Genomic DNA, 57,671 nt, shown 5'->3' on the forward strand with positions numbered 1-57,671 from the left:
TACCTCACTCGAATTCCGGACAACGGACAACGGTCAACGGTCAACGGACAACGATCAACAATCCTTCTACCGCGCTACAAAATTAATCGTATCCTTCGGCGCACCGCAATGCAGCATACCATCTTTGAATTTCGGATGGCTGGTCCCGAGATAGGGATTGCGGACGGAATCCGTTTTGCTGAGCCAGAAGCCGGATTGGTCTTCGCCAAAGGCCATTGGACATTCCTGCCAGTAGATCTTTTCCTGGTCATAGCGGGAGATAATGAACAGGAGACGGAGATTTTCGGACAGGGAGTTAAAAGCGGCGCGTTTTGCGTCAAGAGAAGGGTTTGAAAGAATATTGCCGGTTTCATTGCGGGCATTGTTCAGCGGATCGAGCGCTGACTCATAGATGCCCGTGGTATCTTTTTTTAGTTCATCGATTTTGAGGCTGTCCAGCGCAACTTTCAATTCATGGCTGGATCTCGTCACAGCAGCAGTATCCCACTGCACCAATGCTTCGGACAGGGAATAATAGGCAATGAGGGACGAATGAACCGAAGAGTTGAAGGCTTCGCTGTGTTTGCTGACAGTCAACGGCACCGGGTCAGGACCGTCAGGCCCCCTTTTTCCGGTACGGAATTTAAAAACCCAGAGCAGGTATCCGGCGGCTATCAGTATGAGTACAAGCAAAATGAGGAAAACTTTTTTCATCGAACAGCATTTGAACAAAGATAATCGCCGGATCGGGAATCGGGAATGCTTTATTTTTGCGAAATTATTGAGGTTCGTTGACCGTTGACCGTTGACCGTTGACCGTTGACCGATCAGCGATCATCGTTATTTCAGACGGGGAATCCGGACAACGGACTATAGTCAACGGACATCGATCCAAACGGAGATTAACAAAATAAAGCAATGCTAGCAGGTTTACAGAACGTTACATTCGAATTTGGCGCCCGGGTGATCCTTGAGGATTCAACCTGGCATATACAGCCCGGAGAAAGGATCGGGTTGATCGGTTATAATGGAACAGGGAAATCGACCCTGCTTAAATTACTGGTTGGACAGTACAGTCCGTCAGCCGGCACGGTGGAGCGAAGCCGTACCACTTCTATCGGTTATCTGCACCAGGACCTGCTGAGCTTTGATACCACTGAATCGATACACCAGGTGGCGATGAGTGCTTTTGAGAAAGTGCTGGCGCTGGAGAAAGAGATCGAGGAACTGGGAAAGGAACTGGAGAGGACCGGCGACGAAAAGACGCTGCATGAATATTCCGACAAACTGCATGAGCTGGAGACACTTGGCGGTTATGACATCCATCATCGCACCGAAGAAGTATTGCAGGGGCTTGGCTTCTCCAATGCTGACCTGCAAAGGCCCTACAAAGAATTCAGTGGTGGTTGGAGGATGCGTGTGCTTCTGGCAAAAATGATCCTGCAGGCGCCGGATCTGCTCTTGCTTGATGAGCCTACGAACCACCTTGACCTTCCTTCTATCGAATGGCTGGAAAAATACCTTTTACACTACCAGGGTTCAGTGGTGATCGTCAGCCACGATAAATACTTCCTGAACCGGATGGTTACAAAGATCGTGGAGCTTTACCAGCAGGAACTTCATGTATATAACGGCAATTATGAGTTCTATGAAAAAGAGAAAGCGGTCAGGATCGATCTGCAACAAAAGGCATTCGAGAATCAGCAGGATTATATCCGTCAGCAGGAGCGATTCGTAGAACGATTCAAGGCAAAAGCAAGTAAAGCTGCACAGGCACAAAGTATACAAAAACGCCTTGACAGGCTCGAACGTATTGAAGACGTGGCCATCGAAAGACCTAATATCCGCATTAACTTCCGCGTGGATAAAACACCGGGTCGCGTACTTGTTGAGCTGAAAGACATCACCAAAACCTTTGGTGAAAACACGATCGTGAACGGCGCTTCCATTGAAATTGACCGTGGTGACAAGATCGCATTGATCGGTGCGAACGGTAAAGGGAAGTCGACACTTCTGCGCATCATCGCAGGCGTTGAAACGTATGAAGGCGAACGCAAATGGGGACATAACGTAGAAGAAAGCTTCTATGCACAGCATCAGCTGGAAGCCCTGAACGTGAACAATACCATTCTTGATGAAATGAAAGAGTGTGGCAGCCAGATGACCGAACTGGAACTGAGAACACTCCTGGGATGTTTTCTTTTCAGCGGTGATGACAGCGATAAAAAGATCCGTGTATTGAGCGGTGGAGAAAAAGCAAGAGTTGCACTGGCAAAAACCATGGTCAGCAAAGCCAACTTCCTGATGCTCGACGAACCGACGAACCACCTGGATATGCACAGTTGCGATCTGCTGATCGATGCCCTGAAAAAGTATGAAGGAAGTTTGATCCTCGTAAGTCACGACCGGTACTTTGTTTCTAAAACGGCTAATAAGATCTGGGAAATCGTTGATCAGCAGGTAAAAGAATTCAAAGGAGGATATGATGAATGGGTAGCCTGGAAAGAGCGCATGGCAAAGCAGGAAGCAGAGCAGAAAAAAGCTGAAAGCAAAAACAATAAGGCTAACGAGAAACAGGAGCAAAAACAGGAACAGAAACCTGAACCCAAACCCGTTGCTGCACCCGCTCCCACTCCGTCTGCTCCTATTAACAAAGAAGCAAAGAAGGAACTTCAGAAACAACAACGGATCTTTCAACAACTGGAGGAAAAGATCGCACAGCTGAATAAAGAGAGGGCAAGACTGGAAGCAGCGCTTGCTGACCCGGGCACATATACTGATAAGTCAAAATTCAGAGAAGCCGAAGATGCTTATAAAAAAGCGGAAGCAGAGCTTTCGAAAATGAATAAGGAATACGAACAGGTTTTTGAAAAGATCATGGAGCTGGAAAAGAACTGATCCCCCACTTGATCGTTCATAAAAAAAGCATCAACCCCCGCATTTATGGTTGATGCTTTTTTTATGCGGGCCGTTTACACTTAAAACCGGCCAAATAATTGTTTGTGGCACGTGTATTGGGAGACCTTGGCGGGTATCAATACAGGTATCCGTCATTTAAAAATCAGTGTATGAAAAAATTATTGGTAGCAGTAGGATTACTGGCTGCGACTTATTATTTGCCAGCCTGTAAAAGCGGACCCAAAGATGCAGACATCAAAACAGAAGTTCAGGCAGCTTTATCCGCACAGCCTGGCTATATGGGAGTTTCTGTAGAAGTGGCAGATGGAGTGGTAACGGTTGATGGCGAGGTGGCCGATCCGGCAGCAAAATCCGGCCTGCAATCGCGGGTAGAATCCGTGAAAGGTGTAAAATCTGTAAAGGACAATACATCTGTTGCTGCTCCGCCGCCCCCAGCTGAGCCGGTGATTGCAGCCGATGATCCGCTGACGAAAGGCGTGGCAGATGCAGTGAAAGATTATCCGGGTGTTACCGCGACCGTAAACGACGGTGTGATTGCCCTGAGCGGTGAGATCAAAGCGGCTGACTGGAAAAAGCTTAAGAAATCGCTGGACGGACTGCGTCCTAAAAAAACAGATCCGGCTGGTTTAAAAATTAAATAATTAAAACGTTTATCATGGCATTGCAAGATAAATACAGGGAGTTGCTCGATACGGCGAAAACTGCGGGCGTTTCAAACTTCCAGGTGATCGAAAGAGACGGCGTGTTGTATATTGATGGCGAAGCCCCTTCCGGAGCGGTCAAAGATCAGCTTTGGAATCTTTATGATAAGATCGATCCGAACTTTCTCGCCGGTGATGTCGTAATGAATGTAAACGTCGCTGCCTCCGCGCCTGGTACAAAAGCGAAAGTGACGACGGAGAAGTCGAATCTAAATATCAGGAAGGGACCGGGAACAGATCAGCCCGTGATCGGCAAAGCAGCGCATCATTCTATTGTGACGCTTGTGAGTAAAACAAATGATCAATGGTGGTTAGTGAGAACAGAGCAGGGGGAAGAGGGATACGCCTATGCGGAATACCTTACGCCGGAAGCGTAAGATGTTTAATTTACTAAAAAAGCCTGGCTTTAATAGCCGGGCTTTTTTAATTTATTGTTTATTATTATTGAAGATCTTCCTGTTAAAGCCTGTACTTCCTGATCGGTCGCGTAGCTACGAGCATTATGAAGAAATACTTAACAGAACGGCCTTGAATTGAACGTGGAAAGCGCCTTTAAAATCGTTATTTTGTGCTCAATTCATTCTCGAATCCATCGAAAAATTCAAAGATTGTTGAAAGTTCGTTTCATTCTCCTTTCCCTGCTTTTTCCTGTCTGCCTGTTAGCCCAGCGGCCTAAGATCGGCGTCACACTTAGCGGCGGCGGCGCGAAAGGCCTTGCTCACCTGGGAATCCTGAAAGCCATCGATTCCGCAGGAATCAAGGTGGATTATATCACCGGTACCAGTATGGGTGCGATCCTCGGCGGACTGTACGCGGTGGGATATTCGGCAGATACACTGGTAAACATCGTTGAAGAAATTGACTGGGAGGCCCTTTTCCGCAATCAGACCAGTCTTCGGAGTCTTTTAATGGAGGAGAAAGAAGAGTCCTACAAATACGTTGTTGAACTGCCATGGATCAACAACAAATTTCACCTGTCCACGGGTCTGCTCGAAGGGCAGGAATTATGGTTAAAGTTTTCAGAGCTGTTCTTCCCTGTTTATAACGTTAAGGATTTTTCCAAATTCAATATCCCATTCCGTTGCATCACTACGGATGTAGGCAGCGGCGAAGCGGTTGTCATGAAGAATGGAGAAGTGACAAATGCCATCAGGGCGAGCATGGCCATTCCTTCCTTTTTTACCGCGGTGAACTATGAGAAAGGGAAACTGGTGGATGGTGGCATCGTACGCAATTTCCCGGTGCGTGATGTTCGCGAAATGGGCGCCAATATTGTGATCGGGAGCAATGTGGCTTCGGGACTTCTCCCCTCTGATAAGATCAGGAATGTATTCCAGATACTCTTGCAGGTAGCTTTTTTCCGCGAAAGTGAGGATGCAAAAAAAGAGATCCCGCTTTGCGATATTTATATCCCGTTTGAACTGGAGAATTACAATATGGGAAGTTTTTCCGATGCAGCTGCTATCATTGAAAAAGGAATGGAAGAGGGACGCAAGCTTTATCCGAAACTTAAGCAAATGGCCGATTCCCTGGATGCGATCTATGGAAAACAGGTATACCAGACAGAGCGTCTCCCGGTGGTACCGGAGATAAAGATCAGTTCCTATAACGTCAAAGGCCTTGATAAGACATCACCCGAGTTCTTTGTACATACCATGGGTTTCGTAACCAATGAACCATATACCGCCAGGAAACTGGCCGATATTGTCAGAAGAGCGTATGGAACGCGTTATTATAAACGCATCACCTACGCATTGGAGCCAAAAGCGGATGGTACGGCTCATATAAATTTTGATGTGGAAGAAAACGCACTGACCTTTGCCAAACTCGGCATACACTATTCGCGTTTCTCCGGGATCAGCCTGGTGGGAAACTTTACAACGCGCAACTTCTTTACTCCAAATTCAAGAAGTCTTGTTACACTTAACCTGGGTGAAAGCTTAAGATTGAGAGCAGAGCATCTGCAGTACATGGGGCGGCTGAAAAATTTCGGATTCACATTGAAGACACAGTTTGACAGGCTTGATTTTATTTCATATGACCAATTAAAGCAAACCGGATTGTATAATCAGAACTACTGGGAAGTTTCTGAAAAGTTCCATTACTCGAGTCAGCGTAATCTTACCCTGGGATTTGGACACCGCTTTGAGTGGCTGCGTTTTAAACCAACGATCACCCCGGAACTTGGATTTGATGGCCGCAGCCAGTTCTCCACGCTGTTTGTTTATCTCAATCGCAACACGCTCGACCGTGCTTATTTCGCCAACAAAGGTTCGAAGCTGGAGATAGAAGGAGGCCGGATCGTCCGTCAGGATCTTAAGATCGATTTCCTTCGAAATGGACAACCACTCAGTAACCCTGATTCACTCCGCGCAACAAACAGACCTTTCTTCTATACGACTGTTTCGGCTGAAGGCTATCTTCCTCTCACAAGGAAGACAACCGGTTTTCTTGCTGCACAGAGCGGGATCAATTTTGATTATGGAGATAATGTGATGAATGAATTTGTGATCGGTGGAATGGTAAAACTATTCCGGAGGCAGGCATTATTTGCCGGCCTGCAGGAAGGCTCAGTTTACAGTACAGCGTATGCAGCAGTGCAGGGTGGTTTAAGATGGCAGGTATTCAATGCTACATATATCACGGGTCGTGCAAATATCCTGTTCAACAATTTCATCAGTAAGAGCAGGTACTTTCAAAGCAGGGATGTGTATACCGGATATGCATTGACGTTCTCGTACAATTTTGCATTGGGTCCGCTGGATCTCAGTATGATGTATAGTGATCAGACAGGTAAGGTGTCTACGTTCATCAACCTGGGTATTCCGTTTTAAATGACTGGTGTAGGTTCCCGCCGATTACGCTGTTATCATTCGTTATTTGAGAATATATTTAATCTTAATAGAGCTCCTAAAAAGAAGTGCAGATTTTGCGGACCGATCTCCATGGATCAGAGATCATCTGCGAAATCTGCGCTTCATAAAAAAGACTATTTAGCTTTTATAAGCTTTTCAAATCTGCGTCATCTGCGGGAACCTACGCATAGCAGTACAAGACTATACTCCTATCTTTTCATTAACGATCTTCAGGATCTGCGCTTCCAAAGCGATCGTATCTTTTTCGATTTTCCGGCCACGTTCTACGATCTCGCTGACGAATGATTTATCATCATATCCCGCTGCATTGATCCGCACGTTCATGAAGGCTCCCATTACAGACGCACGTGCGCATAAAGCGCCCACTCCGGCGTCAGACACTGAGTTCGGGTTGCCTGTCTCTGCCATTGCTTTGATCACAGACATACTGTCAAATGCCGTTTGCATTACCTGGAACGGAATATCAATGGCAAAACGTGTTGCGGCCTGTATCGCAGTATGCCTTGTCGCTTTTTCTGCATCGGTGGACTTTGGCAGACCGAATGCAGCCATGATCTGATTGAACGCATGAGTATCTGCATCGACCAGTTCTATCAGGCGCGCTTTATGTTGTTGCGCTTTGTCTGCCCAGTCACTGAACTCTTTCCACCTGTCATCCCAACCCTTTTTGTGTGAAGAAAGATTCGCCACCATTCCCGCGAGTGAAATACCCAATGCACCTGCATAAGCTGCAATGGAGCCACCGCCGGGAGCGGGACTTTCACTGGCTGTTTCATCTGCAAATTCAGTGAGGGACATATTGACCAACCTGCTGCCTGACTGATCTTTCAGCAGGTATTCGATAACACGTTCTTCGGGTTTGAAGGGAGTCAGTTCATCAAGTCCCATGGACTTCACAGCAATACGGATCAATTCTTTTTCGGAAACACCCACAGACCGTTGTTGCTTTTGCAGAAAGTACCGGCCGGCATCGAGCAATGATTGTAAAGGCACGAGTCCAACCAGTTCGCTGCCTGTAACGCGAATTCCACGCGCATCTGCTTTACGGCAAACTTCATCGAAGGCAATATGAACAGGGGTTACATTCAGGTTTGTAAGATTTATGGAAATCTGCGCGATACCGTATTCTTCAATAAACCATCCGATCGCCTTTACTGATTTTAATGACCCGGGAATAGACACAGGTTTTCCATCAGCATCGAGCACTTTCTTCCCGTTTTCCATTTTAACCCGGCCGGCTTCCCTTACATCAAACGCGATCGCATTGGCGCGCCTGGTCGATGTAGTGTTGAGATTAACATTATAAGCGATCAGGAAGTCCCTTGCCCCGATGACGGTAGCGCCGCGTTTTGCATCAAATACAGCCGGGCCGAAATCGGGTTTCCATTCCGGCTGGCTGATCTTTTTGAAAAATCCTTCGTATTCACCTGCGCGGATCACGGAAAGGTTATTGCGTGTTTTATCAGGTTGTGCCGCTTCATAAAGATAAACAGGCAACGTAAGCTCTTCTCCTACCCTTTTTGCCAGACGTGTGGCATAGGCAGCCGTTTCTTCCATGGATATATTGGCTATCGGGATCAATGGGCAAACATCTGTAGCGCCCATGCGTGGATGTTCGCCCGTATGCCTGCTCATATCTATCAATTCACCGGCCTTTCTGATCGCAAGAAAGGCTGCTTCTATAACAGCCTCTGGTTCGCCGACAAAGGTCACGACCGTTCTGTTGGTTGCTTTTCCCGGGTCAACATTTAAGAGACGAACGCCTTCAACGGATTCGATCTGGTCAGTGATCTGTTTGATAACAAGCAGATCGTTTCCCTCACTGAAATTGGGAACACATTCGATGATTTTTTTCATATGTGATGTTGTGATAAGCAAGGTAAAGAAAAAGGAAGTCGCTTCCTAGTGGCTGCGTATCAGTTGTTTTCCATGAACTGGGATTCCTCCACGATCTGATCAGGTTTCTTTTTGTAAAAAACCATCCCGAGTGCCATGATAATACTGGTGGTCAGAATCACGAAGAACAGGATACCATCATTAAAACTGGTGAGCCGTAGATTCTTCGGGATCTTATAGAATAAAACGATGGTGATAAGTCCGCGCGGAATAAAGAAAGACTCCGGGAAAAGATTTGTTCTTACAAAAAAACGGAGGTACAGGATCCTGACAAGGAACATTGCGGCAACGATCAGGCTTCCGACCAGCAGAATTTCAGATTCTTTTAAAAAATGAAGCGAGATCGAAAATCCGAACAGGATAAAAAAGAATGTCCGGATCAGAAATGAAGTTTCGGCAGTCACGGAGTGCAGCAGGTGTCTCAAAGATTCAACCTGTTCATGCGGGAAGAATTTCAATACCTTTTCCCATTTGAATTTTTCCCAGTTATTGATCAAAAGGCCAAACGCAAGGATAATGATAAGCGAAGGAAGATGAAAGATCTTTCCGCCCGCATAGATCAGGATCAACAGTGAAAAAATGAGAAAGAACTTAATGTTGAGCTTTGTTTTAGCCATGATCAGCAACAAAAGGAACGACAGTAATACAGACAGTATGACAGACAAAATAATATTTCCGCCGAAAACACCCAGCGAGTGTAGAGAGAGTGTATCTCCCGCGGTAAAATAGTTGAATACGATAATGCCTATGATGTCTGAAAACGATGCTTCATACACCAGGAATTCTTTCTTCTGCTCGCTGAGCGGATTAATACTCGGGATCACGATCGAGCTGCTCATGATCGAGAGAGGGATTGCATAAACCAGGCATTTCTCAACCGGCTCGTGCAACCAATTTTCGAGTATGATCGTGATCAGCGCGGCCGAGATAGCGAAAATGATAAGTGCGGAAAAAAATGAATTCCGGATGAGGCCGAGTTTATTCCTACCAAGTTTAAGGTCAAGACCGGCTTCCAGAACGATCATGATCAATCCTACGACTCCAAGAGATTCGATCAGCTGAGGTGAAAAAGTAATGTCAGCCTTATAAAAATTTGCAAGCGCTCCAAATCCTATCCCCGCAAACAACAAAAGAAGTACGGAGGGTATTCTAATGTAGCGGCTTACGATCGAAAAAATATACGACAGTACGACGATGCTACAGATAGCAATTAAGACTTCTTCTGTGTTAAGACTTCCCATGCTCAAAAGTACGATATTCCATCCTACTCACTGGTTGGTGCAGGATACCCATTGGCCATTTATCATCACCCGGTGTATAAGGTTATTGCCAAATGCGTAAGGAATAAAGGCCAGAGAATTGATCTCTTTGGTGAGAATAAAATTTGCTTTCTTTCCAACTGCGATACTGCCTGTTTCGTGGTGAACTTCCATGGCGAATGCACCATTGATCGTGGCAGCATTGATCGCCTCTTCGGGCAACATTTTCATCTGGATACAACTCATGGCAACAACGAGATTCATATTACCGGACGGTGATGAGCCCGGGTTAAAGTCAGTAGCCAGCGCCACGGCGCAATTGGCGTCTATCAGCTGTCTTGCCGGCTGGAACGGCATGCGGAGAAAAAAAGCCGCTGTTGGCAACATAGTGCCGATCGTATCGGAAGAAGCGAGCAGTTCAATTGTTTGCTGATCCATTGTTTCCAGATGATCCACAGAAACAGCACCAAGCTTTACGCCAACCTCAACGCCACCGGAAAGATTCAACTGATTGGCATGGATCTTTGCTTTCAGGCCGTATTGCATACCCGCGCGGCAGATCATTTCCGTTTCTTCAGGAGAAAAGAATCCATGCTCACAAAATACATCGATATAATCAGCCAGTTTTTCCGCGCCGATAACGGGCAACATTTCATGAATGATGGAATGAATATATCCCGCGTGATCGTCTTTGTATCCGGGAGGATACGTATGCGCACCAAGGAATGTTGCTTTGATCGATAACGGAGATTTTTCTTTAAGCCTTTTTATTACCCGCAGCATTTTTAGTTCCGCTTCCGGCGAAAGTCCGTAACCACTTTTAATTTCAACTGCACCTGTCCCCCATTTTGCAAGTTCCTCCAGTCGCTTCCATGCGGAAACGAATAGTTCGTCTTCCGACGCTGCCTGTAATTTTCTTGCCGAATTTAGGATCCCGCCACCGCGGGCAGCGATCTCTGCATAGGTTAAGCCTTTGAGCTTATCGACAAATTCTTCTTCGCGGCTTGCGGCAAAAACCAGATGCGTGTGGGAATCGCACCAGGCAGGCATCAGAAAACGTCCGGACGCATCAATCACTTCATCAAACCCCGGAGACTGCTTCAGTTCTTCCATTGCGCCGTAAGCAGCAATCACCTTATCTTCCAGTAAAAGGTATGCATTCTCAATACTGTCCACCCGGGAAAGATCATTTCCGCGTAAAGGAGCCGCGGGAGCTCCCAACCCAACCATTTTTTTTATATTTTTAACCAGTATAGTTGCCACAAAGCAATATTACATGCTTTATGGCTATTCATACAAGATTATTACACCAGCACTTTTGTTAACCTGTCATACTTTTACATATGAATATCCCTGATTTTTCCGACCCGGCGATCTGGTTAAGTTTACTGACGCTCACCTTTCTTGAGATCGTTCTGGGTGTGGACAATATCATTTTCATCTCCATCATTTCGGACAGGCTTGATCCATCGCAGCAGAAGAAAGCGCGGAATATTGGCTTGTTACTGGCGATGGTCATGCGGATCATTTTACTGTTAACGATCACCTGGATCCTCCGGTTGCAAACACCTTTATTCACGCTGCCTTATATCACTGCTGAAGGTCAGCCAGTGAGCATCAGCTGGAAGGATCTGATCATGATGGCAGGTGGATTATTCCTTGTTGTTAAAAGCACGCTGGAGATCCATCACAAATTGGAAAAGCCGTCCACGGAAACTGAAAAGAAAACCGTGTACACCGCATTCTCTTCTGTGGTTCTGCAGATCGTAATGGTAGACGCAGTATTCTCGTTTGATTCGATCCTTACAGCCATTGGCATGGTAGATGAAGTATTTGTAATGATCGTGGCGGTGATCATTTCCATTGCGATCATGATGCTTTTTGCGGGACCTATCAGCCGATTCATCAATAAAAATCCTACGCTGCAGATGCTGGCCTTATCCTTTCTGATCGCGATCGGGATCATGCTGGTGGCCGAAGGTTTTCATCAGAAGATCAGTAAGAGTTATATCTATACGATGATCGCATTCTCCCTGCTGGTTGAGCTGCTGAATATGCGGTTGAGAAAGAGGAATGAATCGATTGAGTTGCCGAAGGGGAAGAAAGTTTAAAAGTTTAATGGTTTAATAGTTTAAAAGTTAAGCATTCAACTATTAAACTTTAAACTTTCTTCCCCTACAACTTCTTCGCTTCCTTCATGAACTCATACTGCAGATCTTCGTGCAGTCCGTTGATGGCAGCGAAGAGCTTTTTGAGCTGGCTGTGGTAGATGTTATTGATCATCGTGTTCTTTTCGAGCGGGATGCCGGTGTCTTTTAATTTGGTGCAAAAATGCAGCAACCACTCCACTTCGGCTTGTTTTGATCCGGTATAGCGGATATGTTTGGTGATGCCGCGAAGGATCTTCCGGAGGCTTTTTTTTACGAAATAGAGATGACTGACATTAATGGACTCGAATTGATCATCGATCTCCTGTTTCACGGATCTGATATAGCCGTCTTCGTCATGGGCTTCAAAAAGAAGGTAGGTCAGCAGTTCCTTGTTCTCTTTTTTAAATCTCGCCAGGCGAAGGCATAAAGCACTGATCTCCGATGCTTTGAGTTGTGACATTTCCTGCTTTAGCTCATGTATGGTGGCTGATTTCATGGGTGCAATTTATTTATTTTCGAGGCAACTCCGTCCGGTGCCTGTTATCTGTTGCCCCACACTCCTCCTGCAGATCTCTTGTTTACTCTATCCTTGGATCCATCATGAAGTTTCTCCCGGTCAGGGCGGGATAACGGACAACGATCATTGCGATTCCTTTTCTTTTACGGATATTTGCGGTCCGAAAAAATAATGACAGATATGAGGATTGCGATCAACGGAATGGGCCGGATCGGCCGGCTTTTGTTCAGAAGACTGGTGAATCACCCGAACCTGGAACTGGTTGCGGTGAATGATATTATGCCAACGGATAACCTGGCATACCTGATCAGGTATGATTCGGTTTATGGCACCTATCCCGCCCCTGTTTCTGTTGATGGAACCCATCTGGAAGTATCCGGAAAGCGTGTCGCTGCATTTAATGCGGATCATCCGTCTAAGCTGCCCTGGAAAGATCTTGGGGTGGATGTGGTGCTGGAATGCTCAGGTAAATTCAGTTCGGAAACCGGTGCGCGCGAACACCTGAAATCCGGCGCTAAAAAAGTGCTGTTGTCTACAACCGGCTCTGCAGAAATTCCTTTAATGATCTATGGATTCAACCATAACAGCATCGATCCCGGAAGTGATATCATATCTCCGGGCGGTTGCATGACCAATTGCTCGGTGCATGTGATCGACCTGCTCAATGCGATCGGTATCGAGACCATCCAAATGAACATCCTTCACTCTTATACCTCACGCCAGGAGTTGGTGGATGCTCCGCATCCTCAGTTTATCCGTGGCCGTGCTGCTGCGGAATCGATCATTCCTGTTGAAATAGATCTGGCCCAATCACTTGAAAGAGTGTTGCCGGGCATGAAGAACAGGATCGCTGCTGTATCCACGCGGGTTCCTGTTGCCAACGGAGCGATGGCCGATTTCACCGCACAGTTGAAAAGACCTGCTACAAAAGAGGAAGTGAATGCGCTGTTTAAGAAAGCCGCAGAAGGCGACTTAAAGGGCGTGGTCGGTTACACAGAAGAACCGCTTGTTTCGCTGGATTATAAAGGCAACACCCACTCCTGCGTGATAGACGGACATCTTACGACAGTGATCGGAAACCAGGTTAAGCTGATCGCCTGGTTCGATAATGAATATGGATTCACGAGCCGGATGATCGACTGGCTCGAATACTGGGGATGAAGTGAGAAGTCAAAAGTAAAAAATAGCTTATGCCGGAAGAAATAGCCCTTATGTCATGAGCTATTTTTTACTTTTTAATTTTGACTTCTACCTTCCTTCCCGCCTGGTAAAAGAATCCAACAATTCCATTACTGCAACGCCCTGTTCTACCGTACACGGATTAGGTCCTTTGCCAAGGAAATGATCTGTTACGGCCTGGATCATTGGTTGCTGGACATGGGGAAGCGGATCAAACTCAAAGGAAGTTGTGTCGCCTCTGACAGCGAGAACAACAGGAGCATGATCGAATATGCTGAACCGGATCTCCCCTTCCGAGCCTGCAATAATGCAGCGGTCTGTTTCCTGTTCTTTTGATACAGCAAATGACCAGGTGCCGGAGAATACCACACCATTTTTGAAGAGGATCGTTCCCGCTACCATATCATCAGCCGTGTATACGCCGGCCTGATTCACGGCGATGCCGGAAGCTGTCTGTATCTCTCCAAAGAAATGATACATCAGGTCGAGTTGATGTGGGGCCAGATCATGAAATAAACCTCCGCCAGCCTTTTGGGCATCCACCCGCCATGCCGTCCTGGGAACAAGCAGTTCTTCTTCAGTCAGCACTGCCTTCCTGAAATCGATAGAAGCAAAGCGGATCTCTCCGATGGCTTTTTCATCCAGTAATTGTTTCACCTTTTTAAAAACAGGTTGTTGCCTGCGATAGTGCGCAACCACCAGTTTTCCATCGTGTTCTTTCACGGCCTGGCTCATCCTGCGTGCACTCTCTGCGTTCAATGTCATGGGTTTTTCAACATATACAGGCTTTCCTGCGGCAAGAGCTGCCAATGCATATTCCTCATGGGAAGACGGTGGTGTGGCTATATAGATCGCGTTCACCTCAGGATCGTTGATCAGTGCAGCTGCATCGTCATACCATTTTGGAACGCCGTGGCGACGGGCATAATCCTCTGCGAGGGTTCCATTGCGCCGCATGACAGCCACAAGAGATGAGTTCTCTGCTTTTTGGAACGCGGGTCCACTTTTCACTTCAGTTACATCACCGCAGCCAATAATACCCCAGGAGAGTTTTTTCATGCAGCAAAGAAAGGCAAAGTTTGGGAGAGAGAGGGAACGCTGATGTTGTCTTTTCTCTGCGGCCCATTCTTCCCCCTCAAAAACTTTTTCCTACATTTACATCAACCTGTACAACTATGGAATTCTTTGTTGACCAACACTCGATCGTCCGGAAGATCTGGGGGAAGAGTGATACCATCCTGTTTGTTTTTGCCGGAGCATCGGCGGAATTTGCATTGAATAAGGCTGTCGACTGGCTTTATTTTACGGGGAGGCTTCCTGCTGATCCGCTCGGGAGATTATTCTCTACCGTTATGTATGCCCGGCGCATCGTTTTCTCGCCAAAAGAAGCTGCGGAAAAAGCGATCGATACCATTACACATATTCATAAGGCCGTGGAAGAGAATCGGGGTGCTGTTATTCCGGACTGGGCTTACCGGGACGTGTTATTTATGCTGATCCATTATTCTGTAGCATCTTATGAACTGCTGGAAAGAAGACTGACGGATGCTGAAAAGGATGACCTGTATGATGTGTTCTACCGGATGGGATCAAGAATGAATTTAAAAGAGCTGCCTGCTACTTACAGCGAATGGCTGATCAGTCATGATCAACATTTGCGACAGGATCTGGCAGTAAGCAAATACACCACGGACCTTTATAAACAATACCGTAAGCATTTAGGAGCAGTGCGTTATTTTATACTGAAGCAATCACAGAAGCTGGTATGTCCGATGATCGTTAAAAGAATGCTGAAGATGGATTCTTTTTCATGGGCGGGCCCCTTGCTTTTTGTATATAAGATCAGCCGGAAAGTGAAGATGGATGGTGTATTGAAGGCAATCTTATTGCCAAAGGATTATCAGGATCAGATCAGGGCACTGGACAGAGAACCGGATTGATAGACAGTCAGCATTATTTCAGCCTGGCGCAGACGTATCGCAAAGCGCGCAATGTAAACGCAAAGATCGCTAAGATTCTTTGCGTTTACATTGCGTCTACATTGCGCGCTTTGCGATACCCCTACGCTAAGTCATTCACCAAAAGAACTCATAAGTTAGACGCTCACCTCCCGCCCTGCTGTCCCATCCACAAGACCGAATTACCCGTACCGTGTTCATTTTGTTCCCACAATTTGTTGTTAGGATCCATGATCCACTTATCGTCCACCACAAACTTATACGTGTGTTTTCCCAACGACAAATTCACCCTGATCACCCAGTCGGCTCCTTCTTTTGTCATCAGGAAAGCATTTGGCGACCAGCCATTGAAATCACCAGCGAGAAAAACTTTTTTTGCATTCGGATGCCCTTTCAACCTGAACGTATAATTAGGTTCTATTACGAAGAAAAGATTTGATCCGCCGCCGGTCTCCGCGCGTTTTGCAGCCGAACCATCCACCAGGAAAGTGTATTCGTAGTTACCCGGGCCGAGCGTATACGGCAACTCCCATCCCCCGGCTTTTTTAGTCATATACAATTCGTCCACTCTCCATTTGTTAAAAGAGCCGGCGAGTACGACCTGGCGTGCCTCCTGATAGCCTTCGAGGCGGAACAAGTATGGTTTCCCGATGCGGATCACAGAATTGAAATCATTGAATTCATTGGGTAGTTTTTCCGCGTTACCCGGGTCGGTCATCCATTTTCCATCAACAATGAATCTGTATGTATGTGTGCCTTTTGCCAGGTACACAGGCAGCTGCCAGCCGGTCTCAGTTTCCTGCATTGAGAGGCTGCGCTCGCGCCAGTCGTTAAAGCTTCCCGACAGGAATACACGGCGGGCATTGTTGAAACCATTCAAGCGAAATACATAATTCGTTTTGAAGAAAACAGAATTTACATTTCCGAGGCCATCATTTTCATTAAGCGAGTTGTCAGGATCGGTGATCCAGTGGCCGTCAACGATGAATTTGTACCAGTATTTACCCGGGCCAAGTTTTACATTGGCGATCCATCCGCTGTCTGTCCTTTTCATAGAAAGCGCGTCCGGCGACCAGTCATTAAAACTTCCGGACAGCTTCACCAGTGAAGCATTCGAATTAGCACGAAGAAAGAACGTTACCACGGAGTCTCTGGCGGCAAAACCGTTACCACGTTTGAACTTATTGACGCCGTAGGTGATCAGGTTGCTGACGGCGGGGAACATTTCAGAAAAATTAGGTTTTTCTGCCATGATGATCTTTTCGGCAGGGTTCTTCAGGTCATCAAATCCGAATAACGGCTTGCTGATCACAAAGAGCTCGTTATTGTTCACATTTACTTTCCAGCCAAGCCTGGCAAGGGAATCCAGCATCATGCCTTTAAGGAAATGTTTCAGGCCGAGATCCTGCAGGCCAAATTGGACGATAAAGCTGTCTACTGAAGCTTCTTTCAGTTTTTTACCGAGCGCGATGAACATCCGCCCATCTTTCACAGTATAGGATTTAACCGGCGTCTGTGCCATACCGTTACCCACTGTAAACAACAGGAGTATCAGCATTGCCACGCGTATGCGTACCAGCTGGCGGGCGCTATATCTGGTACGGGTCATTTCCATATATACATTTTCCTTTTAACAAAGTTAAATCCTATTTTATGCATGGACAGAAAGTCAAATCCCAGCATTCCGTCAAGACATTTATTATAGGAGAAACACATCTTCTCCAGGTTTGTAACGAGTACCGGCAAAGTGGCGATAGCCAGTTTGCCCAGCTTCATATTCTTCATATCGCCATAAAGTGCTTCCACTTTTTTATTGCCGCTGCCGGTCAGTAAGATACGGCGGGTAATGGCGACGTTCTCGAAAATCTTGTTGGGAAGCCGGCTATCCAGAACATTTGATTCGGCGCCGGTATCGATCACAAAGGTCAGTTTCTTTCCGACCATTTCGGCATAAGTAATCAGTTTATCTTCCAGGAGATCAATCTGAAATTCGTTGTACTGCGATGTGTCTGCCAGCATCTCACTTTTATATGTAGACGCTTCTTTCCGGGTAATGAGATGCAGGTAGATCAGGCTTTTTTCATAATCAAGGATCATCTCGAATTGCCTGAACAGCTGAACGCCCATTAATCCGAGGATCTTGATGCCTTTAGTGTTTTCTATATGACCGAGGTTGACGCGGTCAGCTTCGATCCTGTCATAGTGTACAGGACCAAAATCAAATTTTTTTAAGGCAGTGGGACTGTTTCCGGAAGATCCGCCGGTGATACCTCCAGCCTCCTCCTCTCCCGCCAGCGTCGGATAATCCCGGAAATAGGTCATATTCAACACCAGCCTCGGCGCCCCGGTATCCAGGATGAAGTTTCCCTCCACCCCATCCGCGCTTCCTTTGATCACGATCAGATTTCCCACCCGTGTAAAAGGGATGATACAGGTAGACGAATCTGTTGAGACAATGGGATCGACCTTAAAACGAATGGCAGCTCCGGAGGGAGCTAACGAATCTTCAGTATGGAGGGCGTGCTTTTGTAACAACGCTGTTTTCACCGGCGCTGTCTTCTTGTGCTGCTTCGGAAGCTCCGTAGCAAACAGCAAAAATGGCAATGCCGTCAACAGGTTTGAAAAAAGCATAAGGCTGTTATGGTTCTCCGGTTCAAACGAAGGTTTCAAAGATAAGACGCCGCAAAGTGAGAAAGGTTACCGGTCAAATTCGCGGACAACCATTAAAAGAAAATAACAAGTCTTAAAGTTTGACCGGCCTTCCGCTAATGCCCGTACAGGCGGCCGGCCCCATTTGCATCCTTTTAAGATTTATTGGGGCAGGAGTATCGCAAAGCCCGCAACAAGTATCAGTTGACTGCGGTGATCCACCAGATATTACCGGTTGGATCTTCGACTCCACCACTTCTTCCATAATCTTTATCATCCAGCGGCATGATCACCGTGCCACCCTGGGCAAGCGCCTCCTTGAAAGTTTTGTCCGCATCTTCTACATAAACGAAGAGATCCGCATGGCGTGGTTTGAACTGTTCAGTGCTATTGGAGAACATGATCGTATTGCCATGGATACGTGCTTCGCAATGACCCAGTTTCCCATCATCATTACGGCTTTCATGCCCGATCTCCGCACCGAACACCGTTTTGACGAAATGAAGAAACAGGTCTGCGTTGTCAAGAATAAGGTAAGGCATTACAGCCTGATGGCCCTGAGGAATTTTCATTTGTTTAATTTTTGTTCAGTCAAAACTAGCTGACCTGAAAATAGTAAAATTGGAAAAACACGACATCTTTCATTTATCCTGTTTTTCTTTCCAACGTGTACTTTCTGTATCGCCTTTGAAATAATGCCGTGGATGATAGCCCGAAAATTCTTTGAAGTCGTGGATGAAATGCGACTGATCATAATATCCGCATTCATAGGCGACCTCTGTAAGCGTTTTGTAATGATTTCCGAAAGCCGAGATCGCCGCCTGAAAACGAATGATCCTCGAATACAATTTGGGAGAGAAGCCGGCATATTCTTTAAACCGCCGCTCAAACTGACGCGTGGAGAGACATACATCAGCTGCAAGTGTGTCCACGTTCACCACACCACGTGTATTGATGATATAACTGATAGATGAAAATATCGACGGAGCTGGCTGCTCATTTTTTTGAAGACGCTGATACAGAAATCCCGAAAGAATGGCGGCGCGTTTTTTATTATCTGCAGCCAGCATTACCTGTTCTTCCAGGTCCTTTCCTTCCTGGCCAAGGAGTGATGCAAGATCAGGCATCTGATTGCTTATAACTGAGGCCGAATGGCCAAGTAAGGCAGGAACGGCAAACGGGAAAAGATATGCGCCGAATATACCGAACTGTCCTCCTGTTTCATAACGACGGAATTTACTTGATTGTCCATCGATGCCTGCGCGAAATTCACTGGGAACAGAAGGACCGGTCAATGTATTGAACAGCCCCTGGTAATGGAAGATCATTTCAGCACTTCCATCAGCGACGGATCTGTGTATATAGGTTTCCCCGCGCCCGGGTTCGCCTTCGAGCACCCAGAAGAACCGCACATACTTTGCAAGTACCGGCGGCGGAGGGATCTGGTAATAATTCATGAGCAGGTTATGTCCAAAGATACTTCTCCTCCAGTTCAGATGTCCAGTATTTTCAATGCTTTGGTAATATTGGTGGAGCCAGTCAGTACGTCCCTGAAAAGATCTCCTTTTTTCTTTACCCGTTCAAAAATATTGGAGATGGTGAATTGCGATGGACTAAGCCGGTGATCTACCTCCTTCCATTCCAGTGGTGTGGACACCTGCGCTCCGGGAACGGGCCTGAGACTGTATGCGCAAGCAAGCGTCTGCCCTATCCTGTTCTGGAGATAATCCAGATAGATCCTTGGGCCACGCTTTGCCAAAGAACGCTCCAGTGTGGTAGTTTTGGGTAGAAGTTCCTGCACCCGTTGCGCAACGATCTTCGCGAAATCCTTTACCTCGTCATACGTGTACTTATTTTTCATCGGAACATACACGTGCAATCCGGATGCTCCTGAAGTCTTGCAATATGACCTGATCTTTGCGCGGTCAAGCACTTCTTTAACAGCCAGTGCCGTATCAACCACGTCTTTAAAAGTATTCTTATCCGAAGGGTCGATATCTATCACCATCCAGCCGGGCTTATCCCTGGACGTGGTTTTGCTGTTCCATGGATTGATCTCTATACTTCCAAGATTGGCCAGGTAAAGAAGTGTGGCTTTATTATTACAAACGATATAATCAATGATCTTCCCATCCCCGCTTTTATACTTGAATACGTCTACATAATCAGGCGCATTCTCTCCGGCATCCTTATGAAAGAACCCTTCATCCCGGATCCCATTGGGATTTCTCTTTAATGATAACGGCCGGCCTTTCAAATATGGCAGGATGTAAGAAGATATTTTATCGTAATAATCGATCACATCTCCTTTTGTATAGCCTTCATCAGGCCAGAATACTTTGTGCCGGTTGCTGACAGTAACATTGAATTTTCCAACTTTGATCTCTTCATTCCTCTTCACCTCTTTGATATCATCAACGATCTCTTCGTTGACTTGTTTCGCGGATTTTTCATCACGCAAACGAAGGAATACGGGATGTCTGAAGATCTTATCCCTGGTGATCTCACCGTAGCCGATGTCTGCAACCAGCTTTGGTTTTAACCAGGTCACTTCATCGTTTACGGGAACTTTTTGTTTGAAGGGAGATTGATCCGTTTCAAGCGGTTTCATCGACTTACTCAGTGACGCAAGTGTTTCATCAGAAAATCCTGTTCCCACATGACCACGGTATTCCCATGCTCTGCCTTTTTTATTTGCAACGATCAATGATCCGAAATGCTTACGAGAGCCACGTGGGCGGGTATAACCGGCGATCACCACTTCTGTGGTTTGCACGTTCTTGATCTTCAACCATTCTTTACTCCTGTATCCTTCTTTATATTCGCTGTCTTTCTTTTTGGCGATGATCCCTTCCAATCCCTGTTTCTTTGCCTGTTCAAGAAAATCGGTACCACGTTCTTCTACATGATCACAATAACGGACTGTTTTATTTTTACCGAGCAACTTCTTTAACAATTTCTTTCGCTCGATCAGCGGCAATTTCTTTGTGCTTTTACCATCCAGTTCGAGAAGGTCAAATACGTAGTATATAAGCGGGCTGTCAATATGATTTTCATAGTGCTGCAGCATTTGAAAATCAGGCAGGCTTTTTCCGTTCAACACAACGATCTCCCCGTCAAGTACAGCTTTATGCTTTAACTTTTGCAGGGATTGATAAATGGCGGGGTAACGATCGCTAAAGTCGAGACCATTTCTTGAATACAGTTTAACCTTATCACCCCCTGTTTCGGCAACAGCTCTGTATCCATCCCATTTTATTTCGAAGATCCAGTCCTTATCATCAAATGGCATCTTGCTGATCGTTGCCAGCATGGGACTGGTAAAATTTTTCAGTTTTTTCGATTTGCCATCGCGGATACTTGCGATCGTCCTGACCGGTTTGTTCTTCGCTTTCTCTGCATCATACATTGTATTTACAGAGTGTTCATCTTTATGTTTGATGAGCAACCAGTTCTTTTCATTGTCTTTTTTCAGACGGACCAAAACGAACTCTCCTTTCAATTGGGATCCTTTCAATTCAAATTTCAGTTCGCCTTTTTTCAACCCGGCAAGCGCCGCGCGTTCGCTGATGGGCTCATGCTGCTGATCAACGGGGATAAAGGTTCCTTTGTCCCAGATATCAACATGACCCGCGCCGTAATTTCCTTTAGGGATATCGCCTTTGAAAGTGATATAGTCGACCGGATGGTCTTCAACTTCTACCGCCAGTCTTTTCTGCAACGGGTTCAATGAAGGTCCCTTGGGTACGGCCCAGCTTTTAAGCGCCCCGCCCAATTCCAGGCGAAAATCATAATGAAGCCGTGATGCTTCGTGCCGTTGTACCACGAACCGAAGCTTTGAAGCGGCATTCTTTTTCCCACGGGGCTCAGCGGTCTGTTTAAAATCCCGTTTTTTATTATAGGTGGTCAGGCTCATGATGCTTTCTTTTTACCGGAGGAAAGGCTGGCTTTCAATTGTTCCATCAGGTCCTTGGTTGTTGAATGCACCACCTTCATTGGTTTGAAAGGAGTTTTCTTTCCTTTTGATTTGGCCTTAATGATCTTCATCAGCTTGTCTGTATACTCGTCTTTGAATGCGCTGATATCAAACGGCTGCGTAAGCTGATCGATCAGGCTGACGGCCATTTTTAATTCGGCAGGTTTACTTTTTGTTTTGGGAAGATTGAGATCTTTGGGTGTGCGAATCTCCTGGGAGAAGCGAATGCGGTTCAATACCAGGACATCATCCAGCGCCTTGATGATGCAAACATGTTCACGATTATGCATCACAAACAACCCCACTCCTGCTTTACCTGATTTGGCCAGGGCCTCTCGAAGAAGCGCGTAAGCGCGGGTACCGGTCTTATCCGGTTCGAGGTAGTAAGGTGATTCGAAATAGGTGCTGTCTATTTCTGTTTCTTCGACGAACTGGGTGATCTCTATATGTTTGGTCTTTTCGGGGCTGGCCTTTTCGAAATCCGTCTTATCCAGGACAACATATTTTTCATTAAGAAGATAGCCGCGGACGATATTCTCCCAGGCGACCTCCCGGCCAGTGTTCTCATTTACGCGTTTGAACCGGATATTAGCGTGGTCTTTTTTGTCCAGCATATCAAGGTCCAGTGTACTTTCTTCCACAGCGCTGTACATTTTGATAGGGATATTGACCAGTCCGAAGCCAATAGAGCCCGTCCAGATTGCTTTCATGAGAAGTATTTTCAGAATGGGGAGAAAAAGCATGCCAAAGGTTGCATTTCCATTCCAACGGGTGGCCCAGGGTGCCGGGGAGGGCGGAAAGCGACAGCAAAAGATGCGAAGTATACATTTCCTGGCATCCGTTGCGATCTTTGCGGAACTCAGCTATACGTCTCTGCCTTTATCTTAGGACGTTTCAGCGTCGTTTCATGCGGGAGAATGGATAGCCGTTACAACCTTTACGCGGGTTCTTACGGTCGGCAATGGCTTGCACTTCTGCAAGCGAATCTGAAGGCGCGTTATAGACGGTCAGGCAGAAGCCCCAGTGCCAGGGCTCCATGTTCTGGAAATACATATAATCGATCCTTGAGTAAAGTCCTTTCTCGCTGGGGTTTGCTGTATCATTGCGCGCAACGAAGTATTGTTCTTTTGTATTCCATTTGAGGATATGATAACGTGCCTGGGGATATTGCGTAAACAGTGAATCTGTCAGGGTATAGCGTATATCGTAATCATCAGCAAAATCTCCTTTGATCAGTGACGGGATCGTATCGGTATTGGCAGCAACTGGTGTGGCCGCCTGCCTGGTTGAAATGCAGGAAAAAGCCAGCGAGATAATAGCGAGGAAGATAATATATTTCATAAAACGGTAAAGAGGTGGCAATCCAATGTGTTTGGGTTGCAATCTACAATATTCCCCTTATGATCTCCGGAAGACAAACAGAAAGATCCCGCGCAGGGCAGGATCTTTTTGCAAAGGTCGTATCGGTCAGGATTTGGGATGATCGGCATTCAGCGTTGTTTCTTCCCATGTATCAAAATCATTCTTCAACTCTGCCAATTTGTTACGCGCGCCTTTCATGGCACCGGCACCAAGCAGCAGGCGAAGCGGGGGATTTTCTGCTTCCACAGCTTTTACGATCGCTTTTGCTGCGCGGACCGGATCACCCGGTTGATTGCCGCTATAGCCACGGATCGTATCCTTATTCGCATGCGCTGTAGTGGCATAGTCATCAATGACGATCTTCGAGTTATTGGCAGAACGTCCCGCCCAGTCCGTCCGGAACCCACTCGGGGCAACAACCGTTACTTTGATACCAAGATGAGCTGTTTCTTTTGCGAGCGCCTCGGAATACCCCGTCACAGCAAATTTGGTTGCGTTATAAAAGCCTACAGCGGGGAATGCGACCAGTCCTCCGATCGAAGAGATATTTACAATATGCCCACTGCGTTGCTTACGCATAATAGGCAGCACTTCTTTCGTAACCTGTGCGAGGCCAAAAAAATTGATCTCGAACATTCTCCTCACCTCTTCGTCTTCACTTTCCTCGATCGCACCGAAATAACCAATACCGGCATTATTGACCAGTACATCTATGCGGCCAAACTTCTGGGCGGCCTGTTGAACCGCCGCTTTCACCTCCGCCGGCTTCGTCACATCAAGTTTCAACGCTAATGCGGCACCGGGATATTCAGAAACAATATCCTGCACATCATTCGGATTACGCGCTGTAACGGCAGCCTTATGACCCAGTTCCAAAACCAGTCTTGACAGTTCCCGTCCGAACCCGGTGGAACAACCTGTAATAAACCATACTTTACTCATAACTGCATTAAATTTAAATGAAGATATTACCAGGATATTTTAAAAAGATCCTGTCATAAGAACCTATTCAACAATCAATCTACCCTATTGTTGAGCTGTAGGGATGTTTTCAGCAATACATTAATGTATTATTCCAGTAACTGAAAATAGATCATCTTTGCGGGATTATTGATGATTAATTACAGGTTTGCCTGCCGGATCAGATATGCAATCAAATTCATTAGTGCATGAAGCGAAGAAAACGCTTCAGCTTTCTTTACCAATAATTTTTGGCGAGATAGCGCAGATGGCGCTTCACCTGATCGATACAGCGATGGCCGGTGCGTTGGGTTACAAGCAACTGGCCGCGGCATCTCTTGTACTGGCCGTGCTGAATATTCCTTTTGTGGTCGGAATAGGTATGACCATTTCAGTATCGCAGCTGGTATCCATGTCACATGGACGGCGGGACGCTCAAAAAGTATCTCACTATTTCTATAACGGATTCTGGATTTGTGCCTTAACGGCATTGATCATTTCCCTTGGTCTTGAATTTGGGAAGGGTATTTTGTTTCATCTGAAACAGGACCCGGAAGTAGCCGCAATGGCGGTACCATTTCTTCAACTGATGGGCTGGAGTGTTATCCCGATGTTGTTGTTCATGTCATTAAAGCAATTTGCAGACGGGCTGGAAAAAACGCGCACAGCGATGATCATAACAGTCATTGGTGTGCCGCTCAACATTCTCCTGAACTGGCTGTTGATCTTTGGCAATGCGGGGTTTCCACGCCTCGAGCTGGCAGGAGCAGGCTGGAGCACGCTGATCACACGAACGCTGATGTTCCTCGCACTAGGAGCTGTGATCCTCTGGCACCCTGTCTTTAACCGGTACATTGCGGTCAGAAAAAACCAGTGGCGGTTAAAAATGCAAACGATCAAAGAATTGTTACACATCGGCATTCCCAGCGGCTTACAGATCGGTATGGAAGGTGGTGCATTTGCCGTGTCGGGAATAATCATCGGAAGTATCGGTGCTACAGAGCAGGCGGCGCACCAGATCGCGCTGACCTGTGCATCTTTCACATTCATGGCGTCCCTCGGCCTCGCGCAGGGCAGTTCGATCCGTGTAAGCAACGCATTTGGAACCCGCAACAGGCAGAAGATCCTGAATATAGGGAAGAGTACACTGATCACCGGTCTGCTATATGGGATTTTCTGTGCAACGCTTTTCATTGTGCTTCGCAATATATTACCCACAGGTTTCAATGATAATGCAAACGTGATTGAAATGGCTTCACTCCTGCTTGTACTCGCAGCGATCTTTCAGATCTCCGATGCTACACAGGCCATAGGTGCCGGTTTGCTTCGCGGGATCAAAGACGTAAAAATTCCCACTATACTCATCGCGATCGCCTATTGGGTAATTGGTATTCCGCTCGGCTATCTTCTTGCTTTCAAAGGCAACATGGGGGCATCAGGGATCTGGGTCGGGTTCATTGCCGGCCTTTCCTGCTCAAGCATTTTTCTTTGTATACGGTTTATGAGAATGGCGCGGAAGGTGTGAAGGGAGAAGGGTTTAAGAGTTTAAAAGTTTAAGAGTTTAATAGTTTAAAAGTTTAAGAGTTCAGAAGTTCATGTACAATGTTTAGGTTAAAATATTAAAGTAGCATACTCTTAAACTATTAAACTTTTAAACTTTTAAACTCTTTAACCATTAAACTCTTAAACCCTTCTCCCTTCCTCCCACCAACCCATGCAGTGCCGCATACTGCAGCAGCATGATCGTTTTACCATCTTTGATGTCTCCGGCCTCTATCATCCTGATTGCGTTGGCGAAAGGCAGCTCAAGGACTTCTATATTTTCCTGCTCATGTTCAATGCCGCCGCCTTCAGCTACTTTCATATGATGACTGTATTCAGCCACAAAGAAATAAACGATCTCCGTTACTGAGCCCGGAGACATATAGGCTTCGAAGATCTTTCTGACATCGGAGACCTTGTAGCCGGTTTCTTCCTCCGTCTCACGACGGATGGCATCTTCTGCATTGTCAGTGTCTAACAGTCCTGCACATGCTTCTATCAGCATTCCCGAATCGTTGCCATTCACAAAAGTCGGGAGACGGAATTGCCGGGTAAGAATAACGGTTTTCTTCTCTCTGTTATAAAGTAAAATGGTGGCCCCATTGCCACGGTCATAAACTTCCCGGGTGTGTGTCACCCATTCGCTGTTCTTCTTTTGGTAATCATAAGTGATCTTATTTAAAACGTACCAATGATCGGAAAGTAATTCGGTGTTTGTGATCCTGATATTATCTGACATCTGTAATGCTTTGCCGCAATGTAACGAAAGAGAAAATGAACTGTCAGCAGGAAAGTACCAGCCGTGAAATTTGTTTAGTGAATTGCAGGAAAAAGCCGGCAGCAGGGCTGTCGAAAGAGAAATCGTTTTCGTGAATACAGGGAAAAATGATCCTCAAAAAGATTATTTTCATACATTATTAATCAATCCGATAATGACTGCCATTAAACGATCACTGCCGTTTTTATTACTACTGTCCTTTACCTGTCTTTCCGTATTCTCCCAGAAAGAATCTGCCTTTAACGTGATTGCGTTCTATACCGCCAAAGCCGATCAGGCGCATATCAGTTTTGTTCATGAAGCGAACCGCTGGTTCCCGGAAGCGGCCGGTAAATATGGGTTTTCTTATGATTCAACGGCTAACTGGGACAACCTCAATGATAGCTTCCTGAAAAAATACCAGGTGATACTTTTTCTTGATACCCGTCCTGAAAAACCTGCACAGCGTGAAGCTTTTCAGCGATACATGGAAAAAGGAGGAGCATGGATGGGGTTCCATTTTGCAGGCTTTGCATTAACGCCTTCCGGCGTGCAGCAGAACTGGGATTGGTATCATAATCATTTTCTCGGTTCGGGTCAGTATAAAGGGAATACCTGGCGCCCTACTTCTGCCGTGTTGAAAATTGAGCAACCTTCTCATCCGGCGACGAAAGGTCTTCCAGCAACCTTCAGGTCGGCTCCCAATGAATGGTATAGCTGGGAAAAAGATCTCCGGAAGAATGATTCCATACAGATCCTTTTATCCATCGACCCTTCAAGCTTCCCGCTGGGAACAGGGCCAAAACAACACGAGATCTGGCATAGCGGATACTACCCGGTTGTATGGACAAATAAATATTACAGGATGATCTATGTGAACATGGGGCACAACGATATTGATTATGAAGGTGGCACCAACAAAGAGCTCTCCTTTCATTTCACCAATGAAACACAGAACAAACTGATCACAGACGCATTACTCTGGCTGGGCAAGAAAAATAAATAATAACTGCCTGCTCCCGCTCCAACGGTAATTTGAAGGTTATTGCGGAAGCAGGCATCGTTGTTCTTTATGCTTCGATACTTATATCCTCCCGGGCAAGTTGCTTGTGAAGCAGATAAATGATGGCACTTCTAGCCTGCGAAGCTTTAAAAACATCCTTGCACCAGAAATACACTTTAAGATCGAATTGCTCCTTTTTTATAGAGATATATTCTATTTGCGGTGCAACATTTTCCATCACATACCCTGACGATATGATCGTATCCGTGACGAGCTTGTTAACCTTTTCGATATCGTTGCTGCCACTAACGGATAAAGAAAGAGCAAGACGCTGCTGATTGTTGGTGAGCGTCCAGTTGGTAATGGGGGTAGAAAGAATATCTCCGTTAGGGATGATCACTTCCGCCCCATCGGTTGTGAGCAATGTACTTGAACGAAGTCCGATCTCCCTTACTTTACCAGCTTTATCTCCTATTTCAATTGCATCCCCAACCTGTAATGGCCTGTCGAATATCAGAATGATACCCGACACGAAGTTGCTGACGATATTCTGAAGGCCCAAACCGATACCAACACCAAGAGCGCCGAGAACGATGGTGATCTTATCAACAGGCAGGCCGGATGCAGCTACGGCAAGAAGATAACCAAGACAAAGAACCACCAGTCGCGCGATCAGCATCTTTGAACGCTGGCGTTTGTTCTCTATTTCTTCACTGCCTGTATCCCCGAAAAAGTAGCCAACATATTTCTGCAGGAGATGTGCCACCCAGATGATCAGGAAGAAAAGTAATACACCTCCGATGGTGAATGTGGCGCTGCCGACACTTCTTTGTTTCTGCATAATGAATACGAATACCTCTTTAGAAGTTTCGTAAATATTAAGGTTCGTGGTAAAAACGATCAGCCATAATACGAATACAAGAAATGCGATCGGGCCTTTAAATGCTTGCAGAACCGCCTGGTAATCGAAGGCATTCTTTACTCCCTGTCTGATCCGGCTTGCTTCGATCTGCAAAAGGATCGCTTCGATGATAACACGGCTGAACACTGCCAGGCCAATGGCTTGCGTGAATGAAAATATAGCAGCACTGCCAAGTATCTGTGCAAGAGAGAAGCGACCGAAAAGATTGCATACAACTGCCAGTACATTCATTACATTATGCAGAATGATCACAAAGCGGAGAAAGCCACGGAAATGAAGATGATCTTTCATTCCCCGAAGAAACAGCGAGCCGAAAATAACAGATAGCACATTAAGAAGGATCAGCCAGCTTCTTTGTAATACACCCGGAACAAGAAGGTGATGCGTAAAGGAGAAACAGAGATAAAGGAACACCATCACGATCCAGTATACAAATAATTTGCGCGGCCATTTTTTCCAGCAGATAAAAGTCAATGTAAGTATCAGCAGGAACTGCATCGATTCGATATAAACAGAAGGTGCATCCAGGTCAAAGAGCGGAGCCAGTGAGAACATCGCCAGAAACACAGAAGCGATATAATGAGGGTATAAATAGTCCACCTGCGGGCCTTTCAATATATCCACCGCGTTCGCCTTCTTTAAACGCAATATGTTACGGTAAGCCCAGATGCCAAACAGCAATCCGATCAACAGAAGAAATAGACGGGTGTTCACACTGTCTTTAAAATAATACCGCAGCGCTTTCCTTTCGCCCGTATAAGCTCTTTCGTAAGCAGAGCGGAGTTTATTTAGTGAACTGTCCGGGGTTGGTTCCCAGAGATAATTGAATTCTTTCCCAAATACGCGTGCGAATGAATTCAACAGCAGGTTGTTTACTTTTTCCTCAAGCGATGCAGTGGTAATGGCATTGCCGGAATTGTGGGTTTGCAGCTGGTTAATGAGCGCAATGCTTTCCTTTAGTTTTGTAGTACTGGTGCGCCATGCTTCACGCATATCTTTTAACTGCGCAGCAAAGAGCTGCCGGTTGGCAGAGTCCCGCCAAAGCTCACGCAGCACTGTATCTGCGATGAGGTTTTTCATTTCCGTACGGAGTCCGCTCAATCCGGCTTCTGCACTATCAAGCACCATTCGCTGGTGCTCGATGTCTTCATGTATATTGGCAAGGAGTGTGCGGAACATTTGCAGGTTACGTAAACTAAGGGCGCTGCTGTTGTTAACGATATTGTCTTTCAGCACAAACAGTGACGAGTCGCTGTCTGCGAGCTTTTCCCTGATAGCGGCGATTCCCGGACCGAGATCACTTTGATTACGGATCATCGAAAGAACGTCATATGTCTTTTCAATACGGAGCTGGTAATCGCTGGAAGTGAGTTTTGATGAGTCTGCAAAAAGAGAGTTCATCCCTCTGCGGAAACGGGTTGTATCCCGCCTCGACGTATCATTACGAAGGGTTGTATCCCGTTTAAAACGAAGGCTGTCCTGTGCGGTAGACAGAACACTGGCAAGCAATAAAATGCTGACGAATACAAGGGGTAGAGTTGGCTTTTGCATAAGATCAATTAATCCGGGAGTAAAAGTAGGAAAGGGATTGGTATTTTCAAATTGATACTATTCAACGAAATAGCAAAGCCCGGAATAGGCCTGTATAACGGGCAAATTTTGCCGATGAGTTTGAATGCAGTGACCTGCGTGTAGAGGTAGACTTGAAATATTTTCTATATTGATTGAATTGATCTGAGTTTTCTTCGGAATGGTAAATTCCGGTTGACAGTGCCCTTCCCTTCTTTTGCTCTGTCGTCAACCGGAAATTTACCGGCCATTTTCTGCCATTGCCCAAATAGATTCGAACAATGCTTACACTTGCTTATCGAAATGGCTTGCTTATTAAAATGGTATGTGTCTATTAAAATTTCCCAAATTTCAGCGTCGCATTATAGCTGATCCCCCTGATATCCTTATCCTTCATACCCTGCGCATCACTACCAAAGCTTGCACGATATGAAACACCCGGGCTGAACCGCATCCATTTGAACAGGTTCACTTCTACCTGCACACCGGGTTCTGCAACAACAAACCAGTTCTCATCACTGATTGAATTCACATGATTGCCACTCCAGTTATTCCTGTCATACTGCAGGGTGAAGCCAGCACCGCCAAACATTTGAAAAACGAGGTGTACGGGCTTATTAGATGCGACAACATATTCTGTCATCAGGCCAAACTGTCCGTACTGGTAAGTTCTGTTACGGGCCGGATCAGTACTGAATTGTAAAGGGACAGGAAGGTTATTTGTACTCGCGGCCCCTGCCAGCCCGATCATCAGGCGATGATTGATATACCAGCCACCATAGATACCGGAAAGGTTGGAATGTTCGCCACGCAACTTTGTGAACTTATTGGTGATTGCTCCATAACCGCCAGATGAAAGGATGCCTTTTCTGAATACAGTGCGGATATTATCCTGTGCAACCGCGGTGTTCGCCATCACCACGCAAAACAGCATTAGTTGTAATGTTCTTTTCATAATTATCTTATTGTTCATTTCAGATACAACAAGCAACCCTTTGCAGACCCCTACGTGTGGAGTATATTTTTTAGCGGCCCGGAATAGCTCCAGCCTCCCTTCCCAATGTCGTTAAGTGAAGAGGTTGTTCCGGGTTTGTTCGATGCCCGATGACTGATGCCTGATGGCCGCACTCTGCAGTTTGATAGTTCCGAAAAAAGCGTGCATCTCACGAAGGCAGATTTGGACAAACCAAAGAGAGCTCTGCTTGTTGTTTGATTTCGGCCAACGGCCATCACCATCACTCATCGCCATCGATCTGATACAGGAAGACTTTTAAGGTCTCATGTATGAACTTAACGACATTGCCCTACCCAGCCGGGCTGCGGCGGTCAGATCAGTGTGACCGGAAATCCTTAGCTTTACGCATATCAATCAGCTTTATGAAAAAATCAATTATCGCTTTTTTATGCATCGGTGCTTCAGTCGGTCTGTATGCCTTCACTTGTGCCCCAAAGACCAAGTGGGTTTACTTGTTTGATGGCAAAACCCTCAATGGCTGGAAGGTAGGAACCAATGCCAGCTCGTTCTCTGTTGACAGCGGCCGTATCGTTGTAAAAGGACCTGTCGCCCACCTTTTCTATGATGGTCCTAATCACGAGCATGATTTTAAAAATTTTGAGTTCGAAGCGGAAGTGATGACAAAGCCGGGTGCTAATTCAGGCATTTACTTTCATACTGCTTACCAGGAAAGCGGCTGGCCGGAAAAAGGTTATGAAGTGCAGGTGAACAATTCGCAAAGCGATTGGCGGCGTACAGGCAGCCTTTATAATATCCAGGACGTTAAAGAGGTGTATGTAAAAGATAACGAATGGTTCACCGAATATATCAGGGTAGAAGGCAAGCACGTGATCATTAAAATAAATGACAAGATCGTGGTGGACTATACTGAACCTGCCAATGTTGAACGTTCAAAGGGACAGGAAAAGCGCCTGATCTCCAGTGGTACATTTGCATTGCAGGCACACGATCCGAACAGTGTGGTCTATTACCGCAATATCCGGACAAGACTGATCCCATGGTAATATAATTTGCCCGTAATAGCTTTATGATAGCAGATGACCGGCGACTATCAGCCGCCGGTCATCTGCTATCACAACGATAGAGTTGTATTTTCAAGAAGGCTAACTAACGATGATGCAGATTGATCTTCTTTAGTTTTTCCTTTATACCGTCAAGGCTGTCAAAATGCAGACAGTTGATCCCAAGTACAGATGCTACCTGCGTGAACATCGGCCGGTCGTCGACCATAGCAGCCTGATGCGGTAATACTCTTGCGATATCACAGGCTACGCGATAAATATCAAGATCCGGTTTCCTGAATTTCACATAACAGGAAGATGCGTAAGCATCAAACAACTCATCCAAACCAAAGTGCCTGATCCGGAAATCGTTTAATTCCCGTCCCTCGTTATTCACCGCTATTACTTTGAGTCCGTTCTGTTGTTTTAATTCCTTAAAGAACTGAATGGAGTCATTGAACGGCTGAGTTTGTTTATACATAAAGGACTTGAAGTCTTCCATCGAGAAACTTCGTTCCTCATAGAACACGATCCGCTCGAGGTATTCATCAAGGCTGATCTTTCCGATCTCATACGTATCGAAAGTGAGATGATGCCGTTCATTTATTTCAACGAGATCAAGTCCAAAATGTTCAGCAGCCAGTTTCCTTGAACTTCTTCCCCATCCGTTGGTCAGCAGTACGCCGCCAATATCTAAAAACAAAGTGGTGACAGGAGCTATTTGCATATACAGGTTTTACATTTGGTGAGTCTCCAAATGTAATTCTTTTCACTCAGGTAGTTCTTGTACTTCCCGCTGCAAAAATTGTTCAATTGGTATCAGTCACCTAACAGGGCGAGTACCTGCTCGTTTGAAATGCTGTAGTCGGTAAGAAGGTTGGCCGGTGTATAGAACAGTATGCTTTGATAACGCTCGTCATACCTGTTCCCTAACGCGTTTTTCCAATTTGCCACCGGACGGCTGAAACGCACATAATCTACCTGCAGGAGCAGGTCGGCCTTTGCAGTAGCAACCGTTTCATTAAATGCTTTCGGATCGGATTTCAAGGGAGGTGGAATTGCATTCCAGCAGCTGTATGCATTCAGCCCTACCTGCAATGGCCCCATCATTACCGGCCGGTAGAATCTTTCCTGTATCTGCCACTTCTCTCCTTCCGCTCTTGACATTAATACAAATGCGGCATCAACGTGCACAATGCGCAGTTCGATCCAACCGGCTTTGGCAGGACGAAGTTTTAAGTTCGAAATGCTGTTACTGGTTGTTTTCATTTCCATTACCGGAATACTGATATCATCGGCAACGCCAGTGGTAATGAACAGCCAGTTCTCCTGGCGAGGGATCCAGTTTGCACTCGTGGTCCGCTTGGGCTGGCGAACCATTAATCCGGCAAGTGACCAATCAACTGATGGAAGGTCTGTTGCTTCTCCTTTTACACGGATCCTTGCTCTTACATCAAAATTCCCTGTCACCATCTTAAACAGAAAGGGGGCCTGGTTATCTGCGTACCAGCCGGAGGCTTTCGGTTGAAGATTTAATATTCCGTTGCCGACGGAGATCTTGTCTATTTTATCAGGATAATTTTCTACCTGATGAAAAAAACGCCATTGCCTCAGGGAAGAAGTGTCGTTGAATTCATCAGATAGATCACCGAGTTCATTCTGCGCAAATGAACAGGTAAAAAGTAAGGCTGCAATTACGGTCAGAATACTTTTCATGCTATAACATATTTAAGGATGATTATCCTGAAATTAGATCGTCTGTCCGTGCAACGTATATGTGAATGGCTGAACTGATCAAAACAACTGCTCAATGAACAAACATAAAGTCTGGCTGGTGTGAGCAACGTAAGGGCAGGAAGAACGAAACGGATTACTCTTCCCTTCTTGTGCATTTCGCTCTTCGGGATTTTTTGGGTCCGTTCCGCTACTCCTTAGCCAGTCTACCCCTGAATTGACCGCAATGGTGGACTCATGCAGGTTTATCAGGACATATACTGACCGATATCTCTTTTAGCATTATTCGTTTATTCTCCATTCATCCTCCACCTGTCAAACGAACGGTTGGCACCCGTTTGGAACCGGAGACCTGGATGGGCGATGATGCTTAAAACATCCATCAAACCGCTGCGGGAAACGGAGAATAGAGTCTAAAAAACTGGAAATCATACAATTAAAACATTAAGATCAGTCATTCTGCAATCTGGTCCGTCCTCTGTCAAATCTCCACTTCAAACCCTATCTTTGCCCTCCCCCGAAGATTTTTAACCCATTTTCGGAATACTTTAAAGTAACTAACACGCTTTGCTTATGGACAAATTGATCTATCTCGTGCCAGTGATGGGCATCATTGGATTGCTTTACACAGTCGTAAAATTTAACTGGGTCTCCAAGCAGGATGCCGGCAATGACCGGATGAAAGAAATCAGTAATTACATTGCCGAAGGTGCTATGGCTTTTCTGAAAGCTGAATGGAAAGTACTTGGCTATTTCGTTGTGATCGTTGGTATTTTACTGGCGGTGATGGCGGGCGCCAATCCTCACTCACACTGGTTGATCGCAATTGCATTTGCGATCGGCGCGGTATTAAGTGCCTTTGCCGGATTCATCGGAATGAAAGTGGCTACCAAAGCCAATGTACGCACAGCGCAGGCTGCACGGACAAGCCTTAGTAAAGCACTGAATGTATCGTTTACAGGTGGTGCAGTAATGGGCGTTGGCGTAGCTGGTCTTGCTGTTCTCGGTCTGGGTGGATTATACATTGTATTGAAACAATATTTCGCGCCGGATGCGGAAGTTAACTCTGAAGCGATGCTGCAAACGATCGAGGTGCTTACAGGATTCTCGCTTGGTGCGGAATCTATCGCCCTGTTCGCGCGCGTTGGTGGCGGTATTTATACAAAAGCTGCTGACGTAGGTGCTGACCTTGTTGGTAAAGTGGAAGCAGGTATTCCTGAAGATGATCCGCGTAACCCTGCCACGATCGCTGATAACGTTGGTGACAACGTGGGTGACGTAGCGGGCATGGGTGCTGACTTGTTCGGTTCTTATGTTGCAACGGTTCTTGCGACGATCGTACTTGGTCAGCAAACTATCGTTCATGATACGGATCTGCTTGATGGCTTCTCTCCGGTTGTATTACCGATGCTGATCGCCGGTGTTGGTATTATCTTCTCGATCGTTGCCACATTATTTGTTCGTATCAGTGAAAATGCCGGCATCAATACATCTACGGTTCAGAAAGCATTGAACATGGGTAACTGGGGTTCGATGATACTTACAGCCATCGTTGCGTTCTTCCTGGTTAACTGGTTGCTTCCTTATAATATGGAGCTCCGCGGCGTATTGTTTACGAAGTGGGGTGTTGCCGGCGCGATCGGCGTTGGTCTTCTTGTTGGTGCGTTGATGAGCATCATTACAGAATATTATACAGCGATGGGTAAACGCCCGGTGATGAGCATCATCCGCCAGTCTTCTACAGGTCACGCTACAAATGTGATCGGCGGTTTGGCAGTGGGTATGGAATCGACATTCCTTCCGATCCTTGTCCTCGCGGGCGGTATCTGGGGTTCCTACGAGTGTGCAGGCTTGTATGGTGTAGCGATCGCTGCTGCCGGCATGATGGCAACAACGGCGATGCAACTGGCGATCGATGCATTCGGACCAATCGCGGATAACGCGGGCGGTATTGCTGAAATGAGCGAGCTGCCAAAAGAGGTGCGTGAAAGAACTGACGTTCTTGATGCGGTAGGTAATACAACTGCTGCGTCCGGAAAAGGTTTTGCGATCGCATCTGCGGCATTGACTGCGCTTGCGTTGTTTGCCGCATTTGTAGGCGTTGCAAACATCAGCGGTATTGATATCTATAAAGCAAATGTGCTCGCCTCCCTTTTTGTAGGCGCGATGATACCATTCATATTCTCCTCCCTCGCGATCCGTGCGGTAGGTGAAGCGGCCATGTCAATGGTGGAAGAGGTTCGCCGCCAGTTCAAGACCATTCCTGGTATTATGGAGGGAACAGGCAAACCTGAATATGATAAATGTGTGGCGATCTCTACGCAGGCATCCATCAGGAAAATGATGTTGCCGGGTGCGATCGCGATCATCTCTCCTTTGATCATTGGCTTTATGCCGGGCCTTGGTGCTGAAGCACTGGGAGGTTTCCTTGCGGGTGCAACCGTTAGCGGTGTACTAATGGGAATGTTCCAGAACAATGCCGGTGGTGCGTGGGATAACGCGAAAAAATCTTTTGAAAAAGGTGTGGTGATCAATGGCGAAACCTTTTACAAGAAATCAGAACCGCACAAAGCTTCTGTTACCGGTGATACTGTAGGTGATCCATTCAAAGACACTTCCGGTCCGTCAATGAACATCCTGATCAAATTGATGTCCATCGTTTCGCTGGTGATCGCTCCAACCCTCGCACAGATCTCTGCAAAAAAAGCGGACGAGGCCAAAGTGACAAAACCAGCTGTTATTCAACCGGTTTCTGAAAATGCAAAGCAGAAAGCGACCGAATCAGTGACCGCAAATTTTAATCATTAATATACTGTGTTGCTCTTGGTTTAATGAAATTTAATCCTGAATTTCGCCGCGTTCCAACACAACGATATTTAAGAACTTAATCATAACCATTAATTGTAAGTCCCGCTGTTTCTACAGGGGGGCTTATTTTTTTCCGTTGTCCGTTGTCCGTTGTCCGTTGTCCGTTGTCCGTTGTCCGTTGTCCGTTGTCCGTTGTCCGTTGTCCGTTGTCCGTTGTCCGTTGTCCGTTGTCCGTTGTCCGTTGTCCGTTGTCCGTTGTCCGACGCAAATTAAAAGAGGGGGTTATCGTTTTTAAACGATAACCCCCTCTTTTAATTTGCATACGAAGATGCAATTCTATTCCACCTCCCTTGAACTCCGGACAACGGTGAACGGTCAACGGTCAACGATCAACGGTCAACGAAACTGTAACCTTCTTCGTATTTCTACGTCTCATCGTTAACCATTGTTAAAAAACCTTAAATAAGGCGTTGCCATGTTCTTTATACGAAAAAGGTCGTATATTCGACCCGTAAAACCGCAAACTATGTCAGTAACCAGATCAATTAAGCCTACAGAGAGCGAGTTGGAAATATTGCAAATCCTTTGGACAAAGGGCCTGGCAACAGTAAGAGAGGTGCATGAAGAACTGGCGTCTTTGAAAGAAGTCGGGTACACGACCACTCTGAAACTGATGCAGATCATGCATGAGAAAGGGTTGGTAAAGAGGGACGATTCCATGCGCACCCACGTATACCAGGCAGCAGTGAATAAGGAGAAAACCCAAAAACACCTGCTCGGGAAGATGATCGACAGCCTGTTTGGAGGTTCCCCTACTCAACTGGTGATCCAGGCGCTGGGCGAAAGCAATGCAACCCCGGAAGAACTGGAAAAAATTCAACGCATACTGAACGATCTTAAAAAGCAATAACATGATCGCTTTAAGCCAATCAGATTTTCTGCAGGCTTTAGGGTGGGCTGTGATGAACAGCTTGTGGCAAATGGCGTTGTTGTGGATAGTATACCAATTAATAACTGCAGTACTTCAATTACAAAAATCGGCGCAACGGGCAACTCTTGCGTCCTCCCTGCTTTTTGCAGGATTCACCTGGTTTGTGTTCACTTTCCTGGTGGTGCTTGATAAAAATTCAGGCGCCGCGGGTCAGTTCACACTGATCAGTGTAGTCAGTGAAAATGAAACATTAAGCCAGTGGTTCCGGACAGGTCTTCCCTGGGCCTCGATGGTCTATCTTATTTTACTGATCTTACCTGTTTTGAACTTCGTGCGGAATTACCGCTATGTTCAGCATATCCGTCACCACGGCATCAGCAAAGCTGGCGTTGAATGGCGGATGTTCGTACAAAAAGTATCCGGTCACCTCGGTGTTCGTAAGCCGGTGCAGATCTGGATCTCTGAACTGGTGAATTCACCGGTTACCATCGGTTACCTGAAACCAGTGATCCTTCTGCCGATGGCGGCCGTCAATCAACTGACCTCACAGCAGCTTGAAGCGATCCTGCTTCATGAACTTTCTCATATCCGCCGGATGGATTACCTGACCAACCTGATCACCCGGGTGATCCAGACTGTCCTGTACTTCAATCCCTTTGTAAAAGCATTCTCCCGGATCATCGATAGAGAGCGTGAAAAAAGCTGCGATGAAATGGTGATGCAGTTCCAGTACGAGCCACACGGTTATGCTTCTGCACTCCTGGTGCTGGAGCAGTCGTCCAGGAATTCGGCCAGCAGAATGCTGGCAATGGCCGCTGCAGGTGGTAAAAAGAATCAGTTGCTACACAGAGTTGAATCGATCCTTGGAATAAAAAAGAAAGAACCGTTCTCATTCTATAAACTTGCCGGTGTACTATCTGCAGTGGTGTGCCTGATCGCGCTGAACGCGCTGGTGATCATCAGCAAGCCTGTAAAAAGTAAGTCTGCACCCGGTTTTTTCCTGTCCCAACTCTCTTCCCCCATGAGTTTTGTCCCGGGAGACAATACCTATAGCGAGATCCCCGTAATGGAAGAATTACCTGGTGAGATCCTGGCCAACGTAAAAGCCGACGATGAGCACTCCGCAGTTGCCCGGGATGCCCGCAAGGCTGAAGAAGCAGTTGCCGATGAACCATCGGTCGCCCCGCTTACCGCCCAGGCGGTAAATCCGGCTGTTGACGATGAGTTTATCAGAAAGACGGTAGAGAACGCCACCTCCCACTTCAAAATGGTCTCTAACTTCGAAACAGTGGTTCCTGAACTGACTGCTCAGCAGGAAGACCAGGTCAAGAAAGCTTTGGACGCTTCGAAAAAAGTACTTGAAGAAACCCAGTGGAAAGTTTTAGAGAAAAATATCGCTGACGCGATGACCATCGCAGAAAAAGAGAAAGTAAAAGCGGCATATGAGAAAGTAACCGCCGAAACCCAGAAAGCGAACTGGGATAAGATGTCCGACAATCTGAAGATCGCTTATGATCAGATCGATTGGGAAAACCTGAATGCCCAGCTGAACTTTGCGGTAAACAATATCCGCCTTGACAGCTTACGCCAGGTGTACAGCATCGCGATGACGGAACTCAGCGGTCTTAGCACCGAGATGAAAAAGCAAGGATTAAAAGGAATTCCGGATAGTGATATCACCCTCGATGCGATCCAGAAGAAAATGAAAGACCTGCAGAAAGCACGCACAACTCTTCAGGCTATCAAAACAAAGAAAATTATCAATCTGTAAGCGAAAGCTGAACAGTCATATAAAAAAAGCAGGCCTTAACAAGCCTGTTTTTTTATGCGCATACATGACCAGCTCGCTTTACCCTTCAGTGAACTAACTCAGAAGTATTTTACAGAGCAGTGTTTAGCAACAGGATCTGGTTGCAATGACCTGCTTTCTCCTCTCAGCTTTGATCAGCACCTAGCCGTACTTGGTGTTTCCGAGACACCGACGCCTGGCTGAAATATGAGCCTGTAGACAGGAACGCAGCAGGCGATACGCCGCAGACGCGGCGCAGGAACCATATACGACCTTGTATTTTGTGACGCTCCCCGCGTATCGTTGCGAGCACTTCCTCGACCCTACGCCAATAGCAATTAGATCCTTCGGTAGCGTTTCAGGCCCCCACTGCAACCAGTTAAGCCTGAGCGTAAGGGTTCTCATGCACGCAAAAAGTTCGGTGATTGAGACTTTCTCAGCAGCATAATTCCGGGTCTGCACATCCCTCCAATGCTGCGAACTTCCACAAAATTGGGTTCGGCGGGTAGCCCGAAGACCTCCGGCAAAACCACAAAGACAATCTCCCGCACTTAAAAAAGCTTAAGGTAAGACGGACAGGTTCCGGGGAAATGGAGAGGCGAGCGTCAGGAGGCGGCCAGTTCCCGGGCCCGGCGATAGTTTCCAAAAACGGAGCATAACCGACCGCCGATCCGAACATAAAGCAGGTCAGAACCAGGTTAAATCGCCAGGGCAACTCCCCTTTCGAACCTCAGAAAACACTTTCTGCAAATGCTGCCGGGGAGTTCAACGGTGGCGGAAATTCCGCTTTGAAAGACTGTCCCGGGCATTATATCCCCTCAAAACTGAAGCGCTTTAAACTGCAAAAACGGCAGTCTCGCAATAAATCCAGTTACACCAAAAAAGGTTTTGTATTGCCAGCTATGCCCAGCGAAGTATTCCCGCAATGACCCGATTTTATTACCGGAGATCTCAGCTATGGCAGTTAAAATTCTCCCGCCCACTAAACCCGCCAGATGATCCAGAAACCTGGACCACGTATAGCGCCTCATGAAATTCCCGGAAAATTCCAGGGACCGGAAAGATAGATGGCCTGCATGAGGCTTCGGTGCTTTTCGACACCAGACCCGCAAATTCTTCCATTACGTCAAACTGGCAAATCCAGAGAGGATGGAAAAGGGCAAGTTTGCCAGCTGAAACTTTTCAAAGTAATCTACTTCGAATCAACAAATTCAAAAATCATCGGGTGAAAAATTATATCCGGTATTTAAAAATTTACTTTAAATAAAATATTTAATCAGCCTGATAATTAGATAAATAAAATAACCTTCAGATTATATTAAAATATACTTCTTTAATTAGAAGATTAGATAATTTGAAATAGGATTCATAATAAATTGTTATTCAAATATTTATTAACCTTATTGGTTATTTAGGTGTAAAGATCACAGATATGTGCTGCTTTGGCATAATACTGTGAAATTAATTCTGTAATTTAATTATAATTAGAACTCATAATAACTATGATAAACAGTTAAAAAAGTCAATAATATTAATAGTAATAAAATTGACATGAGTTACAGCATCGGCAGCGGTGGAAAAGTCTATCATTTATTAGCTTAAAGTAATAATTTATATACCCTTCGTATATTATCAGGCTATAATTTTATTTTAGGTAAAATCCGTTGGTCTCCCCCACTCTAACTTGGTCCTATATTTGGCTGGTGTAGCCTGAAAATTAGCTACCCATAAACTGTTAGGAAGAATTAACGGGTCTCATTGGGTGGGAAATCCCAGCCTTCGTATTTTGCGGTCATGACAAAATATCTGTTAAGTGCTCTGCTGCTATCAGTCCTTATGAGTTCCTGCAGGACCCTAAAGGATCCGGTATTTGATGGTATCGAGAGTGTCTCTGTCGGGGAGGTCGGCGTGGACAGCTCTGTGGTAACACTGAATCTGAAATACTACAATCCAAATTCTTCCGGTGCAAAACTGACCAGCGCCAGTGGCAGTGCCTGGATGGAAAATAGCTTTCTCGGAACGTTTATGGTTGATTCAACCGTAAGAATTCCCGCCCGGGACTCGTTCAGAATTCCGGTCAAATTGTCGGTTGACATGAATAAGCTTCTCAAAAGCTCCATTACACTACTGTTCAAAAAAGAGGTAACTATCCGGATCGAGGGAGAGGCCAGGGCAGGTCGTAACGGCTTTTATAAGCGCTTCCCGGTGAAGTATGAAGGCCGCCAGGATATCAGCCAGTTGATCAATTTTTAGCGTTCAGGCGACTTTCAACAGCGGATCATCATCGCGGCCCGGGCATGAAAACCGGGCATAAAAAAATCCCCCCGGATCAGATCCGGGGGGATTTTTATTTCAGTCAGCCCGTTGGTGAGGCGCTATGATTTGTTCATTTTTCCGGGATCATTGTTCCGCCGGAGCCGGAGCTTTGGGCTTGGGATGTCCACCCCCGTCCTCAAATTTCTTACAGGTTTTCGGCAGACGTTTGTAAGACTCCTCGTTAGCCGGAATGTCATCGGCATCAAAACCACTGTTGGCGATCGCCGTTTTGATCTCTTCGATATTGGTCCGGTCACTCACAAACTTTACCGTCGTCTCCCCCCGTCTTGTGTTGATCGCGACGGTCTGTACCCCATCGATCCGGTCAAGATAGGTAGTTACCCTTTTCTTGCAATCTTCACAAAGAATGTTCGGCGTCTTGATCTTTGCGGTCTGTGACGGTTTAACCTGGGCAAACGAAGCTGAGGCAAAACCGAGGGCCACGAGGCAGGTCAGCAATAATTTCTTCATAAGGTTTTATTGAACGTACAAGTTACAAAACGCCTTTCCAATTGGCCGGATCATCTCGCCATTTTAACAAAATTTCCTGCTCCGACGGGTTCACGATCCCTTTTTCCACGGCCAGTTCGATCAGGGCCGGATAGTTGGTCAGGGACTCGTATCGCAGTGCGTACTTCTGGAAAGCTTCCGCCGCAACAGGAAATCCGTATGTGAAGATGGATACCATCCCGATCACATCCAGTCCCTGGGCTTTCAGCACATCCACAACCTGGAGGCTGCTTTTCCCGGTAGATACGAGGTCTTCGATCACTACAGTCTTCTGTCCTTTTTCATAAGCACCTTCGATCTGGTTCCCAAGCCCGTGCTCTTTTGGCTTCGGGCGCACATATATATAAGGAAGTTTCAATTGATCGGCTGCCATGGCGCCCCAGGCGATCCCAGCGGTGGCCACGCCGGCCAGCAATTCCGCCTCGGGAAATTTCTCGAAAATCACATTGCACATCTCTGATTTAACAAAATCCCGGATAAAAGGAAAGGATAGCACTTTTCTGTTATCACAATAAATCGGGCTTTTCCAGCCACTCGCCCAGGTAAAGGGCTGCTGAACGCTCAGCTTTACTGCGTTTGCCTGCAGCAATTTGTCCGCTACTGTTTTTTCGTTTGTCATGCGGCGAAGATACTAAACGCGAATGAACACGAATTGCCGCGAATTAACACGAATAGGTCGTTTCTGCATTAGCAGGCCATTCAAATTCGAAGACAGCTTAGTTATCCTGGCAAGTACAGGATTTGCTATTCCGGATCTGCATCCCGTTCTATGCGGAAACGACCTACTCGTGTTCATTCGCGACAATTCGCGTTCATTCGCGTTTAGCTATCTTTGCCAGATGCACATCAAAATCTACTTCAACGATAAGCCCCTGTTCCTTTGTGATGCGATCGACCCGATAGTTGAGCCGTTCATGCACCATGATGACGCGGTATTTATTGACGAATTGAATGTACATACGGTGAAGTCGATGATTCATGAAATGCAGCTGGAAAAAGTGCACGCCGGGATCTTTCTTCATGCTGACCTGCAGGAGCTGAAAGATGCTTTTTTCAAGAAATTCGACCTGATCCAGGCGGGTGGCGGCCTCATCCGCAATGATAAGGGTGAAACACTTTTGATCTTCCGCCGGGGAAAATGGGACCTGCCGAAAGGAAAGCTGGATGATGGAGAAACGCTGGAGCAATGCGCCGTGCGGGAAGTATGGGAAGAAACAGGGCTGCAGGCAAACCTCGAAGCTCCTTTGCTGGTAACTTATCATACCTATCACCAGGGCACTCATTTCATCATTAAAGAATCGCACTGGTATACCATGAAAGTAGCCGGAGAGCATACGCTCAGGCCACAAACAGAAGAAGATATTGAAGAAGCAAAATGGGTGGACGACTCTTCGCTCAGCTATTATCTGCCGCTCGCGTACCCGTCTATTGTTGATGTATTAGAGGCTTGGCTGGCGAAATGACTCTTTTTTAGGGATCACCGCCACGGTCAGCCTGCTTACACAGATCATCTTTTTAAGTTCATCATAAATACGGATATCCCACACGTGTGTGTTCCCTCCCAGGTGTAATGGCTTGCATATTCCCGTTACCCAGCCTTCCCGTGCACTACGGATATGGTTGGCATTGATCTCCAGGCCGACACAGGCCAGCTTTGTATTGTCTACCACCATTGCGGAAGCGACGCTGCCGACAGTTTCGGCAAGCACACAGGAAGCTCCGCCATGAAGCAGACCGTAAGGCTGTTTGGTACGATGGTCGACCGGCATACGGGCAGATAGAAAATCTGCACCCAGTTCTACCCATTCAATTCCCAGGTGTTCAGCTATTGTTCCCGGGGCAAAAGAGCTTAATTGACCGATAGACAGGTCTTTTTCAAACCAGATAGGTGTTATGTTGCTCATAGTTTATCAGGGCTTAATGTTTTATAAACCTCCTCGGGCAGGAAGAGTTTTGCATCTCCACCGTTCCGGATGATATCCCGGACGATCGTGGAAGCGACGGAGGTATATTTTGGTTCGCCGGTGAGAAAGATGGTCTCTATGCTGCTGTCAAGTGTGCGGTTCGCATCAGCGATTGTTTTTTCATATTCGAAATCGCTGACATAACGGATGCCGCGGAGGATGAATCTTGCGCCGATCTGCTTGCAATAATTGATGGTCAGCCCCTCATAAACGGAACCTTCCACTCGTTTATCTTCCCGGAAAATTTCATTGATCCACTGAACGCGTTGCTCTGCTGAAAACATCGGAGCCTTGGCGGCATTCAGACCAACGCCTACGATGATCTTATCAAATAGCGGAATAGCTCTGCGGAGGATATCGACATGTCCGAGCGTGATAGGATCAAAAGTGCCAGGGAACAAGCAAATGCGGCTCATAGTGCTGCGTTGAAGGTTAGAAAATAAAACGTCAAAACTAACCCCGCCTTCCAATTGACAATTATTTCAATCATTAAGCGGGGTTAGTTTTGACTTCGATATTAATTGTTATTACTGTTCGAAAGCAAATACAACACTGCCATCCGAACAGCCACACCATTTTCCACCTGCTGAAGGATGATCGATTGTTTACTGTCTGCCACATCACTATCCAATTCGACGCCCCTGTTGATCGGCCCAGGGTGCATGATCACGATCTTCTTATGGAGGCTATCCAGCAATTTGCGGCTGATCCCATAGGCCAGGTTATATTCACGGAGAGAAGAGAACAACACCTGGTTCTGTCTTTCCAGCTGGATCCGCAATACGTTTGCCACATCACACCATTCCAGCGTTTCCTTCAGGTCATAGCTGACCTCTACGTTGAGCGCTTCGCGGATGTATTTTGGGATAAGCGTTGGCGGACCGCAGACAGTCACCTTCGCTCCCATTTTGTTTAACAGGTAAATATTACTTAATGCCACGCGGCTATGCATGATATCACCGATGATGGCAACTTTTTTTCCTTCCAGTCCACCAGTAGCCTGTTTGATAGACAGCGCGTCCAGCAGTCCCTGTGTGGGGTGTTCATTGATACCGTCACCGGCATTGATGATCGCTGCGGGAATATGCTGGGCGAGGAAATGGGGGGCTCCGCTGGCGCTGTGCCTCATCACCACCATATCTACTTTCATAGAAAGGATGTTGTTCACTGTATCCAGGAGGGTTTCTCCTTTTGATACGGACGAAGCGGATGCCGTAAAGTTAACGGTGTCAGCAGACAGTCTTTTTTCAGCGAGCTCAAAAGAAATACGAGTGCGGGTCGAGTTTTCGAAAAAGAGGTTGACCACTACTATATCGCGCAGTGAGGGAACTTTTTTCACCGGGCGTTGGAGAACTTCCTTAAACTGTTCCGCCGTCTGTAAGATCAGGGAAATATCGTTGGGCGACAGGTCTTTAATGCCTAACAGATGTCTTGTAGATAGTTGCATTAAAAAGCGAAATTAGGGTAAAGAATGGAAAATTGACCGCTTTTTTATTGACGGTTTTACCGGCCCGGATGTTAATAATCCAGCAATGCCACCTCTTCCCTGCCATCCTTTTTCTTCCAGTACACTTTCACTCTTTGAGATACGATTGAATCGATCGCTTTTCCTACATAATCCGGCTGGATAGGGAATTGACGGCTGAAGCGACGGTCGATCAACACGCAAAGCTCTACTTTTTCAGGACGGCCAAAATCAAGAAGTGCATCCAGTGCGGCCCGGATCGTGCGGCCGGTATACAAAACGTCATCTATCAATACCACTCTTTTCCCTTCAATAGAGAAAGGAATATCTGTCTGATTGGCGATATGCAGCTCTTTACGGATATCATCACGATAAAATGTAATATCCAATTTGCCGTAATGGACCTGTGTGCCGGGAAATTCCTTTCGGATCGCATCCACCAGCTGATCTGACAAATAGATCCCCCTGGGCTGAAGTCCGATCAATACCGTATTCGCCAGTTCACTGTTGTTTTCCAGGATTTGGTGCGCCAGGCGTTTAATAGTAATGGCCAGTTGCGATTCTGTGAGGATCGATTTCAAGAATAATAATTTCCGTAAAAATAAAGAATTGTACGCAATGTCTTTTCATGAGAAAAGCCAGATCGTTTGACCTGGCTTATATTGTTCAAGATGATAAGATCATTTCCGGAAGGAGATATTATATCCGAGGCGAAAACTGATCCATGAATCAGATGATCCATCTTTAGCCGCCCCGGAGAAATTAACGCCAAGATCAACACCATTTTGCCAAGCATACCCGCCGCCAAAGCCCCAGGCAAATGAACTTTCAGAATTGGTGGCAGAGACATTACCGACAGATGCTTTTGCACTGAAGATGCCTAAACCCAGTTGTGGTTCGAGATAGACCCCTTTCATATTATGCCGGTAACCCAAAAGCACAGGAATGATCCGGACGCTGGATTTGTCCACTCCGAGCATTTGCCGCAGATCGCTCTTTACGTTGTAAACGGTATACCCCGTCGTTAAGCTGACCTGGCCGGCATTGCCAATTCCCAATAACCCTTTTGCGTATCCTCCGAATCCGACAGTGCAAATGTCCCCGAAGTCACCGAGAGGAATACCGACATCAGCTCCAAAGCCGATTGAATTATTTCCTTTTTGAGCGTGTGTGGTGAGGGTGATAATTATGATAGCGATCGTTAAAAAAAGCTTTCTCATAAATAGTGGTTTGGTTTGAATTAATGGATAAATATAACAGGAGTTTCAGAGAAAGTGAAATGTGCTGACCCTGCGAAAGATAAAATGTAAGTTTATCGGCCAAGAAAGAAAGACATTTTCAAACGACCACCACTGGCGTAAAAAAGAATAGCCTTCACGATGTGAAGGCTATTCTTTATGCTTAATTGTTTTTACAATTAGAACTTGATGATACCAGACAGACCCAGGGTGCTGATAGTAACATCATCAGAAATACCCTGATAGCTCAACGCCAGTTGGAATTTACCTGCGTCATAACCAACCTGAGGTTTGTAAGCGAAGCCACCACCATCAGCATCGCCAGTGAACAGGCCATAACCAACCTGACCAGTTACAAAGAAATTCTCAGACAGGTAACCACGAACACCTACGAGGATAGGCACTGCACCGAATTTAATTTTAGTACCAAAGCCAAGATCTTTTCCAAAGAAATGAGTGTAGCCAGTTGTTGCAACACCTTTCAATTTGTCGCTGAAGCCAAGTTCGCCCTGCAGCTCAAGACCAGCAGCAAAATTAGAGATATCACCAGCATCACCGATTGGGAGAGCAGCAACAACACCAGCACCAAATTTAAAATCTTTCTGTGCGTTAACGCCTACGAAACCAGCAACTGTAAAAGCCACTGCTAAAAACACTTTCTTCATTGAATTCTTTTTTTAAGGTTTGAATGAATAATGATCGCAAACATAATAACCAGATTCTCAAATACAAAATAAACTAGCTAAAAAAAACTTAAAGCCGTTGATCAAAAAAATCATTCAAGACTTTGTATTCAGAATATTTTTTTCTATCCTACGACCGGCGTTGGGTATGTACAGCATGTGTGAAATACACTAAGTAAAAAACCGATCCTCCACTTATATCACCACAATGAGGGATGCTTTTACATAGGTAAATGTGCGTCGTCTGTTCTGCTTTTGCTGATCTGGTTTACTGTTTGTCATTGACGGTGCAAACATAAAGCGGATACACTCAAAGTGTCATACAAAAGGGCTGAGTTGTGAATAAATATGACTGAATTGTTGCTATAACATGATAAACACCGTTTATCAAATGATACAAGTCATAATACATCAGTAAGATCAAATACATACAGTACCCTATAAGTAGTATTGCATATAAGCCCAAAAAGTACTAAAGCAAAAAAGCCGTTAACGATCGTTAACGGCTTTTATATTTCTTTGTCTGACTACTTTTCCAGGAGGAAAGGATACGTATAGTCTACCGGTGGTGTAAATGTTTCTTTGATCGTTCTTGCACTTAACCAGCGATAAAGGTTCAGTATCGAACCGGCTTTATCATTGGTACCACTTGCTCTCGCTCCACCAAAAGGCTGCTGCCCTACAACAGCACCGGTTGGTTTATCATTGATATAAAAGTTACCTGCGGCATTGCGAAGCCTGTTTGTCGCCAATTCAATTGCAGCGCGGTCACGCGAAATAATAGAACCGGTCAACGCATAAGGAGAGGTAGCATCAACCAATGCCAGCGTTTTCTCAAACTCATCCGCCGGATAAACATAAACGGTCAGTACGGGCCCGAAGATCTCTTCACACATTGTTATATAGTTAGGATCTTTTGTCTCGATCACCGTTGGCTGAACAAAATATCCTTCTGTTTTATTGCACTCCCCGCCTACCCATACAGAGGCATCTTTATCATTCTTTGCATTATCGATATAGCTTTTGATCTTATCAAAGCTTTTCTCATCGATCACTGCATTCACAAAATTGGTAAAGTCTTCAACCGTACCCATGTTAAAGCTCTGTGCCCCGGCGATCACTTTCTTCTTTACTTCTTCAGCGATGTTTGAAGGTATGTATGCGCGTGATGCAGCAGAACATTTCTGTCCCTGGAATTCAAACGCACCTCTAAGCAATGCTGTAGCAACCACATCCGGATCAGCTGTCTTATGTGCAACAACAAAATCCTTACCACCTGTTTCGCCTACTATACGTGGATAGCTTTTATAACTTGCCATGTTCTTACCAATCGTTTCCCACATATTATTAAATACACCTGTAGACCCTGTAAAGTGTACACCGGCAAAATCTTTATGTGCGAAACATACTTTACCCAATGTCGGACCATCCACATAAATAAGATTGATCACACCATCGGGAAGACCCGCTTCTTTCAGGATACGCATGAACATCTGTGCGGAATATACCTGTGTATTCGCCGGTTTCCAGACAACTACGTTACCACACATTGCAGCGGATGTCGGAAGGTTGCCGCCGATCGCTGTAAAGTTAAATGGTGTTACAGCCAGGACGAATCCTTCGAGCGGACGATACTCCATACGATTGTGCATGCCCGGACCGCTGATCGGCTGTTGTTTATAGATCTCGCTTAAAAAGTGAACGTTGAACTTAAGGAAGTCGATCAGTTCACAAGCCGCATCGATCTCTGCCTGGAATGCGTTCTTGCTTTGACCAAGCATGGTCGTGCCGTTCATATAGGTACGATACTTCGTAGCGATAAGATCAGCGGCTTTCAGGAAGATCCCTGCCCTGCTTTCCCAGCTCATGTCTGCCCAGGCCTGCTTCGCGGCAAGCGCTGCCTCTATCGCCTTGTTCACATGCGATTCATCGCCTGCATGAAAATAACCGAGCGTATGTTTGATCTCATGTGGCGGATGAATAGCTACTTTCTTTCCTGTTCTGACTTCCTCGCCACCGATATACATTGGGATATCGATCTCTTCCGCCTTTAGTTTTTTCAAAGTCGCCTTTAATGCTTCTTTTTCCTTGCTTCCCGGACCGTAGCCCAGAACCGGCTCATTCACCGGAAGTGGATATGAGAATGTTCCTATTGCCATTGGATTGTGTTGTTTTTTGTTAATAACAAACAAAGCAAAAAGTCAAAAGTAAAAAAGCCTTGAGTCTGTCAATAAATAACAAATCGGCTGTTCCAATTTTTAATGTTGACTTCTTACTTTTTGACTTATTCTGTTTCGCTTTCTTTTTCACTCAGCAGATACGCCTTGATAAATCCATCGAGTTCTCCATCCATCACAGGTTGTATGTTACCTGTTTCAAAATCAGTTCTGTGATCCTTGATCATTTTGTAAGGATGGAAGACATACGAACGGATCTGGCTTCCCCACTCGATCTTTTTCTTCTTGCTGTTGGTAGCATCTTTTGCTTCGTTGCGCCTGCGGAGTTCTTCCTCATAGAGACGGCTTTTAAGCATGGTCATGGCCTTCTCGCGGTTGCCAAGCTGAGTCCGCTCTGTCTGACAAACCACGACAAACCCTGTAGGTATGTGGGTCAACATCACCTTGGTCTCAACCTTGTTCACGTTCTGACCGCCAGCACCACCGCTTCGCGACGTTTCCATTTTTACTTCGGAGTCCTTTATCTCAATGTTGATGGTATCATCAACCAGCGGGTATACGAATACCGAGCAGAAAGATGTGTGGCGTCTTGCATTGCTATCGAACGGAGAGATTCTTACCAGTCTGTGCACACCGCTTTCTGCTTTCAGAAAGCCATAGGCAAAGGGCCCTTCAAACTGAAGCGTGGCAGTTTTGATACCCGCTCCATCTCCCCAGACCCAGTCGAGTTCCGTTACTTTCCAGCCCTGCTTCTCACCGTACATGCGATACATCCGGGCGAGCATTTCTGCCCAATCCTGGCTTTCTGTACCACCCGCGCCGGAGTTGATCTGCAGCACACCGGGCAGTTCGTCTTCCGGTTCATTCAGCGTTGCCTTGAATTCCGCATCGTCGATCAGCTCAACGGCTTTGTCAAATGCCTCTTTGGTTTCTTCCTCGGTGGCATCGCCCCCTTTCCAGAACTCAAAAAGCACAGCAAAGTCTTCTACGGCGGTTTCAGTAACCTCGTATAGCTTCACCCAATACTCATTCAGCTTGATGTTCTTGAGAATTTCGGTAGCCCTTTTGTTGTCGTCCCAGAAACCGGCACTTAACGAAAGCTGCTTATCATCTTCTATTTTATATCGTCGGTTCTCGACGTCAAAGAAACCTCCTTACCCCGGCAATGCGGGACCGCATATCTTGTAATTTTTCCTGTGTCATAGTGGGCGCAAAGATACAGTAAACAGTGGAATTCCGGAACGGTTTTGAGGTTTTTGGCCTGAAGCTACCGCTGGCTCACCAATCCGGGCCGTGCAGGCGTATCGCAAAGAACCGCTTTTTGAAAAGATCTTTGCGCGCTCTGCGGTTCTTTGCTGTCTTTGCGATACCCATCGGCTAAATATGAAGCCTGTCCCCAAATCCTAGATCCCACCCTTCAACCAGGCCGTCCGTTTCAAATTTTGTCCGGAAGTGGCAGAATAATCAAGCCGTAAGGACAATCCAGGCAATTCGGTTGTTTTCAACCTCGCATCAATAGTTACTCCCCGGCTGATGAACCTGACCGGGATTTCGTCCCCCGGCTGTTTCGAGCTTATAACCTCGGCAAATGACTCTGAGGTTGTGATAGGTTTTCCATCGAGGGAAATAATCAGATCGCCCGTTTCCAGGCCTGCCTCATAAAGCGGCGTTCCTTTCTGCACAACGCTGGTCAATTCTCCCCTGCCTTCAGCAATCTTAACCTGGTAGTTTCCGATACTGGCCCTGCCCGCGCCGGGAGCGTCCATCAAAACGCCTACAGAAGAAAATACAGACTGAAGAGACGGCCTGTCTGTTCCATGAACATAGCTTTTAAAGAATTGCTTTGCGAAAGCAATACTGGTGAGTTCTCCCAGCGCCGCCTCAAGTGCACCGATCGTATACGGCTTGCCTGTTTTGCCAAACTTTCTCCATAGCAATTGCATATAAGCATCCAGGGTTTGGTTGTGATCTTTTCTCAAGGTCAGATCAAGTATTCCCGCGATGCCCGCTCCATATGAATAATAGCTATAGAAAATGTTCCCGAAATTAGTTTTATCGATCGCCGTGGCGGCATCTGTGAAAATGGCCATTTCACTTGCCTGCACCGGTGTGTAGAATTTTCCTCCGGGAAGGTTTGTCAATCCACCTACATAAAAGCCCAGCGTCCGCAGGAACGCACTGTCAGACTGCAATCCCGCCCGTACGAGGATGAGCCCGCCATAATATTGCGTAAATCCTTCCGCCACCCACAACCCGTCACTCATATTGGCAGTGGTAAAATCAAACGGTTCCAGGGTTTCCGGGCGGATGCGTTCTACATTCCATGCATGAAAGAATTCATGGGCAGTTGTTCCGAATCGTGCTTTCAATACATCCAATGTCAGCTTATCCGCCGGGCGGGTTATCACTGTTGAGTTGCGGTGCTCCATTCCATCACCATGATTGGAAGGCATCAGGTCCATCAGGAACGTATACTTGCCATAATCAAAATCAGGAAGTTCCCCGAACACTTTGGCCGACTCACTCACGATCTTTTTCACATCACTTGCAAATGCATCCAGTACATCATCGGCTACATCTCCATGCAATACCAGTGAGATCACCTGCGATTTTCCATTTTTATGCTGAACGGTCCAGTTTCTTTCTTTGAAGTCAGACAATTCCACCGGAGAGTCCATGAAATACTGCAGATCCGGTGCGAAGAATTGCATGGGTGTTTTACCTGGAAACAGTTGCGTAGCCACTTTCCAGTTGCTTTTTTCCGGAACAATAAAATTCACTTCTACCGGAGACTTGTCCCGGCCAACCACCCACATGAAAGTAGCAGGTATATTCAGATGCGCATGGTTCCGGTCGATCGCTGAGTAAGTACCATCAACGTGATCACCAAAAAGTGTATACTCCACCATAAGTGATGTGGTCGTAAAGTTGATACTGTATACATCACCCGCCAGCTTTAATACATCCACTTCTTTCTTTGACGCACTGTCATATGCTTTAACATCGTAGATATTCTTTCCGAACTCATGTGTTGCATAACGTCCGGGGGAAGAACGGCTCATCCGGATATTGGCATATTCCTTCACCTGCGGGATAAACATCCTGATCTTTGCCTCATGGTGAACGTGATCAGGAAACGATACTTCATACCGGATGGGTTGCTGTGCATTTACATTCACGGCGCCACAAATCAAAAATGCAGTTGCAAAGAATGTATTTTTCATAAAGAAGAAAGGGTGGTTCAGAATTATTCAGGAAATAATGTTTTATCAAGATTCGGTATAATGCGCAATGCATTTTTATAGTAGATCTTTTTAAGGATATTATCAGGCAACCCTATTCCGTACATCGGCCAGAATGCGTGATATTTTTTGTGATAAGGAAAATACTCATCTTCTGTTTCAAGTACACGAAAGTATGTTGCATATTCTTCAGGCACCCAGCTATCCTTGCCAAACAGGATTCGGTCCTGGTATTTTGTAAAGAATGCTTTTGCTGCTCGGGGCTGTCGCCCTAATTCCGCGATGACGGCACCAAATTCAACAACAACATTGGGCATCGCATCAAGAAGCCCTGACAACTTTTCAAGGTCATTAGGATACCAGCCAAAATGCGCTGCTATAAAAGTTGTATTCCGGTGTTTGATGAAAATACGATGCTGTTCATTGATCAGCGTGTCCCAGGGAACAGGGTTTGTTGCGTCACGTTTACGTCCCGGATGAGTAACAAGTTCCAGCCATCTCTCATTTTGCGCATCCACGGGATCCCAGAATGATTTCGGATCAGCTGTATGTATCAATACAGGGATCTTTAATTCACCTGCTTTTTTCCAGACAGGATCAAGACGCGGATCATCAACAGCTACACGCTTTCCGGCAATGTCCCTCACTGAAAAGCCAAGGTTCTTAAAGATCTTTAACCCGTTTGCTCCATTCTTCACATCTTCCTCAAGTTGCTTTGCCGCTTTATCTCCCCATCCCGGTTCTCCTACTCCATTGAAATTGATATTCGCAAAAAGAATGAATCGTTTCGGATAACTTGCTTTGATATTGTCCACCGCTTTTTTCAACGGCTCTCCACTCTGTCCGCTCAGGTTGACCATCACTTTCATATTCAGCTTATCCATTTCTTTTATCAAGCCCGAAAGATCCGTTCCCCCCATATTGTTCTGATGATTATGTACATCAATAAAAGGGAATCGGGCCTTTGTCAGCTTGTGTTCTTTCACTACCAGTGTGGACGGAGGATTGTATGACTCAAAATCCATCTTCGCCTGTGCCAGGGCGGACAGGGGACAGAATAAGAACAGGAGATATTTTATCATGAAGCGAATATATTGATCCCGGGGAGAAAATGACCTTCCGCAGTACGTATTAAGGATAAACGGTGCATTTTTATTGCTGACATGAAATCAATCCATTCAAAAACCCGGTAGGCCCGGGGCACGGCGCAGGTTGGATATGGAGCAGGGATAAAAGTTTGGGAGCTGAAGGTTTGGAAGGTTTCAAAGGTTCCAGAGGTTTTACAGGTTCCGTAGATTCCATAGATTTTATAGGCTGATATCTCGCAATGGTTTAGTCAGTCAGGGGAATGCCTTGCGGGGGGGCCGGGTTAATATACCCGTCGCGCGCAACGATCCATTCACTTCTGCGCGCGCTGATTCATGGCGCCGCGCGCGCTGGCTAGAAATGGGCATACGACAGCAACCGCATTGCTGCGTTTGACTGTCGTCGCCCACTTTTCATCTGTATAATTCCACAATTCCTATCTCACTATCCCTTTTTTTGATCATACTAATAAATGAAAAAAAACGCACCGCCCTTTTCAGGACTGCCCTCCTCCACCAGTCCTGAAAATGACGGTGACTAAGAAATTTCTCTGTTGTAAATATCGCTGTACGCTAAAGTGAATCCATGGGAAAAACACAAGTTCTACCGGGAAAATAACGGAAGTATGGCGGTGAATAAACGACTGTTACATAAACTGAAGAACTCATTCTTTACTTTTTGCACCTGATCCTTATCCATCGGTTTAAGATCATAAGGTTCCCCGGTAAGACTACTTAAGTTAACGGTCATGCGTCTACGTGTCAGAACACAGCGCCTTTTTTTTAACCGAAAACAATTTAAGAGTATCACCTTAGATAGTTATACCACGTAGTTTTTCAGAACAACCTGCCACAAAAATCAAAGGCCTAAACAACACAATGATCTTTTCCAGGTTCACGAAATTTTTTTCATTCAACAAACTTCATCCGGGCAGTAAAATATACGCGTGCTTTCACGAAGACATACTACTACCCGAAAAACGCAATCGCATTTTTACTTTAATGATAAAGACTTAAGAAAAGGAGTGCTTATATAATATATAGTATCCCGCATTGTTTACAATCGAAGAGGGCGATCATGCCTGTAATCACACATGCACATCGTAATTGTACTAATAATCTATTCAGGATGGTCTCAATCAAAGTAGATCTACGATAAAAACGCATGCTTCTATCGTGTTTTTTCTACTACGTAAAAACTACATGAACTTATTCGGGAAATTTCTTGTCAAATGCTATGAAAAATCACGAAGGATATTACCTTTGTACTCGCATTCGATACCTGTTAAGAAAACGTACCCACCATGAACTCTAAGTTATCAAAGGCAGCTAATGCCTTTGCAAATCCATCTGCGGCTTTAAGAAACTGTGCCGTAATTTCTCTCTTCACTTTACCAGTGTCTGCTCTTGGACAACAGGCAGTCACCGGAATTATCACAGACTATAATTCATACTGGAAGACTTCTTCTGCATCTATGAATACAGTAAAACCTGACAACAGTCATAACCTGTTAGCTTTTACTTATAATGGCGTTCAGTACTCTACCGGTGCCAACAACGGCATCCTGAATGCAAATGGTCAGACCTATGTTGATGGCGACTTCTGGTCAATGCCTTTATCAAACTTCACCGGAGCTATCAATTCGAATACAAAAGTTGGCCTTGGCGAAATGTATGATGGAGTACATAACGGAAGGGGAACAACCAACTACGTAAATGATATCTCTTACTACTTGAATGATGGCATCAAAGGATTGAACATCGGAACCTGTGTGGCAAACCTTCCCGCAGGTACAATTACATTCCTGGTTAACAACCTGAAGCCTTCTAATATCGGAGATGGTATTCCTGACATCGTTGTAACTCAGGTTGCAGATCACAGCGGCTCTGCTGACCGTTACTCCTTCACAGATGCAAATGGTAATGTGATCGGCCAGTCAAAAGAAGTTACATTCAACAGCATTCCTGTTATTGCAAACTGGACTGCCGACTTCTACGAAGCATCGACCAACCCGATGACACTTTCCTCCGGCTTCACTAATACAGACCGCCCGGTGCGTTTATGGGCAGCTGACCTGAGCGACTTCGGCATCACTGCCGCAAACTATGCCGCTATCAAGAATTTCCGCATCAACCTTTCCGGTAACAGTGACGTGGCATTTGTTGCATATAACAACAAGACCATGACCATCGCAACAGTATTACCTGCGGAATTGAAAGATTTCGGTGTCCGCGAAACGAACGGTAAAGCTGCGATCAACTGGACTACCACTAACGAAAAAGATGTTGAATACTTTGTGGTAGAGAAATCAACTGATGGCACAACTTTCACTGGCATAGATACGGTAAAAGCAAAAGGAAACAGCACGACCATCCAGCAATATGCTTCAGTGGATGCACAACTGAAAGGAGGAATAACATACTATCGCCTTAAGACTGTCGACCTGGGCAAACATTATTCTTACAGCAAAACAGCACAGATACAGATCAAAGAAAGCGTAGTACGCGTATTCCCCAATCCTGCTGTCGAAAAGATCACTGTCAGCTATTCAAATTCAGCTGCTGAAAGTATCTTGATCTACAACACATCAGGTGTACTGATGCAACAAAAGAAAGCAGATCGCAACAGTACGCAAACAAGCCTTGATGTTTCTTCTTATGCAAAAGGCATTTATTATCTCGTAGTAGAAAGCGATCGCGAAAAAACAACCAGATCATTTGTTGTAAGATAAACCTTGATCCAAAAATTACATGGCCGCCTCAGTGCGGCCTTTTTTGTTCTATGTCATCGATAGACGATCAGGTTAACATCCTGGGGAGGATGTTCGAAAGTTCAATGGATTGAACCTGGCATACAAGGCTGAATTGTCCCCATCCCGGGGACGTTTACCTGACCCAAAATGACTAACCCATCGCTCCGGTATTGCGAGCCTTTAAACTATTAAACTTTTAAACTTCACCCCATCTTCCTCACCTGTCCAACCCGATCCCTCACAAACCAGTCCATGAGTGTTTTACGCCAGTTCATGCTATTACAGCTTCCACAACGATCATATTCAACGCAACTTTGAGGAAAGGATAACCATTAAACTTAATTTTATGAAACGTTGGATACTTTCTGCCGCAATAGTTGCACTATCACTGGCATCATGTGATAAAGAAAACAGGGAATGCCCCGGCTCAACCGAGAAAACCTTTACAGCAACTGCTTTCAGCAAAGTAAAAGCCGGTGATGGATTTTATGTGAACATTGTTAAGGGCAATGAATTTTCAGTGAAGGCAAAAGGTTGCGAAAATGACCTGAACGATATCAATGTATCTGTCATCAATGGTGGTATTGTTGAAATAAAATACAGGAATCAGAAAAATGATCGTTATCGTGTCGATTTCACTGTCACCATGCCGATGGTTTACAGCGTCATACTTGACGGAGCAGCGAAAGGGACCGTTACCGGTTTCAAGGGAGACGACTACACAACAAAGATCGTTTTGAGCGGCGCGTCAGAATTGTCCATGAATGAGAATACCGCCTATACTCA

Annotated in this window: 49 protein-coding genes (1 of these 49 running past the window's edge); 18 read left to right on the forward strand and 31 right to left on the reverse strand. The window is 45.9% G+C overall.

Annotated features, from left to right (window positions below; translation table 11 throughout):
* Nucleotides 1-66: 66 nt before the first annotated feature.
* Entirely contained in the window at nucleotides 67-693 is a 627-nt protein-coding gene (locus LZZ85_RS23705; protein ID WP_237875976.1) for a DUF3347 domain-containing protein, read from the reverse strand.
* A 204-nt stretch (nucleotides 694-897) separates the two neighbouring features.
* Here LZZ85_RS23705 and LZZ85_RS23710 point away from each other — a divergent pair, with 204 nt between their 5' ends.
* The 4 genes from LZZ85_RS23710 (at nucleotide 898) to LZZ85_RS23725 (ending at nucleotide 6,433) form a co-directional block, all read left to right on the forward strand.
* Entirely contained in the window at nucleotides 898-2,877 is a 1,980-nt protein-coding gene (locus LZZ85_RS23710; protein WP_237875978.1) for an ABC-F family ATP-binding cassette domain-containing protein, read from the forward strand.
* A 170-nt stretch (nucleotides 2,878-3,047) separates the two neighbouring features.
* Entirely contained in the window at nucleotides 3,048-3,539 is a 492-nt protein-coding gene (locus LZZ85_RS23715) for a BON domain-containing protein (RefSeq protein ID WP_237875980.1), read from the forward strand.
* 14 nt (nucleotides 3,540-3,553) lie between these two features.
* Nucleotides 3,554-3,976 carry an SH3 domain-containing protein gene (locus tag LZZ85_RS23720; protein WP_237875982.1) on the forward strand — a complete coding sequence of 141 codons (423 nt, stop codon included), beginning with the start codon at nucleotides 3,554-3,556 and terminating at the stop codon, nucleotides 3,974-3,976.
* Nucleotides 3,977-4,210: 234 nt separating this feature from the next.
* Complete coding sequence (locus tag LZZ85_RS23725; RefSeq protein ID WP_237875984.1) at nucleotides 4,211-6,433, forward strand: patatin-like phospholipase family protein; 2,223 nt, start codon at nucleotides 4,211-4,213, stop codon at nucleotides 6,431-6,433.
* 222 nt (nucleotides 6,434-6,655) lie between these two features.
* Here the strand turns inward: LZZ85_RS23725 and ftcD are convergent, their stop codons facing one another.
* From ftcD to hutI, 3 genes are read right to left on the reverse strand one after another with little or no spacing between them, the layout of a single operon-like run.
* The gene (gene ftcD, locus LZZ85_RS23730) at nucleotides 6,656-8,332 is read right to left on the reverse strand and encodes a glutamate formimidoyltransferase (protein ID WP_237875986.1); all 1,677 of its coding nucleotides are present in this window, start codon (nucleotides 8,330-8,332) and stop codon (nucleotides 6,656-6,658) included.
* 59 nt (nucleotides 8,333-8,391) lie between these two features.
* The gene (locus LZZ85_RS23735) at nucleotides 8,392-9,612 is read right to left on the reverse strand and encodes a cation:proton antiporter domain-containing protein (RefSeq protein WP_237875988.1); all 1,221 of its coding nucleotides are present in this window, start codon (nucleotides 9,610-9,612) and stop codon (nucleotides 8,392-8,394) included.
* A 27-nt stretch (nucleotides 9,613-9,639) separates the two neighbouring features.
* The gene (hutI, locus tag LZZ85_RS23740; protein ID WP_237875990.1) at nucleotides 9,640-10,893 is read right to left on the reverse strand and encodes an imidazolonepropionase; all 1,254 of its coding nucleotides are present in this window, start codon (nucleotides 10,891-10,893) and stop codon (nucleotides 9,640-9,642) included.
* A gap of 80 nt (nucleotides 10,894-10,973) precedes the next feature.
* Here hutI and LZZ85_RS23745 point away from each other — a divergent pair, with 80 nt between their 5' ends.
* Nucleotides 10,974-11,741 (forward strand): TerC family protein, encoded by a 768-nt coding sequence (locus LZZ85_RS23745; RefSeq protein WP_237875992.1) that lies wholly within the window; start codon nucleotides 10,974-10,976, stop codon nucleotides 11,739-11,741.
* Nucleotides 11,742-11,805: 64 nt separating this feature from the next.
* Here LZZ85_RS23745 and LZZ85_RS23750 read toward each other — a convergent pair whose 3' ends face one another.
* Nucleotides 11,806-12,276, reverse strand: coding sequence for a hypothetical protein (locus LZZ85_RS23750; protein ID WP_237875995.1), 471 nt, complete (start codon nucleotides 12,274-12,276; stop codon nucleotides 11,806-11,808).
* A gap of 201 nt (nucleotides 12,277-12,477) precedes the next feature.
* Here LZZ85_RS23750 and LZZ85_RS23755 point away from each other — a divergent pair, with 201 nt between their 5' ends.
* A complete protein-coding gene (locus tag LZZ85_RS23755) occupies nucleotides 12,478-13,458 on the forward strand; it encodes a type I glyceraldehyde-3-phosphate dehydrogenase (protein WP_237875997.1) in 981 nt (326 codons plus the stop codon).
* An 87-nt stretch (nucleotides 13,459-13,545) separates the two neighbouring features.
* Here the strand turns inward: LZZ85_RS23755 and LZZ85_RS23760 are convergent, their stop codons facing one another.
* A complete protein-coding gene (locus tag LZZ85_RS23760; protein ID WP_237875999.1) occupies nucleotides 13,546-14,535 on the reverse strand; it encodes a Gfo/Idh/MocA family protein in 990 nt (329 codons plus the stop codon).
* A gap of 116 nt (nucleotides 14,536-14,651) precedes the next feature.
* Here LZZ85_RS23760 and LZZ85_RS23765 point away from each other — a divergent pair, with 116 nt between their 5' ends.
* Complete coding sequence (locus tag LZZ85_RS23765) at nucleotides 14,652-15,416, forward strand: oxygenase MpaB family protein (protein ID WP_237876001.1); 765 nt, start codon at nucleotides 14,652-14,654, stop codon at nucleotides 15,414-15,416.
* Nucleotides 15,417-15,579: 163 nt separating this feature from the next.
* Here LZZ85_RS23765 and LZZ85_RS23770 read toward each other — a convergent pair whose 3' ends face one another.
* The 6 genes from LZZ85_RS23770 to ku all read right to left on the reverse strand — a co-directional run bounded on the left by LZZ85_RS23770 (nucleotide 15,580) and on the right by ku (nucleotide 22,769).
* On the reverse strand, nucleotides 15,580-17,043 hold the full coding sequence (locus tag LZZ85_RS23770; RefSeq protein WP_237876003.1) for an early set domain-containing protein: 1,464 nt from the start codon (nucleotides 17,041-17,043) through the stop codon (nucleotides 15,580-15,582).
* On the reverse strand, nucleotides 17,040-18,065 hold the full coding sequence (locus LZZ85_RS23775; RefSeq protein ID WP_237876005.1) for an aspartyl protease family protein: 1,026 nt from the start codon (nucleotides 18,063-18,065) through the stop codon (nucleotides 17,040-17,042). The genes LZZ85_RS23770 and LZZ85_RS23775 overlap by 4 nt, the downstream gene beginning before the upstream one ends.
* A 218-nt stretch (nucleotides 18,066-18,283) precedes the next feature.
* Nucleotides 18,284-18,655, reverse strand: coding sequence for a VOC family protein (locus LZZ85_RS23780; protein WP_237876007.1), 372 nt, complete (start codon nucleotides 18,653-18,655; stop codon nucleotides 18,284-18,286).
* Between the two features lie 69 nt (nucleotides 18,656-18,724).
* Nucleotides 18,725-19,540, reverse strand: a complete 816-nt coding sequence (locus LZZ85_RS23785; protein ID WP_237876009.1) for a helix-turn-helix domain-containing protein — start codon at nucleotides 19,538-19,540, stop codon at nucleotides 18,725-18,727.
* 35 nt (nucleotides 19,541-19,575) lie between these two features.
* Entirely contained in the window at nucleotides 19,576-21,999 is a 2,424-nt protein-coding gene (gene ligD, locus LZZ85_RS23790) for a DNA ligase D (protein WP_237876011.1), read from the reverse strand.
* Nucleotides 21,996-22,769: a non-homologous end joining protein Ku gene (gene ku / locus LZZ85_RS23795; protein WP_237876014.1), complete on the reverse strand. Its 774-nt coding sequence runs from the start codon at nucleotides 22,767-22,769 to the stop codon at nucleotides 21,996-21,998. Before ku ends, ligD begins: the two co-directional genes overlap by 4 nt.
* Here ku and LZZ85_RS23800 point away from each other — a divergent pair.
* Nucleotides 22,768-22,947, forward strand: coding sequence for a hypothetical protein (locus tag LZZ85_RS23800; RefSeq protein WP_237876016.1), 180 nt, complete (start codon nucleotides 22,768-22,770; stop codon nucleotides 22,945-22,947). The genes ku and LZZ85_RS23800 overlap by 2 nt on opposite strands.
* Before the next feature lie 6 nt (nucleotides 22,948-22,953).
* Here LZZ85_RS23800 and LZZ85_RS23805 read toward each other — a convergent pair whose 3' ends face one another.
* Nucleotides 22,954-23,400, reverse strand: coding sequence for a hypothetical protein (locus LZZ85_RS23805; RefSeq protein WP_237876018.1), 447 nt, complete (start codon nucleotides 23,398-23,400; stop codon nucleotides 22,954-22,956).
* A 126-nt stretch (nucleotides 23,401-23,526) separates the two neighbouring features.
* The gene (locus LZZ85_RS23810; RefSeq protein WP_237876020.1) at nucleotides 23,527-24,363 is read right to left on the reverse strand and encodes an oxidoreductase; all 837 of its coding nucleotides are present in this window, start codon (nucleotides 24,361-24,363) and stop codon (nucleotides 23,527-23,529) included.
* Between the two features lie 205 nt (nucleotides 24,364-24,568).
* On the opposite strand from LZZ85_RS23810, the gene LZZ85_RS23815 reads away from it, so the two are divergent.
* Entirely contained in the window at nucleotides 24,569-25,906 is a 1,338-nt protein-coding gene (locus tag LZZ85_RS23815) for an MATE family efflux transporter (protein ID WP_237876022.1), read from the forward strand.
* Between the two features lie 150 nt (nucleotides 25,907-26,056).
* Here LZZ85_RS23815 and nudK read toward each other — a convergent pair whose 3' ends face one another.
* Complete coding sequence (gene nudK / locus LZZ85_RS23820; RefSeq protein WP_237876024.1) at nucleotides 26,057-26,662, reverse strand: GDP-mannose pyrophosphatase NudK; 606 nt, start codon at nucleotides 26,660-26,662, stop codon at nucleotides 26,057-26,059.
* Between the two features lie 193 nt (nucleotides 26,663-26,855).
* Between nudK and LZZ85_RS23825 the strand changes: the two genes are divergently transcribed.
* Nucleotides 26,856-27,686, forward strand: a complete 831-nt coding sequence (locus LZZ85_RS23825; protein ID WP_237876026.1) for a ThuA domain-containing protein — start codon at nucleotides 26,856-26,858, stop codon at nucleotides 27,684-27,686.
* A gap of 64 nt (nucleotides 27,687-27,750) precedes the next feature.
* On the opposite strand, the gene LZZ85_RS23830 is transcribed toward LZZ85_RS23825, so the two are convergent.
* Nucleotides 27,751-30,156, reverse strand: a complete 2,406-nt coding sequence (locus tag LZZ85_RS23830; RefSeq protein ID WP_237876028.1) for a mechanosensitive ion channel family protein — start codon at nucleotides 30,154-30,156, stop codon at nucleotides 27,751-27,753.
* A 352-nt stretch (nucleotides 30,157-30,508) separates the two neighbouring features.
* Nucleotides 30,509-31,129, reverse strand: a complete 621-nt coding sequence (locus LZZ85_RS23835; protein ID WP_237876029.1) for a hypothetical protein — start codon at nucleotides 31,127-31,129, stop codon at nucleotides 30,509-30,511.
* Between the two features lie 422 nt (nucleotides 31,130-31,551).
* Between LZZ85_RS23835 and LZZ85_RS23840 the strand changes: the two genes are divergently transcribed.
* Nucleotides 31,552-32,193 (forward strand): 3-keto-disaccharide hydrolase, encoded by a 642-nt coding sequence (locus LZZ85_RS23840; protein ID WP_237876031.1) that lies wholly within the window; start codon nucleotides 31,552-31,554, stop codon nucleotides 32,191-32,193.
* Between the two features lie 103 nt (nucleotides 32,194-32,296).
* Here the strand turns inward: LZZ85_RS23840 and LZZ85_RS23845 are convergent, their stop codons facing one another.
* Both LZZ85_RS23845 and LZZ85_RS23850 read right to left on the reverse strand, forming a co-directional pair.
* Nucleotides 32,297-32,917 (reverse strand): HAD family hydrolase, encoded by a 621-nt coding sequence (locus LZZ85_RS23845; RefSeq protein WP_237876033.1) that lies wholly within the window; start codon nucleotides 32,915-32,917, stop codon nucleotides 32,297-32,299.
* Nucleotides 32,918-33,009: 92 nt separating this feature from the next.
* Complete coding sequence (locus LZZ85_RS23850) at nucleotides 33,010-33,906, reverse strand: DUF1349 domain-containing protein (RefSeq protein WP_237876035.1); 897 nt, start codon at nucleotides 33,904-33,906, stop codon at nucleotides 33,010-33,012.
* 591 nt (nucleotides 33,907-34,497) lie between these two features.
* Between LZZ85_RS23850 and LZZ85_RS23855 the strand changes: the two genes are divergently transcribed.
* The 4 genes from LZZ85_RS23855 (at nucleotide 34,498) to LZZ85_RS23870 (ending at nucleotide 41,705) form a co-directional block, all read left to right on the forward strand.
* On the forward strand, nucleotides 34,498-36,732 hold the full coding sequence (locus tag LZZ85_RS23855; protein ID WP_237876037.1) for a sodium-translocating pyrophosphatase: 2,235 nt from the start codon (nucleotides 34,498-34,500) through the stop codon (nucleotides 36,730-36,732).
* A 526-nt stretch (nucleotides 36,733-37,258) separates the two neighbouring features.
* Nucleotides 37,259-37,642, forward strand: a complete 384-nt coding sequence (locus LZZ85_RS23860) for a BlaI/MecI/CopY family transcriptional regulator (RefSeq protein WP_237876038.1) — start codon at nucleotides 37,259-37,261, stop codon at nucleotides 37,640-37,642.
* 1 nt (nucleotide 37,643) lies between these two features.
* Nucleotides 37,644-39,434, forward strand: a complete 1,791-nt coding sequence (locus LZZ85_RS23865; RefSeq protein WP_237876040.1) for a M56 family metallopeptidase — start codon at nucleotides 37,644-37,646, stop codon at nucleotides 39,432-39,434.
* A 1,854-nt stretch (nucleotides 39,435-41,288) separates the two neighbouring features.
* On the forward strand, nucleotides 41,289-41,705 hold the full coding sequence (locus LZZ85_RS23870) for an LEA/WHy family protein (RefSeq protein WP_237876042.1): 417 nt from the start codon (nucleotides 41,289-41,291) through the stop codon (nucleotides 41,703-41,705).
* Between the two features lie 147 nt (nucleotides 41,706-41,852).
* On the opposite strand, the gene LZZ85_RS23875 is transcribed toward LZZ85_RS23870, so the two are convergent.
* Nucleotides 41,853-42,239 (reverse strand): heavy-metal-associated domain-containing protein, encoded by a 387-nt coding sequence (locus LZZ85_RS23875; protein WP_237876044.1) that lies wholly within the window; start codon nucleotides 42,237-42,239, stop codon nucleotides 41,853-41,855.
* 22 nt (nucleotides 42,240-42,261) lie between these two features.
* Nucleotides 42,262-42,897 (reverse strand): orotate phosphoribosyltransferase, encoded by a 636-nt coding sequence (pyrE, locus tag LZZ85_RS23880; RefSeq protein WP_237876046.1) that lies wholly within the window; start codon nucleotides 42,895-42,897, stop codon nucleotides 42,262-42,264.
* A 220-nt stretch (nucleotides 42,898-43,117) separates the two neighbouring features.
* Here pyrE and LZZ85_RS23885 point away from each other — a divergent pair, with 220 nt between their 5' ends.
* Complete coding sequence (locus tag LZZ85_RS23885) at nucleotides 43,118-43,741, forward strand: NUDIX hydrolase (protein WP_237876048.1); 624 nt, start codon at nucleotides 43,118-43,120, stop codon at nucleotides 43,739-43,741.
* Here the strand turns inward: LZZ85_RS23885 and LZZ85_RS23890 are convergent.
* The 10 genes from LZZ85_RS23890 to LZZ85_RS23935 form a co-directional block, all read right to left on the reverse strand.
* Nucleotides 43,718-44,182 carry a hotdog fold thioesterase gene (locus tag LZZ85_RS23890; RefSeq protein ID WP_237876050.1) on the reverse strand — a complete coding sequence of 155 codons (465 nt, stop codon included), beginning with the start codon at nucleotides 44,180-44,182 and terminating at the stop codon, nucleotides 43,718-43,720. The genes LZZ85_RS23885 and LZZ85_RS23890 overlap by 24 nt on opposite strands.
* Entirely contained in the window at nucleotides 44,179-44,658 is a 480-nt protein-coding gene (gene coaD / locus LZZ85_RS23895; protein WP_237876052.1) for a pantetheine-phosphate adenylyltransferase, read from the reverse strand. Before coaD ends, LZZ85_RS23890 begins: the two co-directional genes overlap by 4 nt.
* 101 nt (nucleotides 44,659-44,759) lie before the next feature.
* A complete protein-coding gene (locus LZZ85_RS23900; RefSeq protein ID WP_237876054.1) occupies nucleotides 44,760-45,689 on the reverse strand; it encodes an aspartate carbamoyltransferase catalytic subunit in 930 nt (309 codons plus the stop codon).
* 71 nt (nucleotides 45,690-45,760) lie between these two features.
* Nucleotides 45,761-46,288, reverse strand: coding sequence for a bifunctional pyr operon transcriptional regulator/uracil phosphoribosyltransferase PyrR (pyrR, locus tag LZZ85_RS23905; protein WP_237876056.1), 528 nt, complete (start codon nucleotides 46,286-46,288; stop codon nucleotides 45,761-45,763).
* Nucleotides 46,289-46,387: 99 nt separating this feature from the next.
* The gene (locus LZZ85_RS23910) at nucleotides 46,388-46,927 is read right to left on the reverse strand and encodes an outer membrane beta-barrel protein (RefSeq protein WP_237876058.1); all 540 of its coding nucleotides are present in this window, start codon (nucleotides 46,925-46,927) and stop codon (nucleotides 46,388-46,390) included.
* Nucleotides 46,928-47,124: 197 nt separating this feature from the next.
* Nucleotides 47,125-47,610, reverse strand: a complete 486-nt coding sequence (locus LZZ85_RS23915; RefSeq protein WP_237876060.1) for a hypothetical protein — start codon at nucleotides 47,608-47,610, stop codon at nucleotides 47,125-47,127.
* A gap of 545 nt (nucleotides 47,611-48,155) precedes the next feature.
* Nucleotides 48,156-49,787, reverse strand: coding sequence for an L-glutamate gamma-semialdehyde dehydrogenase (pruA, locus tag LZZ85_RS23920; protein ID WP_237876062.1), 1,632 nt, complete (start codon nucleotides 49,785-49,787; stop codon nucleotides 48,156-48,158).
* A 125-nt stretch (nucleotides 49,788-49,912) separates the two neighbouring features.
* Nucleotides 49,913-51,008, reverse strand: a protein-coding gene (gene prfB, locus LZZ85_RS23925; RefSeq protein WP_237876064.1) for a peptide chain release factor 2 whose coding sequence is annotated in 2 segments (ribosomal slippage) — nucleotides 49,913-50,947 and nucleotides 50,949-51,008 — 1,095 coding nt in all. Because the reading frame shifts where the segments join, the coding sequence is not laid out codon by codon here.
* A gap of 200 nt (nucleotides 51,009-51,208) precedes the next feature.
* A complete protein-coding gene (locus LZZ85_RS23930) occupies nucleotides 51,209-53,029 on the reverse strand; it encodes a M61 family metallopeptidase (protein ID WP_237876067.1) in 1,821 nt (606 codons plus the stop codon).
* Nucleotides 53,030-53,052: 23 nt separating this feature from the next.
* Nucleotides 53,053-54,129 carry an amidohydrolase family protein gene (locus LZZ85_RS23935; protein ID WP_237876069.1) on the reverse strand — a complete coding sequence of 359 codons (1,077 nt, stop codon included), beginning with the start codon at nucleotides 54,127-54,129 and terminating at the stop codon, nucleotides 53,053-53,055.
* Nucleotides 54,130-55,436: 1,307 nt separating this feature from the next.
* Between LZZ85_RS23935 and LZZ85_RS23940 the strand changes: the two genes are divergently transcribed.
* Entirely contained in the window at nucleotides 55,437-56,864 is a 1,428-nt protein-coding gene (locus LZZ85_RS23940) for a T9SS type A sorting domain-containing protein (protein WP_237876070.1), read from the forward strand.
* A 367-nt stretch (nucleotides 56,865-57,231) separates the two neighbouring features.
* Nucleotides 57,232-57,671, forward strand: the 5' portion of a protein-coding gene (locus LZZ85_RS23945; RefSeq protein WP_237876072.1) for a head GIN domain-containing protein. The gene runs 268 nt beyond the window's last position; the window shows 440 of its 708 coding nt (coding positions 1-440); it begins with the start codon at nucleotides 57,232-57,234; its stop codon lies beyond the right edge, outside the window.

The organism is Terrimonas ginsenosidimutans, assembly GCF_022012415.1.
Taxonomy (GTDB): domain Bacteria; phylum Bacteroidota; class Bacteroidia; order Chitinophagales; family Chitinophagaceae; genus Terrimonas_A; species Terrimonas_A ginsenosidimutans.

Coding starts and splice junctions, on each gene's coding strand:
- LZZ85_RS23705 (WP_237875976.1), bottom strand. CDS start 693: ATGAAAAAAGTTTTCCTCATTTTGCTTGTACTCATACTGATAGCCGCC.
- LZZ85_RS23710 (WP_237875978.1), top strand. CDS start 898: ATGCTAGCAGGTTTACAGAACGTTACATTCGAATTTGGCGCCCGGGTG.
- LZZ85_RS23715 (WP_237875980.1), top strand. CDS start 3,048: ATGAAAAAATTATTGGTAGCAGTAGGATTACTGGCTGCGACTTATTAT.
- LZZ85_RS23720 (WP_237875982.1), top strand. CDS start 3,554: ATGGCATTGCAAGATAAATACAGGGAGTTGCTCGATACGGCGAAAACT.
- ftcD (WP_237875986.1), bottom strand. CDS start 8,332: ATGAAAAAAATCATCGAATGTGTTCCCAATTTCAGTGAGGGAAACGAT.
- LZZ85_RS23735 (WP_237875988.1), bottom strand. CDS start 9,612: ATGGGAAGTCTTAACACAGAAGAAGTCTTAATTGCTATCTGTAGCATC.
- LZZ85_RS23745 (WP_237875992.1), top strand. CDS start 10,974: ATGAATATCCCTGATTTTTCCGACCCGGCGATCTGGTTAAGTTTACTG.
- LZZ85_RS23750 (WP_237875995.1), bottom strand. CDS start 12,276: ATGAAATCAGCCACCATACATGAGCTAAAGCAGGAAATGTCACAACTC.
- LZZ85_RS23755 (WP_237875997.1), top strand. CDS start 12,478: ATGAGGATTGCGATCAACGGAATGGGCCGGATCGGCCGGCTTTTGTTC.
- LZZ85_RS23760 (WP_237875999.1), bottom strand. CDS start 14,535: ATGAAAAAACTCTCCTGGGGTATTATTGGCTGCGGTGATGTAACTGAA.
- LZZ85_RS23765 (WP_237876001.1), top strand. CDS start 14,652: ATGGAATTCTTTGTTGACCAACACTCGATCGTCCGGAAGATCTGGGGG.
- LZZ85_RS23770 (WP_237876003.1), bottom strand. CDS start 17,043: ATGACCCGTACCAGATATAGCGCCCGCCAGCTGGTACGCATACGCGTG.
- LZZ85_RS23775 (WP_237876005.1), bottom strand. CDS start 18,065: ATGCTTTTTTCAAACCTGTTGACGGCATTGCCATTTTTGCTGTTTGCT.
- LZZ85_RS23780 (WP_237876007.1), bottom strand. CDS start 18,655: ATGAAAATTCCTCAGGGCCATCAGGCTGTAATGCCTTACCTTATTCTT.
- LZZ85_RS23785 (WP_237876009.1), bottom strand. CDS start 19,540: ATGAATTATTACCAGATCCCTCCGCCGCCGGTACTTGCAAAGTATGTG.
- ligD (WP_237876011.1), bottom strand. CDS start 21,999: ATGAGCCTGACCACCTATAATAAAAAACGGGATTTTAAACAGACCGCT.
- LZZ85_RS23800 (WP_237876016.1), top strand. CDS start 22,768: ATGAGAAGTATTTTCAGAATGGGGAGAAAAAGCATGCCAAAGGTTGCA.
- ku (WP_237876014.1), bottom strand. CDS start 22,769: ATGAAAGCAATCTGGACGGGCTCTATTGGCTTCGGACTGGTCAATATC.
- LZZ85_RS23805 (WP_237876018.1), bottom strand. CDS start 23,400: ATGAAATATATTATCTTCCTCGCTATTATCTCGCTGGCTTTTTCCTGC.
- LZZ85_RS23810 (WP_237876020.1), bottom strand. CDS start 24,363: ATGAGTAAAGTATGGTTTATTACAGGTTGTTCCACCGGGTTCGGACGG.
- LZZ85_RS23815 (WP_237876022.1), top strand. CDS start 24,569: ATGCAATCAAATTCATTAGTGCATGAAGCGAAGAAAACGCTTCAGCTT.
- nudK (WP_237876024.1), bottom strand. CDS start 26,662: ATGTCAGATAATATCAGGATCACAAACACCGAATTACTTTCCGATCAT.
- LZZ85_RS23825 (WP_237876026.1), top strand. CDS start 26,856: ATGACTGCCATTAAACGATCACTGCCGTTTTTATTACTACTGTCCTTT.
- LZZ85_RS23830 (WP_237876028.1), bottom strand. CDS start 30,156: ATGCAAAAGCCAACTCTACCCCTTGTATTCGTCAGCATTTTATTGCTT.
- LZZ85_RS23835 (WP_237876029.1), bottom strand. CDS start 31,129: ATGAAAAGAACATTACAACTAATGCTGTTTTGCGTGGTGATGGCGAAC.
- LZZ85_RS23840 (WP_237876031.1), top strand. CDS start 31,552: ATGAAAAAATCAATTATCGCTTTTTTATGCATCGGTGCTTCAGTCGGT.
- LZZ85_RS23845 (WP_237876033.1), bottom strand. CDS start 32,917: ATGCAAATAGCTCCTGTCACCACTTTGTTTTTAGATATTGGCGGCGTA.
- LZZ85_RS23850 (WP_237876035.1), bottom strand. CDS start 33,906: ATGAAAAGTATTCTGACCGTAATTGCAGCCTTACTTTTTACCTGTTCA.
- LZZ85_RS23855 (WP_237876037.1), top strand. CDS start 34,498: ATGGACAAATTGATCTATCTCGTGCCAGTGATGGGCATCATTGGATTG.
- LZZ85_RS23860 (WP_237876038.1), top strand. CDS start 37,259: ATGTCAGTAACCAGATCAATTAAGCCTACAGAGAGCGAGTTGGAAATA.
- LZZ85_RS23865 (WP_237876040.1), top strand. CDS start 37,644: ATGATCGCTTTAAGCCAATCAGATTTTCTGCAGGCTTTAGGGTGGGCT.
- LZZ85_RS23870 (WP_237876042.1), top strand. CDS start 41,289: ATGAGTTCCTGCAGGACCCTAAAGGATCCGGTATTTGATGGTATCGAG.
- LZZ85_RS23875 (WP_237876044.1), bottom strand. CDS start 42,239: ATGAAGAAATTATTGCTGACCTGCCTCGTGGCCCTCGGTTTTGCCTCA.
- pyrE (WP_237876046.1), bottom strand. CDS start 42,897: ATGACAAACGAAAAAACAGTAGCGGACAAATTGCTGCAGGCAAACGCA.
- LZZ85_RS23885 (WP_237876048.1), top strand. CDS start 43,118: ATGCACATCAAAATCTACTTCAACGATAAGCCCCTGTTCCTTTGTGAT.
- LZZ85_RS23890 (WP_237876050.1), bottom strand. CDS start 44,182: ATGAGCAACATAACACCTATCTGGTTTGAAAAAGACCTGTCTATCGGT.
- coaD (WP_237876052.1), bottom strand. CDS start 44,658: ATGAGCCGCATTTGCTTGTTCCCTGGCACTTTTGATCCTATCACGCTC.
- LZZ85_RS23900 (WP_237876054.1), bottom strand. CDS start 45,689: ATGCAACTATCTACAAGACATCTGTTAGGCATTAAAGACCTGTCGCCC.
- LZZ85_RS23910 (WP_237876058.1), bottom strand. CDS start 46,927: ATGAGAAAGCTTTTTTTAACGATCGCTATCATAATTATCACCCTCACC.
- LZZ85_RS23915 (WP_237876060.1), bottom strand. CDS start 47,610: ATGAAGAAAGTGTTTTTAGCAGTGGCTTTTACAGTTGCTGGTTTCGTA.
- pruA (WP_237876062.1), bottom strand. CDS start 49,787: ATGGCAATAGGAACATTCTCATATCCACTTCCGGTGAATGAGCCGGTT.
- LZZ85_RS23930 (WP_237876067.1), bottom strand. CDS start 53,029: ATGAAAAATACATTCTTTGCAACTGCATTTTTGATTTGTGGCGCCGTG.
- LZZ85_RS23935 (WP_237876069.1), bottom strand. CDS start 54,129: ATGATAAAATATCTCCTGTTCTTATTCTGTCCCCTGTCCGCCCTGGCA.
- LZZ85_RS23940 (WP_237876070.1), top strand. CDS start 55,437: ATGAACTCTAAGTTATCAAAGGCAGCTAATGCCTTTGCAAATCCATCT.